Genomic DNA, 54,757 nt, shown 5'->3' with positions numbered 1-54,757 from the left:
GGTCGCGGGCGCCTACCAGGCGACTCAGTCCTTCGGCGACATCGCCATGCTGCTGACCCTCGGCGTCGTCGGCTGGCTGATGAAGCAGGCCGACTGGCCGCGCGCCCCGGTCCTCGTCGGCTTCGTGCTGGCCAAGCCGATGGAGCAGTATTTCTGGCTCACCGTGCAGATCCACGGCTGGGCCTGGCTGCTGCGCCCGGGCGTCCTCGTCATCGCCGCCTTGATCGTCGTGCCGCTTCTGCTGCGCCTCGCCGGGCTCCTGCGCGCACGCCGCGCCCGCGCTGCGGCGGCGGCGACGGACGGACCGGCGCTCGCGCCGCGCAAGCGGGAGCGGCGCGTCGACACGCGCATCGGCCTCGCCTTCGCGTGGCTGGTGCTTCTCGTCTTCGGCTACGCGGCCTACGAGACCCTCGGCTTCGCGCCCGATTCGCGCCTCCTGCCGACTCTCGCCATCGTCCCCGGCCTCGCGCTCGCGGCCTGGATCGTCGTGCGCGACACCCGCCACGCCCTCGACGAGGGCGTCGTGCGCGATCCCTCCGCGATCGCCGAGATCCCGTTCCTCGCCACGCTGCTCGCCTACGGGCTCGGGGTCTGGCTCGTGGGCTTCGACATCGCGACGGTGGTGCTGCTCACCTGGATCCTGCTCGGCTGCGCGCGCATGCGCCTCGCCACGGGCCTCGCCTACGCGGCCCTCATCCTCGCGGGCATCCACGGCATGTTCGCGCTGATGCGCGTGAGCGCGCCGGCAGGCCTTCTCGACTTCGCCATCCTGTCCTGATCCGCGAACAGGGAGCCCGTCATGACCCTCGCGCCCGATCCCGACATCCTGCCCCCGAGCGTCGACCCGGCGACGAAGAAGATCGCGGTGCGCTCCGTGCGCGCGCGCAATCGCGGCGGCACGCGCACGGAGGTCCGCGTGCGCCAGTTCGACAGCGTCTTCACCGACGAGCCCGACACGCTCGGCGGCACCAACACCGCGCCGAGCCCGCTCGAGACGGTTCTCGTGGCGTTGGTCGGCTGCGACGGCGTGATCATCAACGGCTGCGCCAAGGCGATGGGCTTCTCCTATGCCGGCGTCGACTTCTCCTGCTCGGCCGAGATCGACGTGCGCGGCCCCAAGGGCGTCGCCGGAGTGCGGCCCTATTACGAGACCCTGTCGCTGGAGATCGTGCTCTACACCGACGAGCCCGAGGCGCGGGTCCGCCAGCTGCAGAAGAACGTCGAGTTCCGCTGCCCGGTGATGAACCTCATCCGCGCCGCCGACGTGCGGATGCGGGTCGACTGGCGGGTCGAGCCCGCCGCCGCCTTCGAGGATTGATGCCGTGCGCGTCCTGATGCATCGCGCGCGCGGCGCGCCGCGCCTCGGCTTCCTCGCCGACCCCGAGACGATCGTCGACGCCGCCGACGCCTGCGCGGCCCTCGGGCGCGGCGCCGATCGGCCGCTCGTCGCCGACGCGATCGCCCTCGCCGCCGCGGGCGACGCCGGCCTCGCGCTCGCGCGGGAGCTCGTCGCGTCCGCGCCCGCCGAGACGCGTCTGCCGCTCGCGGGAACGCCGCTCTGCGCGCCGATGCGCCCCTCGACCATCCTGTGCACCGGCTCGAACTACCGCGAGCACAACGCCGAGAAAGCCAACACGCCGCTGAGCGCCAAGGAGCCCGAATTCTTCGTCAAGACGGCGGACTGCGTGATCGGGCCGGAGGAGGCCATCGTCCAAGATCCGCGCCTGACGACGAAGCTCGATTGCGAGACGGAGCTCGCGATCGTGATCGGCAGGCCCGGGCGCCACATCCCGGTCGCGGCGGCGCTCGACCACGTCTTCGGCTACACGATCGTCAACGACGTCACCGCGCGGGACCGGCAGGTGCGCACGTCTCCGGAGGGCGTGACCTGGTACGAGCTCGGCCGCGGCAAGGCCTTCGACACGAGCGCGCCGCTCGGGCCCTGGATCGTCACGCGCGACGAGATCCCGGATCCGCAGGCGCTCGCCCTGCGCACGCGCATCAACGGCGAGCCGCGCCAGGCGGGCTCGACCGCCTCGATGATCTGGAGCTGCGCCGAGCTGATCCACTTCTTCTCGACCAGCTTCACCCTGAGGCCCGGGATGGTGATCATCACCGGCACGCCGGCGGGGACGGCGTGGTCGGCCGATCCGGAGCTGGGCGGGCGCTGGCGGCCCGTCCCGGGCTGCGTGAAGCCGACGCGCTACTGCCTGCCGGGGGACGTCGTCGAAAGCGAGATCGAGGGGATCGGCACCCTGCGCAACCCCGTCGTCGCGGGTGCGGGATGACGTCGGCCGCGCCTGCGCCGTGGCGGCCCGGGCGTCTCACGGACGAACCGGGAAGCGCTTCGTGAGCGGCAGGACGACGATGCAGGTCAGGCCGTCGGGCCGCAGATCGTAGGTCGTCTCGGCGCCGAGCTGGAAGGGAATGGCGCGCTCGATCAGCTCCCGCCCGTAGCCGCCGTCGAGGGACGCCGCCGGCGCATGGGCGGGCTGCTCTCCCCAGGTCTCCCGCCACTCGACCCGCAGGCGAGGCTCGGTCACGGGGCCGACGACCTCCCAGGCGATGACGAGACATCCCTGCGGTCGGCCGAGCGCGCCGTGCTTCATCGCGTTGGTGAGGAGTTCGTGCAGGGCGAGCGCCAGCGTCTGGACGGATGCAGACCGCAGGCGAATGCCCTCGATGCCGCTCAGCACGATCCGCCCCTCGTCGCGATCGGGCATGATGCCGTGGCCGCGCAGCTCGGCCTGGAGCAGCTCGTCGAACGCGACCCGGTCCCCCTCCTTCAGGGTCGAAAGGAGCCCGTTGGCGCGCGATAGCGCGTCGAGCCGGGCCGCGAACTGCTCCGCGAACTCGTCGAGAGAGGCGCTGGCGCGCTGGGTGCGCCGGGCGATCGCGCGAATGACGCCGATGATGTTGCGGGTCCGGTGCTGGAGCTCGGACACGAGGACGTCCATCCGGTCCGCCGTCTGCCTTTCTTCGGTCACGTCCCGGGTGATGCCGCCCAGCCGACGCATCCGGCCGTCGGCGTCGATCAGCCTGAACCCGGTCGTCCGCAGCCATCGGATCTGCCCGTCCGAGGGACGCCGGATGCGGTACTCGTACACGCCCTCCCCGTCGCGCAACCCGCGGATCGCCTGCAGCGTGCGCTCCCGGTCGTCGGGCACGATCACGTCGAGAAGCGTCGACACGCTTCGCGACGCCACGGCGCCGCCGCGCTCCATGCCGTAGATCGTGTCGAAGGCGCTGCTGAGATACTCCCATTCGAGGGTCTCGGCGTCACGCACCCAGAGCGCGTCGGACGACGCTTCGGCGAATTCCCGGAACCGCGCCTCGCTCTCCCGGAGCGCTTCCTCGGCCCGCTTTCGGTCCGTGACGTCGAAGACGACGCCGATCACCCGCTCCACGTGGCCGCTCGCATCGAGCTGCGCTTCGCCGCGCTCCTCGAGCCAGACGAGACGGCCGTCGTCCGGCCGACGGAAGCGGAATTCCGAGGTGTAGCTGCCGCCCTCGGACGCGACCCGACGCACCTTGCCGACATGCGCCTCCCGGTCCTCCGGCACCAGCAGGGCGAAGCCGTCCTGCGCACCGGCCAGGGTCCGCAACCCGAAGAGCGCCGCGAAGCCGTCGCTGGTCGCGATGCGATCGTCGCGCGGGAGCCACTCCCAGGTCACCATCCCGATCGTGCTCATCGCGAGACGCATTCGCTCCTCGCTCTCGCGCAAGGCCGCTTCCGCGGCCGCGCGGGCGCGCTCCTCCCGGATCCGCGCGGTCACCTCGGCGGCGGTGTTGAAGACCCCGCCGACCCCGCCGCCCTCGTCCGGGATCGGGTCGAACCGAAAGCTGAACCAGGCGTTCTCGATCCGCCCGGAGCGGTCGATCGGGAGCAGCCAGCTGTCGACCCGAGATGCCTCGCCCCCCGCCCGAACGCCGTCGAGCAGCGGACCGATCTCGTTCCAGATTTCCGGGAAGACCTCGCGCGCCGGTCGCCCCAGCGCCGCCGGGTGCTTGTCGCCGATCAGCTCTCGCCAGAGGTCGTTGTAGACGAGGACGTGATCCGCACCCCAGTAGACGGCGATCGGCGCGCCGGCGCCCAGAATGATGCCGACAGCGGTCACCAGTGATCTCGGCCAGTCTTCCAAAGGGCCAAGCTTCGTCGTGCTCCAGTCGAAGGACCGGATCAGGGCTGCCGTTTCCCCACCGCCCTTGGGGAAAGCAGTTGATTTCATGTCCACCGACATCGATCGACTCCCGACGTGGTCTTCACCGTAATGGACACGTCGGGACGCGACAATCGCCGCATGACGGCGAGCGGCGCTCCGCCGAGCGGCCGGGAGCTGCCCCGAGCCGCGCGCCGGTCGCCTCATCCGGCGTCCCGCCTGCGGGTGGAGGGTCCGGTGCGCAGGTCCCGCCGCCCCGAGACGCCGAACGCCTTGAGCAACGCCGCCACGTGCTTCTTGACGGCTCCGACCGAGATGGACAGAGCCGCTGCGATCTCCTCGTTCGTGCGGCTCTCCCGGACGAGGGCGAGGACCTGCGCCTGCCTGGCGGTGAGCCCCGTGAGGTCGGTCGCGGGGTCGGCGTCGGCCTCCCCTGCATCGGCGGCGTCGAGAAGCCCGGCTCGCGTGGGCGCCAGAGCCGATACGGACGTCTCCAGCGTCGGGCGGTCCTCCGGCGCGCCGGTCGTCCCGCCCGCGACCAGCGGCGAGAGGTCCACGTGCGCGATCAGGGCCCCCCGCGCGCCGTCCGCCCGGGGAACGCCGACGAGGTTGAACCACCGCCGCCCCTGCGGCGTGTCGCAGGCATAGAGCCACGTGAGGATGACGCTGCGGCCACGCAGCAACGCGTTCAGGTCCATCGAGAGCCGGTGCGCCTCCCCCAGGCAGCTGCGACACAGCGCGAGGTAGTTCGTGCCGATGCAGGCGTCCGGAGACGTGAGCCCGTTCTCGACGCCGAAGCGCCGCCAGGCGTCGTTCACGGCCACGATCACGCCGTCGCCGTCGAGGAGCGCCGCCTGCGCGCTCAGCGCCTCGGGAATCTCGCCGCCTTCCATCGTCGTCTCCGCGCCGCAGCCTGCGGACCGCGGCCTATAGCTTTCCCGCCGGGCCGAGGCAATTTCCGCGTCGTCGACGGCACGGGTGACCGGTTCGGCTACTTTTGTTTACTAAACGTAAACCCGAGGCCGCCGAAAGTTCCCGCGATCTCGGGACTCGACGCGAGGCGCGCAGACGTGAAGACGGACGCCGCCGGGTTCCGCACGGACCAGCCGACGGAGCGACGAGCGAGACCATGGACCTCGAGACGCACGATCGCCTGCCGTCCGACACCGATCGGGCGCTCGCGAGACTGGACGATTGTCGCCGGAAAGCTCTGGGGCTCGCCCTGAGGGCGTCGACGGGGGCGCTCGAGCGGAGCGACGGGACGAACGCGGTCGAGAGCTTGCGCGCCCTCACGGACGAGACCAACGCGGCGTTCGCCTCCCTGGCCGAGTCGCTTCGCCGGCTCGACGAGCAGGCCGCATCGCTGCGCGCTGTCGAGATGCGCGCTCTGAGGCTGTCGCAGGCCGGGAACACGCGGATCCGCTGGGGCGACGCGTCCACGGAGAGCCGGGACCCGATCCGGGACCGGGGTGCACGGTGACGAAGGGGCTGTCGAGCACCGGCTCCCGGCAGGCGCCCGACGAGCGGATGCGCGCGGGGCTCGCCGCGATCGGGCTCGCCGTCGCGGCGCTGGAGAGCGCGATCGGCCTGCTCCCGTCCGGGCGCGAGCGCGAGACCGCCGAGATGTGCCGGGACGTCCTTCTCGGGCTCGATCCGCCCCGCGCGGGCCGGCCCCGCCGGCCGTCCTGAACCACCTCGGGGCCGCCCCCTGGGGGGTGGGGACCGCGGCCCGATTGCCCCGAGACGTCCACGGTGCGCACGCGCGATCCGCCGCACGGTCAGCGCGCCGAGAAAAGCCCCGGCGCGAAGCCGGGGCTTTCCGCTGGGGAGCCGCGGGTCATTGCGGCTCGATCAGCATCTCGGCCGGCGCCGCGGTCGCGTCGTCGTCGGCCAGGAGCCGGCGACGCTCCTGCACGCCGATCGCCGTTCTCGGCACGGCCGGAGCCATGTCGGTCACGGGCGGCGGCACGGCGCCGGTGGCCTCCACCTCGACGGGCCCGGTGGCCTGACGCTCGATCAGGAAGCCGGCCGGGGCGGCCGTGTCGTCGTCCGAGGTCGTCAGCCGCCGCCGCTCCTGCACGCCGATCGCCGTCCCGGGCACGGCCGGGGCCGCATCCACGATCGGATCGAGGCCGGCGCACTCGACGCGCGGATCCAGGCAGTCGATCACCTGCCGCTGACGCTCGACGAGCAAGCCGGCGGGCGCCGCCGTGTCGTCGTCCGAGGTGACGAGCCGTCGCCGCTCCTGGACGCCGATGGCGGTCTGGGGCACGGCCGGAGCCTTGTCGACGACGGGAGGCGGCGCCGCCTGCTGCGCGCTCGCCGGGGTCGCGACGAGCAAAGCCGCCGCACTCATCATGAGAATGCGATTCATGAGCTTGCTCCTTCTCTCTCGTTTACGCCACGGATACTCGCGACGCCTATGAGTTCAAAGACGAGCGCCCGCCCGTGTTCCGTCGCGCGTGGTTTTTTCAGCCCGCCGTCCGTTCCGGCTGACAGAGTCGACCCTGCGCGTCCAAGCCACTGATTTCGAGGGTCTTTCTGGACGACACCGAGCGCGGATCAGCGGCGCGCCGGAGGCCCCGGGCTCATCGGCTCGCGGTAGCGTGAATACTCGTGATCGCGAACAGACGCTGTCGTGGCGTCGAGGGGGCGCCTCGACGCCATGGCATGGTCCGTGCCGAGGCGCTGCGGTGCGGGTCGCGAACGGGCGCGGTCGTGTCGGATTCACGCGTCTGTCGCGGGTGCCGAGCCGGCATTGTCACGGTCGGTCGAGCGTGGTCCGCGCGTCTCGATGCCGACGAGCCCGACGCAGCACCGGTGGCCATGCGCTTCTCCGCCTTCAGCCTCGCCCGCAACGCTCTGAGGAGCCTCGACACCTGGACGCCGCATTGGCGCGACGCGGCGCCGAAGCCGGCCTACGACGTGGTCGTCGTCGGCGGCGGCGGGCACGGGCTCGCCACGGCCTACTACCTCGCCCGGGAGTTCGGGGTGGCGAACGTCGCCGTGCTCGAGAAGGGCTGGATCGGCGGCGGCAACGTCGGCCGCAACACGACGATCGTGCGGTCCAACTACATGCTGCCGGGGAACGTCCCGTTCTACGAGCTCTCGATGAAGCTGTGGGAGCGGCTGGAGCAGGACATCAACTACAACGCCATGGTCAGCCAGCGCGGCGTCCTGAACCTCTACCATTCCGATGCGCAGCGCGACGCCTACGCCCGGCGTGGCAACGCCATGCGTCTGCACGGCGTCGACGCCGAGCTCCTCGACCGCGAGGGCGTACGCCGGCTGGCGCCTTTCCTCGACTTCGACAACGCGCGCTTTCCCGTCCAGGGCGGGCTGTTGCAGCGCCGCGGCGGCACCGTCCGGCACGATGCCGTCGCCTGGGGATACGCCCGCGCCGCCGACGCGCGCGGCGTCGACATCGTCCAGAATTGCGAGGTCACGGGCTTCCTGCGCGAGGGCGACGCCGTCGTCGGCGTGGAGACCACGCGCGGACCGATCCGCGCCGGCAAGGTGGGGCTCGCCGCCGCGGGCCATTCCTCGCGCGTCGCGGCGCTCGCCGGCCTGCGCCTGCCGATCGAGAGCCACGTGCTGCAGGCCTTCGTCAGCGAGGGGCTCAAGCCCCTGATCGACGGCGTCGTCACCTTCGGCGCCGGGCACTTCTACGTCAGCCAGTCCGACAAGGGCGGGCTCGTCTTCGGCGGCGACATCGACGGGTACAATTCCTACGCCCAGCGCGGCAACCTGCCCGTGATCGAGGACGTGATGGAATGCGGCATGGCGCTGTGGCCCGGGCTCGGCCGGCTGCGGCTGCTGCGCCATTGGGGCGGCGTCATGGACATGTCGATGGACGGCTCGCCGATCATCGACGCGACCCCGCTCGAGGGTCTCTACCTCAATGCCGGCTGGTGCTACGGCGGGTTCAAGGCGACGCCGGCCTCCGGGCTGTGCTTCGCCCACCTGATCGCGCGCGACGCGCCGCACCCCGCCGCCGCCGCCTACCGGCTGGATCGCTTCGCCTCGGGGCGGGTGATCGACGAGAAGGGCCAGGGCGCCCAGCCGAACCTCCACTGAGAGCGAGAGCCATGCGCATCCCCTGCCCCCATTGCGGCGCGCGCGACGTCCAGGAATTCTCCTATCTCGGCGACGCGTCCGCGGCCCGGCCCGCCGCGGACGCGTCCCTCGACGCCGTCGCCGAGGCGGTCTATCTGCGCGACAATCCCGCCGGGCCGCATCGGGAGCTCTGGTATCACGCGAGCGGCTGCCGGGCCTGGCTCGTCGTGACCCGCGACACCGCCTGCCACGCCATCCACGCCGTCGAGACCGCCCGTGCAGCGGCGGCCGCGCGCGACCTCACGGCGGGGGCGGTGCGATGAACGCCCTCTCCGGATCCTTCGTCGCCGAGCCCGTCGGCCAGTCGCGCCGTCTGCCCGCCGGCGGGCTCGTCGACCGCACCGCGCCGATCGCCTTCGCCTTCGACGGGCGGACCTATCGCGGCTTTTCCGGCGACACGCTCGCCTCCGCGCTGATCGCGAGCGGGGTCGACCTCGTCGGGCGCTCCTTCAAGTACCACCGCCCGCGTGGAATCCTCACCGCCGGGCCGGAAGAGCCGAACGCGCTGGTCGAGCTGCGCGCGGGCGCCCGCCGGGAGCCCAACACCCGCGCGACCGTCGTCGAGCTGTTCGACGGCCTGTCGGCCGCGAGCCAGAACCGCTGGCCGAGCCTGCGCTTCGACCTGATGGCGGCGAACGGGCTGCTCTCGCCCGTCCTCGGCGCGGGCTTCTACTACAAGACCTTCATGTGGCCCGCCGCCTTCTGGGAGAAGGTCTACGAGCCCCTCATCCGCCGCGCCGCGGGCCTCGGGCGCGCGGCCGATGCGCCGGACCCGGACCATTACGAGAAGGCGATCGCCTTCTGCGACGTGCTGGTGATCGGCTCGGGGCCCGCGGGGCTCGCCGCCGCGCTCGCCGCCGGTCGCGCCGGCGCGCGGGTGATCCTGGCGGAGGAGGATTTCCGCTTCGGCGGTCGGCTGCTCGCCGAGCGCCGCGAGATCGCCGGGCGTCCGGCCACGGACTGGGCGGCGGACGCGCTCGCCGAACTCGCGAGCCTGCCCGAGGTGCGGCTGATGCCGCGCACGACGATCTTCGGCGCCTACGACCACGGCGTCTACGGCGCTGTCGAGCGCGTCGCGGACCACCTGCCCGTGCCCCCGCCGCACACGCCGCGCCTGCGCGCCTGGCGCATCGTGGCGAAGCGCGCGGTTTTGGCGGCCGGGGCCGTCGAGAGGCCGATCGTGTTTCCCGGCAACGATCGCCCGGGCGTCATGCTCGCCTCGGCGGCGCGGACCTATCTCAACCGCTTCGCCGTCGCGCCGCACGCGCGCCCGGTCCTGTTCACCACGAGCGACGACGGCTGGCGGAGCGCGGCGGATCTCGTCGCGGCCGGCGGTTCCCTCGCGGCCATCGTCGACGCGCGCGTGGAGATCGACCCCGCCCTCGTCGCCCGGGCGAAGGCGTGGGCGGCGGAGCTCGTCCTCGGCGGGCGCGTCGTCGCGACCCACGGCCGGCCTCGCGTCCGCGCGATCGACATTCTCGACGGCTCCGGCCGCAGCCGGCGCGTCGCCTGCGACGGCGTTCTCGTCGCGAACGGCTGGAACCCGATGCTGGCGCTCACCTGCCATCAGGGTGCGCGGCCGGTCTTCGACGAGCGGATCGCGGCCTTCGTACCGGGCGCGCCGCCGCCGGGCATGGCGGTCGCCGGCGCCGCCGCGGGGCGGCTCACCCTCGCCGAGGCTCTCGCCGACGGCGCGCGCCTCGGCGCCGAGGCCGCGATCGAGACGGGCTTTTCGGCGCGCGCGCCCGAGCTCCCCTCCTGCGATCCGGAGCAGGAGGCCCATACGCCGCTCTGGCGCGTTTCCGCGAAAGGCCGCTCAAAGGGGAAGGCCTTCGTGGACCTGCAGAACGACGTCACCGCCGACGACGTCGCCCTCGCCCACGCCGAGGGCTTCCGCGCGGTGGAGCATCTCAAGCGCTACACCACGCTCGGCATGGCGACGGACCAGGGCAAGACGGCCAACGTGCCGGGCCTCGCCATCATGGCCGAGCTGACGGGGCGGTCGATCCCGCAGACCGGCACGACGATGTTCCGCCCGCCGGTGACGCCGGTCGCGATCGGCGCGCTCGCGGGTCATCACCGCGGCCGGGACTTCCGCCCCACGCGGCTGACGCCCTCCCACGCCTGGGCGGCCGAGCAGGGGGCGGTCTTCGTCGAGAGCGGGCCGTGGCTGCGGGCGCAGTACTTCCCCCGCGCCGGCGAGCGCGACTGGCTCGAGACCGTCTGCCGCGAGGTGCGCACCGCCCGCGAGGCGGTGGGCGTCTGCGATGTCTCCACCCTCGGCAAGATCGACATCCAGGGCGCCGACGCCGCCGCCTTCCTCGACCGGGTGTACGCCAACACCTTCTCCACGCTTGCCGTCGGCAAGGCGCGCTACGGGCTGATGCTGCGCGAGGACGGCTTCGTCATGGACGACGGCACGACGGCGCGGCTGTCGGATACGCATTACGTCATGACGACGACGACGGCGAACGCGGCCAAGGTGATGGCGCATCTCGAGCTGTGCGCGCAGTGGCACTGGCCCGGGCTCGACGTGCGTCTCGCTTCCGTCACCGAGGCCTGGGCCCAGTTCTCCGTCGCGGGCCCACGCTCGCGCGACACGCTGCGCGGCGTGGTCGATCCCGGCCACGACCTCTCCGACGAGGCGCTGCCCTACATGGGCGCGCGGGCGGTGAGCGTCGGCGGCGGCATCCCGGCGCGGATCTTCCGCCTGTCCTTCTCCGGCGAGCGCGCCTACGAGATCGCGGTCCCCGCCCAGTACGGCGACGCGGCGATCCGCGCCATCGCGGCGGCCGGGGCGCCCTACGGCATCGCGCCCTACGGCACCGAGGCGCTCGGCGTGATGCGCATCGAGAAGGGCCACGCCGCGGGGCCGGAGCTCGACGGCCGCACGACGGCCCACGATCTCGGCCTCGGGCGGATGGTGTCGAAGAAGAAGGATTTCGTCGGCCGCGCTCTCGCCGCCCGTCCGGCCCTCACCGATCCGGGCCGGGCGTCTCTCGTCGGCCTCGTCCCGGTCGAGGCGGGCGCACGGCTGCGGGCGGGCGCGCATATCGTGCCCGAGGGCGTCGTCGCTGGCGCGGACACCGATCAGGGCTGGGTGACCTCCGTCGCCTTCTCGCCGACGCTGGGGCATTGGATCGGCCTCGCCATGGTCGAGAACGGCCCCGCCCGCCACGGCGAGATCGTCCGCGCCGTCGATCCCGTCCGCGACGGCGACACGCCGGTGCGGCTCACCGATCCCGTCTTCGTCGACAAGGAAGGCGTGCGTCTCCATGCCTGAGAACCTCTCCCCCGCCGTCGCTCCGTCCTGGACGCCGACGCATCCCCTCGCGGACCTCGCCGCGAAGAGCGATCCGATCGGCTCCGGCGCGCCCGGCGTCGTGCTCACGCCCCTCGCACCGGGCCGGATGACGCTCCTCGTCGCGCGCGCCGACGCGCAGGTGGCGGCCGCGGCGAGCCTCGCCGCGTCGCTCGGCCTCGCGCCGCCGGAGCCCGGCGAGGTCTCCCGGGACGCGGATCGGCGTCTGGTCTGGACCGGGCCGGGGCAATGGCTCCTCGTCGCCGAGAGCGCGGCGCCGCTTGCGCCGCTCGACGAGGCGCTCGTCTCCGTGAGCGACCAGACCGGGGCGCGCGTCCTCGTGCGCGTCTCGGGCCCGCGCGCCGCGGACGCGCTCGCCAAGGGGCTTCTCGTCGACCTGCATCCGCGCGCCTTCGGGCCGGCAGCCGCCGCGACGACGACGATGGCGCATCTCGGCGTGCTCGTCTGGCGCGAGGCGGACGGGTTCGTCCTCGCGGGGGGGCGCTCCACCGCCGCCGACCTGTGGCGCTTCCTGGTCGCCTCGGCCGCGGGGCTCGGCCTCGCGGTCGAGCGCGGTTGAGCGCGACGCCTCAGAAGGACAGGCGCAGATTGCTCGTCGCCCGCGCCGAGCAGGCGAGCACGTAGCCCTGGGCCTCCTCGCGGGGGCTCAGTCCCCCCTGGTGGCGCATCGCGACCGTGCCCTCCTCGAGGCGCACCCGGCAGGTGCCGCACAGGCCCTGGCCGCAGCCGCAGGGGATGACCACGCCCTGGCGGGCCGCCGCCTGCATCAGGGTCTCGCCCGGCCCGGCCGAGAAGACCTTCGCCCCGAGCCCGACGGAGAAGGCCGGACCCGCGTCTTCGCCGACGACGGAGGCCGCGTCGCCGGCGGGCTCCGGCGCCGGCGCGAAGCGCTCCACGTGCAGCCGGGCCGGATCGCCGCCCTCGGCGGCGTGGATCACGCGCAGCGCCTGCATGAAGCCCTCCGGCCCGCAGACGAAGACGTCCCGGCGGGCGAGATCGGGCGCCAGCACCGACATCAGCCGCCGCGAGATCCGGCCGGTGAAGCCGAACCAGCCGGGGCTCGGGCGGGTCACCACGACGCGGGCGTCGAGGCGCGGCATGGCCGCCTGCAGGCGCGCGATCTCGGCGGCGAACAGCACGTTGTCCGGCGTGCGCGCGACGTGGATCCAGATCGCGTCGGTCTCCGGCGCGTCCTCGGCGAGCGCGCGCAGCATGGCGAGCATCGGCGTCGCGCCCGATCCGGCGGAGACGAAGGCGACCCCACGCACGGCGCCCTCGCGCCGCGCGAGCGTGAAGCTCCCGTGCGGGCCGCGCGCCTCGAGCGCCAGCCCGGGCGCGGCGTTCGCATGGAGCCATCGCGTCGCGCGCCCATGCGGCTGCGCCTTCGCGGTGATCTCGATGCGGTCGCGGGTCCGCGACGCGCCGGAAATCGTGAAGGTGCGGTGGAGCACCTCGCCGTCCACCGGCACCGCCAGGGTGACGGCCTGACCCGGCGCATGCGCGAGAGCGCTCCCGTCCGCGGCGGCGAAAACGAACGTGAGGACGTCCGCCGTCTCCCGCCGCGTCTCCACGCAGACGAGAGAGAGCGCGCGCGGCTCGGCCCCGGCGAGATCGGGGGCCTCTTCGAGGACGTCGGGGGCTGGGGCGATTCCGGCGGCCATGGGTTCACTCGGCCGCTTCGAGGCGCGACGCGGGGGCGCCGAACCGGTCCGCGAGCCGGCCCGCGTACCAGTCCGCGAAATTGGCCAGCATGAACTCCGAGGGCGCGTAGGGTCCGGGCTCGTAGGCGCGCGAGAGGATGCCGCGATGGTTGTTCTCGGCGAGCACGCGATCCTGGTCGTTCGTCGCCGTCCAGACCGCCGTCAGGCGCTCCAGGTCGTAGTCGACGCCCTCGACCGCGTCCTCGTGCACGAGCCAGGTGGTGCGCACCTCCGTCCGATCGGCGGAGAGCGGCGTCACCCGGAAATGCAGGATGTGGTCGGCGAGGAAATGGTGCCAGGCGTTGGGCGCGCGGAACATCCGCACCGAGCCGAGATCCGGATCGGTGAAGTCGCCGAGCAGCTTGCGGCAGGCCGGCCCGCCGTCGAGCGTGAAGGACACGCCGCCCTCGTTGAACGGCAGGCGGATGCAGCGGAACTCGACGCCGCCGTCCGCCGGCGCATGCGGCAGGCCGAGCGCGTCCCAGCGCGCGCGGGCGCCGCTCATCAGCCGGTCGAACTGCGCCGTCGCGCGCGGATCGTCGGGGAGCGCGAACTCGACGAGGGTGACGAGGAGCTCGGGATGATTCGCCGCGCAATGGTAGCACTCGCGATTGTTCTCGATGACGAGCTTCCAGTTCGCCTCCTCGACGATGATGGAGACGTGCGCGACCTTGGTCCGGTCCGGCCGATGCGGGGCGATGTAGGGCTCCACCGCCGCGCGGAAGCGCTCGATCGAGGGCGGCTCCTCGGCGACGCAGACGTAGACGAGGCCGGCGATCACGGTGCAGTGCGCGGGCTTGAGCCCGTAGCCCGACGGATCGAAGTCGGTGGGCATCTGCCGGGCGTCGAGAAGGCGGCCGTCGAGCTCGTAGACCCACTGGTGATAGGGGCACACCAGCCGGTTGGCGTGGCCCTTCTCGCCGAGGCAGAGGCGCGAGCCGCGATGGCGGCAGGTATTGTGGAAGGCCCGCACCGCGCCGTCGCGGTCGCGCAGCACGACGACCGAGGCGCCGGCGATGCGCAGCGTCAGCCAGTCGCCGGGCTCGGCGATCTCGCAGGCATTGCACGCGAACAGCCATTCGGCGGCGAACACCGCCTCCTCGTCGACGCGAAACAGCGCCTCGTCGACGTAGAAATCGCGCGGCAGGCTGAAACCGGGGCGCCTCTCGGCGACGAGCGCGCGCACGCGGTCCTGGAGTGATGCGTCGATCATGCGGGGGCGTATCCGGGGAGGGCTTCGAGCGGTCCTCATGATGCGTCGCCCGCGGCCGCGGCGCGCGCGCGATTGCGACGGGGCCGCGCGCGTTTTGCGACACGCGCGGCGCGGACCCGGAAGCCGGACCCGGGATCGCGGCCGGCGTCGCATTCGCGACCGGGCGCGTCGCAATCCGCACCCAGCGCGGCGGCGGGCTGCGGCAGGCTTCGCGGCATCGACCTTCCGGCCGCCGCGCCGGCATCATCGGAGCGCACGATGTCCCTTCCCGCCAAGGCCCGCTACGTCGTCATCGGCGCGGGCATCCACGGCCTGTCCACCGCCTACCACCTCGCCCTGCAGCTGAAGGCCCGCGGCCGCGGCGCGGAGGCGGACATCGTCGTGCTCGACAAGGACGGCGTCGCCGCCGGCGCCTCCGGCATCGCCTGCGGCGTCGTGCGCAACAACTACTTCCAGCCCGCCATGCGCGAGCTGATGGCGCATTCGGTCGAGTGCTGGGAGCGCGACGCCGAGACCTACCATTACCATTCCGTCGGCTACATGCAGATCAGCCCCGAATCCATGCGCGAGGGCGTGACGACGATCTACGAGCAGCAGCGGGCGATCGGCTACGACAGCGTCTTCGTCGAGGGCGCCGCCGACAGCGCGCGCTACATGACCGGCCTCTTCGACGATTGGCAGGCGCGGGGCATCACCTCGGTGCTGCACGAGAAGCGCGGCGGCTACGCCAACAACGTCGCCTCGATGCGCGGCCTCGCCATGAAGGCGCGCGACGAGGGCGTGCGCATCATCGAGGGCGTGCGGGTCACGGGCTTCTCCTTCGACAGCGGATCGCAGGCGATCGCGGCGGTGGAGACCGACCGCGGGACCATCGCCTGCGACTACGTGGTCGTCGGCGTCGGGCCGTGGGTCCGGGATCTCTGGTCGATGCTGGAGCTGCCGGAGACCGTCGACATCCGCGGCCGCGACGGGGCGCTGCATCGCGACATCCCGATGTGGCGCTTCTGGCAGCTGGAGGAAGGCGTGCTCAAGGTGCCGCCGGACTTCCTGAAGACGAACGACGGCGCCATGCCGCCGGTGCTCCACGTCGACACCGACGAGCCGCTCTACTCGGTCACCACGGGCAAGCTGATCACCGAGGAGATGTGGGGCATCTACTACAAGCCCGATTTCGCCTTCAACGGCGTGCAGGGCGGCGCCATGCCCTACAAGGTCGACAAGCCGGTCGGCGAGGTCGCCCTCGATCCCTACGGCCCGAGCTCGACCGAGTTCGTCGCCTCCGACGCCTTCCGGGACATGTGGACCTCGGCCCTGGCCTTCTGCCACAAGCGCTTCGAGGACAAGGCGGCGCTCTATCACGACGAGAACTCGGGCGGGCTCGGCTGCTTCACGCCGGATTCCTTCCCGATCTTTGACGTGTTTCGCGAGAACTGCTACGTCATCGCGGATTCGAACCACGGCTACAAGATGATCGGGGTGGGCGAGCTGGTCGCCGGGGAGGTTCTGGGCGGCGAGAGCGCGCTCCTCGCGCCGTTCCGCCATGCGCGCTACGCGCGCGGCGAGCTCCACCCCGTCTCGAAGAGCCCGTTCCCGTGGAGCTGAGCGTCGCGAGGGAGACGTCGGTTGGATCGCGGCGCTGACATCGTCGAGCAGACGATCGTGTTCCTCCTGGTGCCGGGGCTGTCGATGATGAGCCTCGCATCGGCCGTCGAGCCGCTGCGGGCGCTCAACCGGCTCGTCGGCGCGGACGCCTACCGCTGGCGCCTGGCATCGCTCGACGGCGCGCCGGTGGCGGCCTCGAACGGCATCCCGCTCCCGGCGGAGCCGCTCGAGTCCGCGCTGGACGAGGCGAGCGCGCTCTTCGTCTGCGGGGGGCTGCGCATCCAGCTCCCGGACGAGCGCGCCTACCTCGCCGCGCTGCGCAAGGCGGCGCGCCGGCCCATCGCGATCGGATCGCTGTCGACGGGCGCGTATCTCCTCGCCCGCGCGGGGCTCCTCGACGGCTACCGCTGTACCATCCACTGGGAGAACCGCCCCGCCTTCCGCGAGGAGTTTCCCGATCTCGCCTGCTCGGCCGCCGTGTTCGAGATCGACCGCGAGCGGCTGACCTGCTCGGGCGGAACGGCCGCGATGGACATGATGCTGCAGCTGATCGCCGATCGCTTCGGCGCGGATCACGCCCGCTTCGTCGCCAACCAGTTCCACCACGACCGCATCCGCGCCTCCGCCGACGAGCAGCGGGGCGGCGCGCAGGAGGCGCTCGCGCTGCTGCCGCCGAAGCTGCGCCAGGCGATCGCGCTGATGCAGCGGCAGATCGAGGCGCCGGTGCCGCTCCCCGCCATCGCCAAGCGCGTGGGCCTGAGCCCGCGCCAGCTGGAGCGCCTGTTCCTGCGCAATTGCGGCATGACCCCGCTGCGCTACTACATGCAGCTGCGCATCGAGCGGGCGCGCGAGCTGCTGCTCTATTCCGACCGGCCGGTCATCGAGGTCGCGATCGCGGCGGGCTTCACCTCCACCTCCCACTTCGCCAGCTGGTACAAGCGCCTGTGCGGCATGCGCCCCTCGGATGCACGCAAGGCTCCGTCCCGCGCGCGGGCGAGCCGTCCGGAGCGTCAGATCAGCGACGCGTCGGAATTCGATCCGACGACGTCGTAATCGCGACGAGCGCCGCGCCACGTTCTCCGGAATATGCGTCATCGCGACGCCGCCTCGAGCGTCCTTCCCGAGGGGTTCCGGGCATGGAGACGCTGCTCTTCATCAACGACAACTGGGCCCTGATCGGCCGGCTGACGCTGGAGCACGTCTCCATGGTCGCCGTCGCGGTGGGGATCGCGATCCTCACCGGCGTGCCGCTCGGCGTCGCGATCACCCAGTCCAAGGCCGCCGCCGACGCGGTTCTCTACGTCGCGGCCATCGTGATGACGATCCCGTCCATCGCGCTGTTCGGGCTCCTGATCCCGATCCTCTCCAAGATCGGCCACGGCATCGGCTACGTCCCGGCCGTGATCGCGCTCGTGCTCTATTCGCAGCTGCCGATCATCCGCAACACCTACACCGCGATCATGAACGTCGACCCCGCCCTGCGCGAGGCCGCGCGCGGCATGGGCATGACGGGGCTCGAGCGGCTCGCGCGGGTGGAGCTGCCCATCGCGGTGCCGGTGATCTTCTCGGGCGTGCGCAACGCCGTGGTGCTCACGATCGCGATCGGGGCCATCGCCACCTACATCGGCGCGGGCGGGCTCGGCACCTTCATCTCGCGCGGCATCTCCCAGACCGACGTGCGCCAGCTCCTCACCGGCGCGATCGCCGTGAGCGTGCTCGCCATCCTCGCCGACCAGGCCCTGCTCGCCCTGCAGCGCGCCCTGACCTCCCCCGGCCTTCGCAGCTGAGCCCCGCCATGATCCGCCTCGACCGCGTCACCAAGATGTTCGGCTCCGTCAAGGCGGTCGACGCCGTGGACATGGAGGTCCCCGAAGGCGCCGTGTGCGTCCTGCTCGGGCCCTCCGGCTGCGGCAAGACCACCACGATGAAGATGATCAACCGGTTGATCCCGCCCACCTCCGGGTCGATCCGCATCGGCGGGCGGGACACGGCCGAGATCGACGAGGTCAAGCTGCGCCGCTCGATCGGCTACGTCATCCAGCAGATCGGCCTGTTCCCGAACAAGACCGTCGAGGACAACATCTGCGTCGTGCCGGACCTGCTGAGCTGGGACCGAACGTCCTCGCGCCGGCGGGCGGCGGAGCTGCTCGAGATGGTCAATCTCGATCCGGCCGTCTACCTCAAGCGCTATCCCAAGGAACTCTCCGGCGGACAGCAGCAGCGCGTCGGCGTGGTGCGCGCCCTCGCCGCCGATCCGCCGGTGCTCCTGATGGACGAGCCCTTCGGCGCCATCGACCCGATCAACCGCGAGGTGATCCAGGACGAGTTCATGAAGCTGCAGGCGCAGCTGAAGAAGACCGTCGTGTTCGTCAGCCACGACATCGACGAGGCGGTGAAGATGGGCACCCACGTCGCCATCTTCCGCGACGGGCGCCTGATCCAGTACGACGCGCCCGACACGATCCTGGCGCACCCGATCGATTCCTTCGTCGCCGATTTCGTCGGCGCCGACCGCACGCTCAAGCGGCTGCGCCTGATCCGGGTCGAGGACGCGGTGGCGCGCGACGGGCCCGTCGTGCGCGGCGAGGACACGTTGGAGACCGCCCGCGCGCTGATGGCCGAGCACGGCCACGTCAGCATCGTCATGGTCGGCCCGCGCGGGCGCGCCCGCGGCATGGTCCGGCGCGAGGCCTGCGACCGCAAGGGGCTCGTCTCCGAGCACCACGAGAAGCTCCCCGCCACCGTGAGGCTCGGCGACGACCTGCGCACCGCCGTCTCGCTGATGTTCACGCACGACGTCACCTGGCTCGCCGTCGTCGACGACGACGGCTTCTACAAGGGCACCGTCACCCAGCGAGGCATCACCCATCTCCTCGGCGCGACCTACAGGAACGCCTGAGCCATGGCCCCCGCGCTCGCCTCCTCCCTGCGGCTCGCCCTGGTGATCGGCGCCTTCGCAGCCGGCGCGCTCGCCTGGGCGAGCGGGCTCCTGCCCGGGATCCTGCGCTGGCAGGAGGACATCGTCTATCTCGCCGGCCAGCACCTCCAGCTGATGGCGATCTCCGGTGCGCTCGCGATCCTCGTCGGCGTGCCGATCGGCGTCCTGCTCACCCGCGAGCGCTTCCGCGGCGCCGCCGACGCGATCACGCAGGTGGTCTCGCTCGGCACCACGATCCCGACTCTGGCGCTGCTCGCGCTCGCCATGACGGTCGTGGGCATCGGCGCGCCGGCGGCGATCGTGGGACTGTTCGTGCTCACGCTGCTTCCCGTCGTGCTCAATACGATGGCGGGCCTGCGCATGGTTCCGCCGCACCTGGTCGAGGCCGCCCGCGGCATGGGCATGACGCCGTGGCGCACCCTCGTCGCGGTGGAATTGCCCAACGCGCTCTTCGTGATCTTCGCCGGCATCCGCACGGCGCTCACCATCAACGTCGGCACGGTGCCGCTCGCCTTCCTCGTCGGGGGCGGCGGCCTGGGGGAGCTGATCTTCACGGGCATCGACCTGATGGACCCGTCGATGCTCCTCGCCGGCGCGATACCGACGGCGCTGCTCGCCGTCTGCGTGGATCTCGCGGTGGGCCAGGCTCAGCTCTGGCTCGTCCCGCGGGGCGTGAATCCGCTGCGCTAGACGTTATGACCGTGGTGCGAGGGGCGGCCCGCCCTTAGCCTTTGCGAGCTTGAGCTTAACGGGGGTTGCTCGGGATCGCCGAGCCGAGCCCCAAGCAAAGGAGGGCGGACCATGGGAGAGGATAGCACCGTCTTCGTCGGTGTCGACGTCGCGAAGGAGAAGCACGCGGTCGCCGTGGCCGAAGGCGGCCGGACCGGCGAGGTGCGCTACCTCGGCGAGATCGAGGCGACGCCGGCGGCGGTCGAGCGCCTGGTGCGCAAGCTTGAGAAGAAATACGGGCGCCTGCACGTCTGCTACGAGGCCGGCCCGACCGGCTACGGGCTGCACCGGCAGATCACCGCGATGGGGCACGTCTGCGAGGTCGTGGCGCCCTCGCTGATCCCCAAGCGTCCCGGCGAGCGGGTGAAGACGAACCGGCGCGATGCGGTCACCTTGGCGCGTCTGCTGCGCGCCGGCGAGTTGACGGGCATCTGGGTGCCCGACGACGTGCACGAGGCGATGCGCGATCTGGTCCGCGCCCGCGAAGCGGCGAGCGAGGACCTGCGCAAGAAGCGCCAGCAGCTGCAATCCTTCCTGCTGCGCCACGGCCGGATCTTCACGGGCCGGAAGCGCTGGAGCGCCGCCCACAGGCGCTGGCTCGCCGCCCAGAAGTTCGAGCATTCCGCCCAGCAGATCGTCTTCCAGGATCACGTCGACGCCGAGCGCGATGCCGGTGAGCGGCTCGAGCGCTTCGATGCCCATATCGAGGAGCTGGTGCCGTCCTGGTCGATGGCGCCGCTGGTCGCCGCCTACCAGGCGATGCGCGGCGTCTCGCTCCTCGTCGCCGCCACCTTCGCCGTCGAGGTCGGGGACGTGCGCCGCTTCGACGACCCGCGCCAGCTCATGGCCTTCCTCGGGCTGGTGCCCTCCGAGCGCTCGACGGGCGAGAGCGTGAAGCGCGGCGCGCTCACGCTCGCCGGCAATCGTCGGGCCAGGCGTGTCCTGGTCGAGGGCGCCTGGAGCTATCGCCACCCGGCGCGCGTCACCGAGACGATCCGAAGGCGTCTGGAGAACCTGCCCAAGGCCGTGCGCGACATCGCCTGGAAGGCGCAGGTCCGCCTGAGCAAGCGCTACCGCCGGATGACGACGGGCGGCAAGAAGGCGCCCGTCGTGACCGCGGCGATCGCCCGCGAGATGGCCGCCTTCCTCTGGGCGATCGGCCGCGAGGTCGAGCCGCGCCAGGCCGCGTGACGGAGGTCGACGATGATGATGACACCGCTCGCTCGGCCGACGACATCGATGTCTCGAGCCCCACCGAGATCGTGACCGCTGACGACAATCGCGGCAGCGAGGCGACGGGACGGCTACGGTGGGGAACTCCCGTATGCTCTATGTGGCCGAGCACCAGCTCGACGCCCGACGCTAGACAGGGATGGCCCGAGACGGATTACGGAAGTGCGGTAACCAACCCGCGGATAAGAGCTTGATCGACCGTCGTCTTCAGGACCGTCCCGTCACCTCGCTGCCGACTGGCAATCTCACCCTGCGCAAAGGCGCGGGCCCGAGCCGCTCGACTACCACCCTTGACCACGGTCATAAGAGAGCATCGTCCCACCGGTCGGTGGACGCGACGATGCTCAGCGAGCGGGCGATGGCGCCCGAACGGCGCCGTTTCGAGAATCGAGGGGAACGACAATGCGGATCAAGGGTCTGTTCAGGATCGCGGCGCTCGCGACCGGCCTGGTGGCCGGCGCGGGCGCGGCCTCGGCGGCGGAGATCGTCGTCGGCGGCAAGAACTTCACCGAGCAGCAGCTGATGGCGGAGATGACGAGCCGCCTGCTCGCCGAGAACGGCTTTTCCGTCGACAAGCGCGCCGGCCTCGGCACCGCGCCGCTGCGCCAGGCCCAGGAGGCCGGCCAGATCGACGTCTACTGGGAGTACACCGGGACCTCGCTCATCACCTTCAACAAGGTCGAGGAGCGCATGGACGCCGCGCAGACCTACGAGACCGTCAAGCGGCTCGACGCGGAGAAGGGCCTCGTCTGGCTCGATCCGTCGGCCGCCAACAACACCTACGCCTTCGCCATGCGCCGCGCCGACGCCGAGGAGAAGGGCATCGCCGCCATCTCCGATCTCGCCGGCAAGGTCAATGCGGGCGAGGACGTCAGCTTCGCCTCGAACGCCGAGTTCTACGCGCGCGCCGACGGGCTCGGCCCGCTGGAGGAGACCTACGGCTTCTCCTTCGGTCGCGCCAACATCGTGCGCATGGATACGGGCCTCGTCTATCAGGCGCTGCGCGACGAGCAGGTCGACGTCGGGCTCGTCTTCGCCACCGACGGGCGCATCCCGGCCTTCGACTTCGTCGTGCTCGCCGACGATCTCGGCTACTTCCCGGCCTACGCCCTGACGCCCGTCGTGCGCGCCGAGACGCTCGAGGCCAACCCGTCGCTGGCCGATCTCCTCAACGCGCTCTCGGCCGAGCTCGACGACGCCACGATGGCCCGCCTCAACGCCGCGGTCGACGTGGACAAGCGCTCGGTCGAGGACGTAGCGGCCTCGTTCTTGCAAGAGGAGGGCTTGATCTGACCGCGGACGCGGTTCGATCGAAGATCGGCCTTACGGGCGGCGCGTGGTGCGCCGCCCCTTTCGAAAGCTTCGCCCATGCGCGCGCTTCGTCTCGCCGCCGCCCAGTTCGAGGCCCGTGCCGGGGACGTTCCCGGTAACCTCGCGGCCCATCTCGCCTGGATCGAGGACGCGCGGCGCGAGAGCGTCGATCTCCTCCTGTTTCCGGAGCTGTCGCTCACCGACTACCAGCTCTCCTTCGACGTGCTCGCGCTGGCGCTGTCGGCGGACGCGCCGGAGCTCCAGGAGCTCGCCGCCGCGGCCGGCGACATGCACGTCTCCGTCGGCTTCGTCGAGGAGAGCCACGGCGGCGTCTTCTACGCCTCCCAGGCGCTTCTGCACGGCGGCCGGGTGCTCTGCGTCCACCGCAAGACCTCGCTCGCCAATTACGGCCGGCTCGCGGACGCGAAGCATTTCGGCCGCGGCGGGGGCTCGCGCTGCGTCGATCTCGGCGGGCCCTGGCGCCTCGCCACCATGATCTGCGCCGATACCTGGAACCCGGCGCTGCCCTGGCTCGCCGCGCTCGAGGGCGCGACGGTCTTCGCCGTTCCGGTCGCCTCGGCGACGGACGCGGTGGGCGACGATTTCGCCAACGACATCGGCTGGGACGTCAACCTGCGCCATTGCGCGCTCACCTACGGCCTGCCGGTGGTGATGGCGAACCATTGCGGCGCACGCGAGGGGGTGCGCTTCTGGGGGGGCTCCTGCATTCTCGACGCGCGCGGCAGGATCCTGGCGAAGGCGGGCGCCGAGCCGCAGCTCGTCGTCGCCGACGTCTCCTACGCCGACGTGCGCCGCGCCCGCGCGCTGCTGCCGACGGTGCGCGACGCGGACCTGCGTCTGGTCGAACGCCGCATCCGGCGACTTCTCGAGCGCGACGAGGCCTGACGGCCCTCTCGCGATCTCCCAGGAAGCCTGTCGCGACCGGGTCGGCCGGTCCGCGCGTCTCGAACCGGGCACGTTCCTGTTCTACGAGACCGGGATGACGCGCCCGCTCCGGGTGAACCGATCGCCGCGCCGCACCGGAAAGCGTTCTCGGTGCGCCAGGACGAGCGCGTCGCCTGCCGGGAGCCGTTCGCCGGCGGGAGGAACAACGCCGCCCGATCGAGGAGGAGGACACCCCGGTGAAGATCAAGTTCTACGCCCATGCGAGCTTCCGCCTGGAGGGCGACGGCCTGTCGGTGGTGACCGACCCCTACACGCCCGGCCCGGGCAAGTCGGGCTTCGATCCGATCGAGGAGCCGGCGGACATCGTGATCATGAGCTCGGCCACCGACGCCTTCCACTCCGACCCGAGCCACGTCGGCGGCGACCCCGTCGTGGTCGACGCGCTGGCGCTGCCGCCGGAGGGCGCGACGGTGTCGGGGCTGACGATCCGCTCGTATCCGGCGATGGAGAGCATGACCTTCGACTACGGGCGCGACCCGGACGCGAACGCGCTCTACCACTTCACCCTGGGCGGCGTCCGCGTGCTGCACATGGGCGACATCGGCAATCCCATGGAGCCGGCGCATCTCGAGGCGCTGGCCGGGCGGGTCGACCTGCTCCTCGCGCTGACCGGCGCGCACGCGACGATCGCGCTCGACGATCTCGACGCCGCCATCGCGGCGATCCGGCCACGGGCGATCATCCCGATGCACTATCACAGCCCGCGCGGCGTGCTCCCGATAGAGCCGGTGGACACCTTCCTCGCGCGGCGACCGCCGGAGACGATCACCCGCATCGGCGGTCCGGAGATGGAGCTCACGCCGCAGACGCTGCCGGAGGGCGCGCCGCACGTCTACGTGCTCGAGCAATCGCGCTGAGGGGTCCGGGCGGCGGTGCGGGCGTTCCGCTCCACCGCCCCCGGGCGCCGGGCCGCGCTCCCGTCAGCCGCTCCCCGCGCCGGCGGTCGCTCGCGCAGGCGGGCCGCCTCGCGCCAGGACGGCGACCGCGATCCAGAAGGCGAGGCGGAGGATCAGCGCGGCGAGGGTGCGCGTCTCCCATGGCTCCCCGGCGGCGACGTGCCAGAGAAAGTAGGCGGTCAGGACGGCGAGCGCGCCGGCGAGGAGACCGGCGAGCGCCCTGCCCCAGGGTCTCGCGAGAAAGACGCCGATCCCGGCGAGCACGTAGACGAAGCCGGAGAGGAAGTTGAACCACAGCACCGCGGGGACGATGGCGCCCGCGGCGCTGCGGGTCTCCTCGGGACCGAACAGCACCGCGCCGCCGGAGAACAGCGTCGTCAGGCCGAAGACGACGGCGACGCCGCCGAGAATCCGGTTCCGGGTCATGGTCTTTCCTTCGTCTCGACGCGCGCGGCGCCGAAATCGCCGAGGATCGCGTAGAAGGCGGGGAGCACGAGCAGGATCAGGACGGTCGAGGCGAGGAGGCCGAAGACCACCGAGATCACCAGCGGCTTGAGCGTCTGGGCCTGGGTGCTGGTCTCGAGCAGGAGCGGCGCCAATCCCATGATCGTGGTCGACACGGACACGAAGATCGGCCGAAAGCGCGCCCGCGCGGCCGCCCCCGCCGCTTCGGCCATCGACAGGCCGTCGGCGACACGCTCGCGGGTCACGTGCACGAGCAGGATCGCGTTGTTGACGACGATCCCGGCGAGGGACGCGGTGCCGACGAGCGAGGGCATGGAGATGTCGAAGCCCGTCAGGACGTGGCCCCAGATCGCGCCGATGAAGGCGAGCGGGATCGCCGCCATCACGATCAACGGCTCCAGATAGCTGCGGAAGCCGTAGGACAGCACCACGAAGATCCCGACGAGCCCGATCAGGAACCCGCGCAGGATGGAGGCGACGGTCTCCGCCGAGTTCGCGCTCTGGCCCCCGACCGCGAAGCGCACCCCCGGCGTCTCCCGCACGAGCTCCGGCAGGAACTCTTCCGTCAGCGCTCGCACGATCGCGTCCGCATTGCCGCGGCGGACGTCGACGTCGGCCTGCACGGTGATCGTGCGCACGCCGTCGACATGCGTCACGGCCGACCATCCCCGCGCCTCCTCGATCCGCGCCACCGTCGAGAGCGGCACGCTCGCGCCGTCCGGCAGGGCCACGGTGAAATCCTCGAGATCCGCGCGCGCGTCACGATCCCGCCCCGCCTGCACGATCTCGATCTCGTGCGCGACGTCGCCCTCGCGCACCGTCGCGACGGTGGTTCCGAGAAAGGCGGCGCGCAGCTGCCCCGCGACGTCCGACGCGGTGAGCCCGAGCGCCTCCGCGCCGGGCGCGAGGGTCAGCCGCAATTCGGGCCTGCCGGGGCGCAGGTCGACCGAGGCGTTGCGCACCCCGCGATAGCGCACGAGCTCGGCGAGCGTCGCCCGGGCCGCGCCGTGCAGCACGTCGAGATCCGGGCCCGACAGGCGCAGCTCCACGGCGACGCCCTGCGGGCCGATGCCCGGCTCCGCCAGGACGAGAGAGCTCACGCCCGGAACCGGGCCGATCGCCGTGCGCCAGCGCGCGATCAGCTCGTCGAGGGCGATGGTGCGCGTCTCGGCGCTCAGGAGATCGGCGGAGACGGTGGCCACGTGCGCGCCGCTCTCCCCGGCCGCCGGGTTGTAGTTGAAGCGGGTGATGGTTCGCACGACGAGCGGCCGCTCACCGGGCTGCGCGGGCGTCAGCGCGCGATCGACCTCGGCGAGCGCCGCGACGACGTCGTCGGCGACCTCCCGGGTGCGGGCGAGCGGCGTGCCCTGCGGCATCAGGATGCGGGCCTCGAGCACGTCGCCGTCGACGTCCGGCATCGCCTCGCGCTTCACCACGCCGCCCGCGACGGCGCCGGCGGTCCCGATGACGGCCGCGATCGCGAGGCCGGCGACAAGATAGCGCCGGGCGATGGCGAGGTCGGCCATCCGGCCGACGCCCCGCTCGCGGATCGTCTCGAAGGCCGCCTCGAAGCGCCGCCGCGCCGCGGACGTCCTCTGCTCGCCGCCCTTCAGCGCATGGAGGAGGTGATGCGGCAGGATGTAGAAGGCCTCGACGAGGCTCGCCGCGAGAGCGGCGACGAGGACGGCGGGCAGGACCTCGAGCACCGCGCCGAGCTCGCCGGCGAGGAACGCGAGCGGGGCGAACACGGCGACGGTCGTCAGAAACGAGGACGCGACGCCGGGCGCGACCGCGCGCACGCCCTCGACGACGGCGTCGAGCGTCACGCCGTCACGGGCGACGGAGACGGCCACGGAATCCGAGATCACGATCGAATCGTCCATCACGATCCCGATCGCCATCAGAAGCGCGACGAGCGTCATCATGTTCAGCGACAGCCCGAGCAGCGCCATGGCGACGAAGGCCCCGAGCATCGCGACGGGAAGCCCCATCGCGGCCCAGAGCGCGTAGCGCGGCCGGAAGAAGGCGCTCATCACGACGAGGACGAGCACGAGGCCGATCGCGCCGTTCTCGACCAGCATGGCGAGCCGATCGCGCACGATGCTGGTCGTGTCCTGCACCACCTCGAGCCCGAGCGCGTCGGGACGCGCCGCGTCCTCCGCCGCGACGAGAGCCGTCAGGCTCTCGAGGGCGCGCAGCGCGTCCGCCTCGAGCGGCTTGTGCACGGCGAGCAGGACCGCGCGCTGCCCATTCACGAAAGCCTGCTCCTCCGCGGGCGCGTAGTCTTCGGTGATCGTGGCGATCTCGCCGAGCGTCAGCACGCCGCCGCCGGGCGGGCTGAGGACGGGGATGCGGCCGAGGGCGCGCGCGCTGCGCCGTTCCTCGGTGAAGCGCAGGCGTACGTCCGCGGCCGGCGTCTCGAGCGTGCCCGCCGGCAGGTCGACGTTCTGCGCCGCGATCGTCGCGGCGAGACCCGCCGCCGTCAGGCCGTGCTGCGCGAGCACGGCCCGCGGAACCTCCACCCGGAGCTGGCGCGTGCCGATCCCGCTCACGTCCACGCGCGCCACCTCCGGCAGGGCCGCGATCCGGTCGCGCAGGTCGAGGGCGACGCGGTCGAGATCCCGCGCCGGCAGGTCGCCCCGGATCGCCACGGAGGCGACGGGATCGGTGCGGTGCAGCTCGCGCACCTCCGGCGCCTCGGCGCGCTCCGGGAGGTCGTCGATCGCCGCGACCTCGGTGCGCAGGTCGCCGAGGAACCGCAGGGCGTCCCCGCCGGCGCGCATCGTCGCCACGGCGCGCGCCCGGTTGTCCTGGGCGACGCAGGTCATCTCCTCCAGGCCTTCCAGGCTCTGCAGCGCGTTCCAGAGCGGCCGGCAGACCGCGTCCTCGACATCCCCCGCCGCCGCGCCGCGGTAGACGACGACGACCTCCGCCTCGACCGGACGGAAATCGGGAAAGGTCTCCCGCTTCAGCCCGGGCGCGGCGAAGATCCCGGCCGCGACGAAGAGGACGAGCAGCAGGTTCGCGGCGGTCGGATGAGCGGCGAACCAGCGGATCACGGCGCATCCTCCGCGGCCGCCAGCGGCGTGCCCGGGATCGCGGGCGCGAGGTCGTCGAGGACGACGACCTCTCCCTCGCGAAGGCCGTCGGTCAGCACCGCGCGTCCGTCCTGGCGGAAGGCGACCGCGACCTTCCGGACCACGAGGCGCCCGTCGTCGTCGCGGACGTAGACCGTGTCGCCGCGATGGACCGCCTCCTCCGGCACCACGACCTGCGGCGGGAACGGCCGCCCGGTCAGCGTCGCCTCGACGTACATGTTCGGGACGAGGGGAAGCCGCACGGGCGGCGCGGCGCCGGCATAGGGATCGTCGACGCTCACCACGACCTGGACGGACCGCGCGCGCGGGTCGAGCGCGCCCTCGACCCGGGTGACGCGCCCCTGCCAGACCTGGCTCGGGTCGGCGACGAGACGCAGCTCGGCCTCGATGTGCTCGGCCGGCCCGTGCCGGAGCGCGCCCAGCGGGTCGAGCGCGTCCTCGCCGATCGAGCCGAGCAGGCGCACGAAGGCGTCGAGCGGCACCTTCGCCACGACTTCCGCCTGCGCCACCCCGTCGCCGGTGGCGAGCCGCTGGCCGACGTTCACGAACTGGAAGCGCTCGATCTCGACCGTCCGGACTCGGATATCCATCGGGGCGGCGATCTCGGTATGCGCGAGGTCCCGGCGCGCACGGGCGAGCGCCGCCTCGACCCGCTCGGCCTGCGCGGCGAGGCGATCGCGCCGCGAGGGCAGGAGAGCGAGCGCATTGCGCAGCTCGGCGACCGTGCGGCGGATCTGGAGCGTCGCGCGCTCCTGCTCGTCGAGGCGCGCCTGCGGCAGGGTTCCCCGCTCGACCAGCTGCCGGACCCGCCCGAGATCCTCTTCCGCCAGCGCGAGCCGCTCCTCCTCGAGCGCGAGGATGCGGCGCGTATTCTCCTCCTCGGCGTCGAGCTGCGCCGCCTCGGCCGAGAGGGCGGAGAGGTCGGCCTCGGCCTGGGCGATAGCGAGGCGGTAGTCGGACGGGTCGATCTCGAGAACCGTCGTACCCTCGGCGATCATGCGGCCGGGCTCGAGATCGGGGTGGCGGAAGACGACCTCGCCGCTCACCTCGGCCACCGCGGTCCAGGTCTCGCTCGCGCGCGCGTCGCCCCAGCCGCGCGCCACGGGGCGGACCGCCTCCCTTTCGGCGACGGCGGTGCGCACCGGCACGGCGACGGCGGCGGCGTCCTCGCGCTCGGGACCGGGAGCGCGCGAGACGAGCACGACCGCCACGCCGGCGGCGACCAGAATCGGCGCGAGGAAATGGGCGAGGCCGAGCCGTTTCATCGGGCGTCTCCCCCGTCGGCGTTCATCAGCGCGAGCTGGCGGCGCGCGAGGCGCGAGCCCTCGGCGGCGAGGTCGAAGCCTCGCGCGCTGACCGACCAGCGCACGACCAGTCCCTGGACGAGCGCGATGGTGAGGAAGGCGACGTCCTGCGGATCGACGTCCGCGCGCAGGGCGCCCTCGGCGCGCGCCTTCTCCGCCAGCTCCGCGATCGTGCGGTGGAACCGGTCGAGAAGGCCGTGGAAGATCGTGCGCAGCCCCTCGTTACGGACGTGCAGCTCCCGGGAGAACAGGATCGCCGGGATCGCCGGCGTGCCCTGAACGAGCCGCAGCTGAGCCTCGATCAGTGCTTGAATCTCGTCGAGCGGCGTCGCCGCGCCGTCGCGCGCGGCCTGCCAGCGCGCCTCCATCATCGCCCCGATGCGCTGCGCCACCGCCTCCCAGAGGTCCTGCTTCCTCGGAAAATGGCGGAAGATCCCGGGCTGCGTCAGCCCCACGGCGTCGGCGACGGCTTCGGTCGAGAGCCGTTCCGGCCCGACGGCGTCGGCGAGGTCCAGCGCCGCGTCGACGATCTCGGTCTTGCGGACGTCCGCTGGCTTACGGGAGCGCATCTCGATACCCTTGTTAGTGAGCACTCACTCACTTAACCGCTCGTGCGCCGATGTCAACGCGGCGCCGGCGGAGGCGGCTCTGTGCGACGCCGGCTCGGCGCCGCCCATCATGAGCCGATCGGCCGATCTCGCCTCCTAAGGGCGACTACCGAATTGCGAACGGGCGCTTCTCGCCGAAAATAGGCATCGAACATACCTCTTTTTCAACGGCGCCATCGGCGCAGGCGGGAGGCCGACATGGCCAAGAGACTGATCGAAGCCGTTTTCCTCGGGCCCGGCGATGCGGTCTGCAACGCGGCGGGCGTCGGCGAGGAGAACAATCGCGACCTCCTCCGGATGCTGGTGAACGCGCTGGTATGGACCGCGGTCGGAACGGTCGCCGTCGTGCTCCTCGTCTGATCCGGCGCCGCCCCCGTCGAGGGCGCACCCGGACCTTCCGGAGCCGACGATGCCGACCATCCTCCTCCTCCGCGCGCTCGGAACCGCGGCGCTCGCCCTCGCGGCGATCGGCGTCGCGCTGCCGCTGGTCCCGACGACGCCGTTCGTGATCCTCGCGACCTGGAGCTTCGCGCGCTCGAGCCCCGCCCTGGCGGAGCGCCTGCGCGCCGACCCGCGCTTCGGCCCCGCCCTGCGCGCCTGGCAGGACGAGCGCGCGATTTCCGCGCAGGCCGAGCGCACCGCGTTCCTCGCGCTCGCCCTCTCCTACGCCGTCGCGGTCGCGACGACGCGGGACTGGAGGATCGCCGCGGGTCTCGCCGCGCTCTTCGTCCTCGTGGGCGCCTTCGTCGCGACCCGCCCGCGCCCCGCGCGAGACGTCGCGAGTGGGAGCGCGCGCGCCGTGCGAGATCCCCGGCGCTCAGAACCGAAACCCGGCCTGCAGGGGCAGCCACGTCGCGATCGGCGGGAATGCGAGGATCGCGAGCATGCCGATCAGCATCAGCGCGACGAACGGCAAGCTGCCGCGGATGACCTCCGAGAGCCGCGCGTTGGTGATCCCCTTGATCACGAACAGGTTCATGCCGACGGGCGGCGTGATCATCGCGAGCTCGAGATTGATCATCAACAGGACGCCGTACCAGATCGGGTCGACGTCCAGCGCCAGCATCGACGGCAGGAGGATGGGCGTCGTGATCAGGATGATCGCGATGCTCTCTAGAAACATCCCCATCACGAAGACGATCGCCATGACGAGAAGCATGAACCCGAGCTGACCGAGCTCCATCGCCACGATCCACTCCGAGACCTGGCTCGGCAGCCGGATGATGTTGATCGCGTGGCCGAACACGGCCGCCCCGGCGATGATCGCCAGGACCATGGTGGAGGTGTGCATCGTCTCCCAGGCGCACTGCCGGAGCTTCTCGAGCCCCAGTCCGCGATAGATCACCAGCGCGACGAAGAGGGCGTAGAGGGAGCCGACGGCGGCGGCCTCGGCGGCGGTGAAGATGCCGGCATAGATGCCGCCCATGACGACCGGCGGCATCGCGACGGCCCAGAACGCCTGCCGCAGCGCGCGGGTCACCTTCCACCAGCCCGGGAAGGGCGGGCTCTCGGCCACGGCGCCGCGACGCGCCTGCACCATGCAGTAGAGCGCAAAGACCACGGCGAGGAGGATGCCGGGGACGATGCCGGCCAGGAACAGCGCGCCGATCGAGGCGTCGGCCACGACGGCGTAGAGGATCATCGGCCCCGACGGGGGGATCAGGATCCCGAGCGTGCCGCCTGCCGCCACGACGCCGAGCGCGTTGCGTTCGGGATAGCCGAACTTCTTCATCTGCGGGATGGCGGTCGACCCGATCGAGAGCGCCGTCGCCACCGACGAGCCCGAGATCGCGGCGAAGATCGTGCAGGAGAGAACGGTGGCCACGCCGAGACCGCCCTTCACGTGACCGATCACCGTGTTGGCGAGCTCGAAGAGATCGTCGACGACCCCGGCGCGGATCATCACCTGCGCCATGAAGACGAAGAGCGGAATCGTCATCAGGATCGGCTTGTTGAGGTGCCAGAACACCGTATCGGCGATGCTCTCCACGCTGCCTTCGAACACGAAGAGAACGACGCTGCCCGCGAGCATCAGCGCCGCGAAGATGGGCATGCCCGAAAGAAGCAGCAGAAGCAGCCCGACCAGGAGCAGAAACGGGATCATCTCGGCGCCCCGCGACATGCGCGCCGAATGTTGATCAGGGCCGCGAGCGCGAGGAACGCCGCGCCGGCGATCATCGGCGCCTGAACGATCCAGATCTCGACCTGCAGGTAGCCGGACGAGTAGCTGCCGAAGGCGCGGTTGAACGCGACGGTATGCCAGGCCGACCAGCCCAGCAGGCAGGCCACGACGAACACGGCGGCGTTCGCGTAGACGCCGAGCCTGCGCGCGATGCGCGGTGACGCGCTCGCGGTCAGAAGATCGATGCCGATATGGCCGTCCCGGAGCAGGGTGGCGCCGATCCCGAACATCACCATCGCGACGATGAGATAGCCGTTGAGCTCGTCGGCCCAGTTGACCGGCCGCCCGAGCAGATAGCGCCACGCGACGGCGTAGAGGATGACGCCCAGCGCCACGAGAACGATGCCGCAGCTCACGGCGGCGGCCGCGAGGATCAGCCAGGAAAGCGGCCCGTGCGCCGCCCGGCGGGGAGAGGAGGTCGGCGCGACCTCCTCGCGGTTCCGGATCTCGGTCACCGATCCCGCCCCTTACATCTGGTCGAGGAGTTCCAGAAGCCGCCGCGTGTCCTCGCCGGCCTCCTTCTCGAACGCCGCGTCGAAGGCCGGGCGCATCACGGCTTCGAGCGCCGCGTTCTCCTCGGGCGTCGCGACGTGCAGCGCCACGCCCTCGGCGCGGAGCAGATCGGGAGCCTCCGCGACCGCCTGCTCGGCGGCGTCCACGGCCCAGAGCGCGGCCTCGAGGCCGGCCTCGTCGAGCGCCGCCTTGGCGCCGTCCGACAGCCCGTCGTAGAATGCGGGGTTCACGTAGCCGTGGAAGTAGACCGAAATGACCGGGGACTGGGTCATGTGATCCTGCACCTCGTAGTACTTCCGCGCGTAGGCGGCGGCGACGTCGGTGATCGCGGCGTCGATCACGCCGGTCGCCAATGCCTGATAGACCTCCGACCCCGGCATCGCCGAGGTGGCGGCTCCCATGGCGGTGAGGGCCGCGTCGAAGGTCGGGGTGAGGCCGCGGATCTTGACCCCCTCGAAATCCTCCGGCGCGACGAGATGCGCGCCGTTCGAGGTGAACACCGACTGGTTCGTCTGGAAGAGCCAGGCCACGTTCCGCAGCCCCTTCTCGAGAAGCTTCTCCTCCAGGAAGGCGGCGGCTGCGGAGCTCGGCCATTCCCGCCACATGTCGAGATCCTGGAACGCGAACGGCGCGAGCGTGACGTTCATGATCGGCAGCGTCCGGCCCCATTGGAAGTTCACGGAGAACGCGCACTCGATCGTGCCGCGAGCGACCGCGGTGATGTTCTCCTGGGGCGCGACGAGGCTGTTCGCGCCGAAGACCTGCACGTCGATCTCGCCGTTGCTCAGCGTCTCGACCTCCTCCGCCCAGCGGTCGATGACGCCGGACACCGCGTGCTGCGGCGGCAGCTGATGGCTGCAGCGCATCGTTTCCTGCGCCGTGGCGGCGCCGGTGGTCAAGACGAGGAGCGATACGGTCAGGACGGGCTTGAGCATGGGTTTCCTCCCTCAGATTTTATGATTCGTCAGGCCGACGCAGCCCGCCACCGGAAGAGCGGCGGCGGCCCCGCGCGGGCCAGCGTTCCGTGGAGCGGCTCCCCCGACATCTCGTGCTCGAGAATGCCGCGGATGCCGATCAGCGCCTCGAGGTCGATCCCCGTCGGGCTCCCGGAGGTCTCGAACAGGTAGACGAGGTCTTCGAGGACGACGTTGCCCGACGCGCCCGGCGCGAACGGGCAGCCGCCCAGGCCGCCGAGCGAGGCGTCGAAGATCCGCGCGCCCGCGTCGAGGGCGGCGGCGGCGTTGGCGACGCCCATCCCGCGGGTGTCGTGCAGGTGGACGACATAGGGCCGATCGCCCATGAGCGCGGTCATGCGCCGGCAGAGCGCCGCGATCTGCTTCGGCCCGCCGAACCCGACCGTATCGGCGACGCCGATCATGTCTGCGCCGGCTTCGAGGCAGCGCTCCGCCAGCCGGACGACCTCGTCCGGCTCGACGTCGCCGGACAGCGAGCAGCCGAACGCCATCGCGATCCCGACGCCGACGATGGCCGTGCTCCCGGCGTCGTCACGCAGGCGCACCGTCGTGGCGATCTCGGCGAGGCTCTGTTCCCGAGAGCGGTGCGCATTCGCCAGGTTGTGCGCCTCGCTGGCCGAGAGCACGACCGTGATCTCGTCGACCGCGGCCTGCAGCGCGTCGCGCGCCCCGCGTTCGTTCAGGACGAGGCCGACGGAATGCGCGCCCTCCAGCGTCGAGACGAGGTCGACGATCTCGCGGACGTCCGCGAACTGAGGGAAGCGCGAGGCTGGCAGGAAGGAGCCGACTTCGAAGTGCCTGACGCCGGCCGCGTGTTCGCGCCGGATCCACTCGGCCTTCGCCGTCGTCGCGGGAAAGCTCCGCGTCAGCTGCAGCCCGTCGCGGAGGCCCACCTCGCGGAGAACGGGGCGCCCCGCCGGGTACGGGGACATGGCGCGCATCTCAGGCCCCCTCGCGCAGCCGGGAGAGAACGTCCTCGGTGTGCTGCCCGATCGAGGGCAGATCGAGCGAGACGGGGCACGGCGTCACGCCGTCGACCGTGTACGGCAGCCCGGGCGCGCGGAAGTCCTTCTTGTCCGGGTAGTGCGACGTCATCAGGCCGCCCGGCCTGTTGACGTGGGGATCGTCGTACATTTCCGCCGGACGCGCGATCGGCGAGAACGGTATCCCCGTCTCCTCGAAGGCAGCCACGAGATCGTCGAAGGCCCGCATGCGGATCGCATCGGCGACGACCGGAAGCGTCCTGTCGCGCGCCGCGATCTGCTGGGGGCGCGTCTGCAGGGTCGGGTCGTCGAGCAGCCCGCGGAGCTCGAGCAGCCGGCAGAGCTGGCCCCACTGACCCTCGGTCACCGCGCCGACGAAGATCTGGCGACCCTCCCGCGTCTCGAAAATATCGTATACCGGCCACGAGAAGACGCGCTCGGGCATCGGCGGGCTTTCCACGCCCTCGATCTCGTACTGCACCATGTGCTGGGCGACGAGCAGGAGGCAGTTCTCGAACAGGCCGGTGCGGACGTTCGCGCCTTCGCCGGTCTTCTCGCGGTGGAGGAGCTCGCCCAGCACGCCGAAGGCGCAGAACAGGCCGCCCATGATGTCGTTCGCCGACGATCCGATCCGCAGAGGCCTGCCGGTCGGGCCGGTCATGTAGGCCATGCCGGTCATCATCTGCACGACCTCGTCCATGGCCGTGCGGTTCTCGTAGGGCCCGTGCAGGAAACCCTTGCAGGACGCCACGACGAGCCCCGGGAACCTGGCTCTGAGCTGGTCGGGCGAAAATCCCATCCGCGCGAGCGAGGCGTCGCGGAAGTTCTCGACGAAGACGTCGGCCGTGCGAAGCAGCCGCTCGAGATCGGCGCGGCCTCCCTCGGTCCCGAGGTCGAGGACGACCGACTTCTTGCCGCGATTGAAGGTCGGGAAGAAGCCCGACCCCATGCCGGTCAGGTTGCGCGTCTTGTCTCCCTCGGGCGGCTCGACCTTGATCACCTCCGCGCCGAGAAAGCCGAGGAACATCCCACAGGAGGGCCCCATGATCATGTGGCTCATCTCGACGACGCGCATGCCGTCCAGAGGCGAATTCTTGCGCATGGGCCCTCCCCTCAGCTTCCAGGGACGGTATCGATTGAGCTCGTCGCGGAAAAACAGTTAAATCAGATCGTCGCGATCTGAAAACCAGAACGCCAGCGAGAGAACGTCGATGGATGCTCGACAGCTGCGCTACTTTCAGGCGGTATGCGAGCACAGGAACGTGTCTCACGCCGCGAACCACTGCAACGTCGCGCAATCGGCGATCTCGGCCCACATCGTCGCGCTGGAGGAGGAGCTCGGCACTGCGCTCTTCGTGCGGAAGCCGCGCGGGATGGAGCCCACCGCCGCCGGCCTGCGGCTCTACGAGCACGCCCGCTTCATCCTTCGCTCGATCGAGCAGGCGCGCAACGACCTGCGCTCGGCCAGCGTCGATCTCGTCGGCGAGATCGCGATCGGCATGCCGTTCTCGGTCATCAAGGTGATCGGCACCGAGCTCCTGGGCGCAGTGATGCGGGACCATCCGCAGGTGCGGCTCATCCTCATCGAGGCCCTGTCCGGCATCGCCTACGCCAACCTCGTGGCCGGGGAGACCGACATGGCGCTGGTCTACAATCCGCCGCCCGACGAGATCACGAACCGCAGGCCGCTGCTTCAGGAGGAGCTGTTCTGCATCGGCAAGCCGGCCCTGATCGGCGAGGGGACGCTGCCGATCGCGCTCGACGAGATCGCGCGGTTCCCCTTGGCGCTGCTGCGGTCGAACACCCTGTCTCGCGCCTTGAGCGATCGATCGGGAACCTTCTCGCGGCTGGAGCGCAAGGCCAGCCTGCAGCTCGCCTCCATCGCCGCGACGCTCGGCGCTCTGGAGACGGGTCTCGCCTGCACGATCGCGCCCAAGGTGCTCGTGCGCGAGCAGCTGAAGGCGGGCGTGCTCACGGCTCGGCCGATCGTCGAGCCGACGCCGGTCCGCACGCTGATGATGCTGTCGCGGATCGCCGACCAGCCGACCCATCTGCGCGAGACCATGAGGGAGCTGATCGAGCGCATGGCGCGAGGCGCGGTCGATCGCGGTGACTGGATCGCCGCCAGCCGTCCCCGAGACTAGGCACGGTCCGGCCGGAGCGGGCGCGAGCGCGCGCGTCTCGCGGGCGGACGGTGGAGGATCGCGTTCGGCTCCCGGCTCGCATCCGTGCGAGCCTTCCCATGCGAGAAGGGCGGGCTCGGCGACTGAGGTCGCTCGTGCGACGCGGCCCTCGCCGAGGGCCTCCCGCTGCTCAGCCCCTACGAGCGGCTCGTCCGCGAGCCCCGCGCCCTGATCTCGGTGGCGGCGCGCTCCTACGACGTCGATCGGCTCGCCGGCGCACAGGCGGAGCGCATCCTCCTCCACGGCACGGCGCCCGGCGACCTCCCCGTCGCGCGGATGCGCGACGTCGCCGTCGTGATCGACCTCGCCGTCGCCCGGGAGCTGCGCCTCTGTGAAAGCCGGCTCGCAGAGCCGGGGCGATGTTCGTCCCTCGTGATGGCGACGACGCGTGGCGGCCCGGGCTCGCCGCGAGCCTGCTCGTCCCACTTCGACGCGAACCGATGGTTTCAGGCGCCGTCGAGGTCCGAGCCCTCCCGGGCGCCACGCGTCGAGATCGGCGCCCCGGCACGGAGCCGACGGCCCGGCCGGTGCGGCAGGCCGAAAGGCTCGGTGCTGGAGGAAAGCTCGCTGCCGTGGCGCTCCCTAGGGGACTCGAACCCCTGTTTTCGCCGTGAGAGGGCGACGTCCTAGACCGCTAGACGAAGGGAGCTGGCCGGCGCGAGGCCGTTCGTATATCCAGACGCCGCGGGCGGCACAAGCCCCCCGGCGCAGAAAAACGAAAAAACTTCGGGCCGGCGGCCCGGGAGCGAGGATTTTTGGGACAGGACAAGGGTTTGCGAGATATCGCCGAGATCGGGCCCGACGACGAGGACGTGCTCGGTCCGGACGAGGCGGCGCAGGAATCGGCCGGCGAGGAGGTGCGCGCGCATGTCCATGCCGGCCCGCCGGACCGCCTCGACCGGGTGCTGGCACAGGCCTTTCCCGATCTCTCGCGGGCGCGGGTGCAGGACCTGATCAAGACCGGCCGGGCGACGCTCGACGGGCGCCCCGCCGGCAACGCATCCGCCAAGGTGCCCGACGGCGCCCGGCTCGCGCTGACCATCCCCCCTCCCCTGCCGGCCACGCCGCGGGGCGAGGACATCCCGCTCGACATCGTCTTCGAGGACGCGGACCTCGTCGTGATCGACAAGCCGCCGGGCCTCGTGGTCCACCCGGCCGCCGGGCACGAGACCGGCACGCTCGTCAACGCCCTCATCGCCCATTGCGGGGAGAGCCTGTCGGGCATCGGCGGGGTGCGCCGGCCGGGGATCGTCCATCGGCTCGACAAGGACACGTCGGGCCTCCTCGTCGTCGCCAAGACGGACGCGGCCCACAAGGCGCTGGCCGCGCAATTCGCCGACCACGGCCGTACGGGCCCGCTCGAGCGGGAATACGTCGCGCTCGTCTGGGGCGTGCCGTCGCGGCCGCACGGGACGGTGGAGGCGCCGATCGGGCGCAGCCCCGCCAATCGCGAGAAGATGGCCGTCGTGCCGCTCGCCAAGGGCCGCGAGGCGATCACCCACTGGCAGGTGGAGGAGACCTACGACGGGCCGGACGGCGCGCCGGCGGCGAGCCGCGTGCGCTGCGCGCTCGAGACCGGGCGCACGCACCAGATCCGCGTGCACATGGCGCATATCGGCCATCCGCTTCTCGGCGACGCGCTCTACGGGGCGGGGTTCAAGACCAAGGCGACGCGGCTGTCGCAGGAGGCCCGCGAGGCGCTCGCGGCGCTCGGGCGCCAGGCGCTGCACGCCGAGGTGCTGGGCTTCGCCCATCCGCGCACGGGCGAGGAGATTCGCTTCGAGCGCCCCCCGCCCGCGGACATGGCGCGGCTCGTCGCGGCGCTCGAGGGCGCCTGACGGGCGCCGCGACCGCCCGTCGCCGGTAAATTCGGCGTGTGTCGGCGAACCTTTTTTCACACATGCGTTACCCTCGGACGCGTTCGGGTCCGCCCGATCTTCAAATCCAGCGAGCCGCGTCCTATATCGAGGGATGGCGCGGCTGTCCGGAGGAGGCCGCGTAGGGCCCGCCCTTCGCGGGGGCCGAAGGAGGAGAACACATGGCTGGCGCGCTGCCCGTACTCGCCAACGAAGGCGGTCTCTCCCGCTATCTGGACGAGATCCGCAAGTTTCCGATGCTCGATCCGGCCGAGGAATTCATGCTCGCCAAGCGCTGGCGGGAACATGGGGATTCCGACGCCGCGCACAAGCTCGTCACCTCGCATCTGCGTCTCGTGGCGAAGATCGCCATGGGCTATCGCGGCTACGGCCTGCCGATCTCGGAAGTCGTCTCGGAGGGCAATGTCGGCCTGATGCAGGCCATCAAGCGCTTCGAGCCCGACAAGGGGTTCCGGCTGGCCACCTACGCGATGTGGTGGATCAAGGCGGCGATCCAGGAATACATCCTGCGCTCGTGGTCGCTCGTGAAGATGGGCACGACCGCGAACCAGAAGAAGCTGTTCTTCAACCTGCGCAAGGCCAAGAGCCGAATCTCCGCGCTGGAGGAGGGCGACCTGCGCCCCGACCAGGTGAAGGAGATCGCGACTCGTCTCGGCGTGACCGAGCAGGACGTCATCGACATGAATCGCCGGCTGGGCGGCGACGCCTCGCTCAACGCGCCCCTGCGCGAGGAGGGCGAGGGCGAGTGGCAGGACTGGCTCGTCGACGATTCGGCCTCGCAGGAGACGCTCCTCGCCGCGCAGGAGGAGGGCCAGAACCGGCTCGCCGCCCTGCGGGAGGCGCTCGGCGTGCTCAACGAGCGCGAGCGCCGCATCTTCGAGGCGCGCCGCCTGTCGGACGATCCGATCACGCTGGAGGACCTCTCCACCGAGTTCGGCGTCTCGCGCGAGCGCGTGCGCCAGATCGAGGTGCGCGCCTTCGAGAAGGTGCAGGAGGCCGTCAAGAAGAACGTCGCCGCCCTCGAGACCGCCCCGGGCCGGCCCCGAGAGCTGACCGACGCGCGGGCGCCGTGAGCGACGAGCCCGCGTCGACCAGCGCCGAATCCCGCCGCGCTCATTGGGAGCGCGTCTATTCCGAGAAGGGCGAGGACGCGCTCAGCTGGTTCGAGCCGCGGGCGGAGACCTCGCTCGCGCTGATCGACGCCGCCGGGCTCGCGCCGGAGACCGTCATCGACATCGGCGCGGGCACCTCGCGCTTCGTCGATGCGCTGCTCGAGCGCGGCGTCCCCGAGATCACGCTCCTCGACCTCTCCGAGACGGCGCTCGCCCGCACCCGGGCGCGGCTCGGGCCGGACGGGGCGCGGGTGCGCTTCGTCGCCGCGGACGTCACCACGTGGACGCCGGAGGGGTCCTACGATCTCTGGCACGACCGCGCCGCGTTTCATTTCCTCGTCGACCCGGAGGCGCGCGACGCCTATCTGGCGCGGCTCGCCTCCGCCCTGCGCCCCGGCGGCCACGCCCTGATCGCGACCTTCGCCGCCGACGGTCCCGAGCGCTGCAGCGGGCTGCCCGTGCAGCGCACGGATCCCGACGACCTCGCCGCGACGCTGGGGGCGGGCTTCGCGCTGAGGGACGCGCGGCGGATCGTGCACCGCACCCCGTGGGGCAGCGAGCAGCGGTTCCAGGCGAGCCTGTTGCAGAGGGTGTGAGCCGGGACGCTCACCCCCGTCCCGCTCCGCATCGAGGTTCGCCCGCAGCCGCGCGAGGAGCGGCAGGGCCGCCTCGATCGGCGCAGCATCGCCGAGCTCGCCTGGGCGATGGCGCTCGAGCCGCGCCTCACGCTCGCACCGACGCCGCAGGAGGCCGACGGGCGCACTCCGGCCGCGGTTGGGGCGCCCCCCCCCCCCCCCGCTGAGCGCCCCGAACCCGTTTGCCGCCGGCTCGTTGCGGTGCTAGAGCCACGCCCATGACGCAGACGAGATCACCCCGCGGCGGTCCCCGCCAGACATCGCGCAAGCTCGCGCGCGCCCCGGGCGCGGGCGGCGGCGCCGCGCGGCCGCGGAAGCCTGCGGCGGCGAAGGCCGGCAAGCCCGCGGCGGCGAAAGCCGGCAAGCCTGGCGCGGCGAAGCCTGCCCAGCGCGAGACGGCGGCGCCGAAGGGGCCCGGCAAGGCCGCCCTCCCCTCCCCCAAGCTTCCCCCGAAGCGCGTCCAGAAGGACGCCGCGACGGCGACCCTCGCCACCGGCATCCAGACGCTCGTTGTCGAGCCGGACGAGGGAGAGATGCGGCTCGACCGTTTCCTGTCGGCGCGGTTCCCCCAGCTCGCCTTCACCCATATCCAGCGCATCATCCGCACCGGCCAGCTGCGCGTCGACGGCAAGCGCATGAAGCCGAACGAGCGCCTCGCCGCGGGCCAGAGCGTGCGCGTGCCGCCGCTGAAGCTCGAGGAGCAGCGCCCGCGCTCGACGGCGCGCGACGAGGGCGACGCCGAGTTCCTGCGCTCGATCACGCTCTACGAGGACAAGGACGTCCTCGTCCTGAACAAGCCCGCCGGCCTCGCCTCCCAGGGCGGGTCCGGCACGACGCGCCACGTCGACGGGCTGCTCGAGGCGATGCGCGACCTCAAGGGCGAGAAGCCCCGCCTCGTCCACCGGCTGGACAAGGAGACGGCGGGCTGCCTCGTCGTGGCGAAGTCGCGCTTTTCGGCGAGCGTGCTCTCCAAGAGCTTCCGCTCGCGGGCGACGCGCAAGGTCTACTGGGCGATCGTCGCGGGCGTGCCGAAGACGCGCCAGGGCCGGATCTCGACCTACATCGCCAAGGAGATGCTGCCCGATGGCGACAGCCGCATGCGCGTCGCCAAGCACGGCGACGAGGGGGCGGAGCACGCGCTGACCTACTACGCCGTGATCGAGCAGTCGGCGCAGAAGCTCGCCTGGCTGTCGCTGAAGCCGGTGACGGGCCGCACCCACCAGCTGCGCGTCCACGCGGCCTCGGTGGGGCATCCGATCATCGGCGACCCGAAATACTTCAACGTCGAGAACTGGGAGCTGCCCGGCGGCATCCAGAACCGGCTGCATCTCCTGGCGCGGCGGATCGTCATCCCGCATCCGCGCACGGGCAGGCCCATCGACGTCACGGCGCCGTTGCCGCCGCACATGCAGCAGACCTTCAACCTCCTGGGCCTCGACACGGACGCCTACGATCCGATCGTCGAAGCCCCGGAGGAGTGAGAGACCCACCCCTTCCCCCAGACCGGTCGAGAAAGGCCGAAAGGACGCAATCGCCATGTTCACGCTCGAGATCGACGGCCGCGCCATCGCCGTCACCGACGCCACCCCCGAGGCGGAAGCCCGCGAGCTGCTCGAGAGCCTCGCCGACGAGATGATCGAGCTCGAGAGCGAGGGCCGCCAGATCTGGAACGGCGAGAGCCCGCTCAAGGTGCGCGCCTCCACCGAGGAGGAGATCGAGGCCTTCGAGGAGGCCGAGATGGACGAGGACGCCGAGGAGGACGACGAGCCCGTCGTCATGTTCCTCGTGCCGATCGACGGCCTCGAGGAGGACGACGAGGACGAGGACTGAGATGTCCCGCCTGCGCCTCGTCATCCTCGACGTCGACGGCACGCTCGTCGACAGCCAGGCCATCATCGTCGAGGCGCAGGTGCGGACCTTCCGCGCGCACGGGCTGCCCCCGCCGACGCGGGAGCGCTCGCTCTCCATCGTCGGCCTGTCGCTGCCGGAGGCTTTCCGGGTGCTCCTCGACGAGGAGGAGGGACCCGGGGCGGAGCTCGCGGACGCGATGGCGCAGACCTATCGCCAGGTGTTCGCCCGCTTGCGGGCGGACGCCACCTACGAGGAGCCGCTCTATCCCGGCGTGAAGGAGACGCTCGCCGCGCTCTCCCGCCGCGAGGACGTGCTTCTCGGCGTCGCCACCGGAAAGAGCCGGCGGGGCGTCGACCACCTCGTCGCCCGCGAGGGCTGGGAGGGGCTGTTCGCCACGGTACAGACGGCGGACGACGCGCCGTCCAAGCCCCATCCCGGCATGATCCGGCAGGCGCTCGCCGAGACCGGCGTCGAGCCGCGGGACGCGGCGATGGTGGGCGATTCCACCTTCGACATGGAGATGGCCCGCGCGGCGGGAATCGCCGCGATCGGCGTCTCCTACGGCTTCCACGGCGTCGGCGCCCTGCGCGATCGCGGGGCGCAGGCGATCGTCGACCGGTTCTCCGAGATCGTGCCGCTGCTCGACGCCCTCTGGCGGCCGTGATCGCGCTTGCGCCGCGAGCGCGGCGGCCTATGTGAGACGCTGGAAGGACGACCATGCCCGACGATTTCTGGCGCGATCTCGCCCCCGAGCCCGGGGAGCCCAAGCGCGACCCGCGGACGGCGGCGCGCGAGGCGCTGACGCCCGAGCTGCCGAAGCGTTTCTACGAGCGCGCCAGCGCCGAGCCGCACGAGCGGGGCTTCGCGCTGCATCTCGACGGACGCCCCGCGCGCACGCCCGGCAAGCGCCCCCTCGTCGCGCCCTCCCGCGGCGCGGGCGAGGCGCTCGCGGCGGAATGGGAGGCGCAGGGCGAGCGCATCGACCCGAAGACCATGCCCCTCACCCGGCTCCTCAACGTCGCCATCGACGCGGTGGGCGCGGCCATGGAGCCGGTGGCCGAGGAGGTGGTGAAATATTCCGGCTCCGACCTCGTCTGCTACCGCGCGGGCGAGCCGGACAAGCTCGTCGCGGCGCAGGCCGAGGCCTGGGATCCGGTCCTCGCCTTCGCCCGCGAGCGCTACGCCGCACGCTTCCTCCTGGCCGAGGGCGTGATGTTCGTCGAGCAGCCGCGCGAGGCGCTGGAGGCGGTCGCGGCGCGCGTCTCCCGCGAGACCTCCCCCTTCGCGCTCGCCGCGCTCAACGTGATGACGACGCTCACCGGCTCCGCGCTGATCGCGCTCGCGGTCGCGGACGCGGCGCTATCCGCGGAGGACGCGTGGGAGGCCGCCCATGTCGACGAGCTCCACCAGGAGCGCGTCTGGGGCGCCGACGCGATCGCCACGGAGCGCCGGGAGGCGCGGCGGCGGGAGTTCGAGGCGGCGGCGTTGCTGTATCGCGAGGCGGGGTGAGCGGGGAGATCCGTTCAGGAGATCGGGCGGAGCGGATTGACGACGTCCAGCTCCGGAAAGTCCTTGGCGTTGTCTGTGACCACGATGCAGCCGTTCGCCAGCGCGACGGCGGCGATGATCGTATCGAGGCCGCTCCGGGGCCGCCCCCGCGCCGTACCCTCCGCCATCAGCCGCGCCCAGACGAGCGCAGCGGCCTCGTCGAACGCGAGGATTCGGCCAGCGAACAGCGCCCGCGGCCCCTTCGGGCCCGCGAACCAGGCCTCGAGCGCGCTCCGCTTCTTGCCGGGCGGCATCTGCAGAATGCCGCGCTGGATCTCGGCGACCGTCAGGGAGGACACGAACAGCTCGCTGTCGCGGCGCTCGGAAAACCATGTCTCCAGCGATGGCGGCGGCTGCGGCCTTATGGCGGCGCTGACGATGTTGGTGTCGATGAGGAAGCGCATCAGCCGAGATCGACGTCGCGGCCGGGCTCGAAGGGGCGCGAGAGATCCAGATCGGCGCCCACCAGGGGCGACTCCCGCAGCGCTCTGTAGATGCCGCCTGGCTCGCCCCCCTCGGGCTCGAGCGCGCGCCCGAGCACGCTGCGGAGCTCCTCGCTCTCCGGCGTGCTCTCGGCAAGCCGGCGGGCGAGGCTGCGGATCAGCTCGCGATCGGACTTGCGCCCGAGCACCTCGAACCGGGCGACGCCACGTTCCTCGAGGCGGGCCCGGTAGCGCGCAACGGCGCGATCGCGGGAATCCGTCACGTCTCTCTCCTGGACATATGTCCGGGTATAAGTGCGAAAGCCGCGGCGCGCAAGCCGCGCAGGAGAGGCGAGCCCGTCCCCCTCCCCCTTTCTTCCCATTCCCCCTGTCCCCCCGCGCATGCTAAGCCGCCTCGACACGGCATCGGTTGAGAACGAGGCGTCGATGAAGGACATCCTGGAGAGGCTCGAGGACGCCCGCGCGCAGGCGCGGCTCGGCGGAGGTGAACGACGCATCCGTGCTCAGCACGAGCGCGGCAAGCTCACCGCGCGCGAGCGCATCGCGCTCCTCCTGGACGAGGGCTCCTTCGAGGAGCTCGACATGTACGTCCAGCACCGCTGCGCCGATTTCGGCATGCAGGACAACAAGATCCCCGGCGACGGCGTGATCACCGGCTACGGCACCATCAACGGCCGGCCGGTCTTCGTCTTCTCCAAGGACTTCACCGTCTTCGGCGGCTCCCTCTCCGAGGCGCACGCCCAGAAGATGATCAAGATCCAGGACATGGCGCTGAAGATGCGCGCCCCGGTCATCGGCCTGTTCGACGCCGGCGGCGCGCGCATCCAGGAGGGCGTCGCCGCGCTCGCGGGCTATGGCGAGGTGTTCGCGCGCAACGTCAAGGCGTCGGGCGTCATCCCGCAGATCTCCGTCATCATGGGCCCCTGCGCCGGCGGCGACGTCTACTCGCCGGCCATGACGGACTTCATCTTCATGGTGCGGGACACGAGCTACATGTTCGTCACCGGCCCGGAGGTGGTGCGCACCGTCACCAACGAGAGCGTCACCTCCGAGGAGCTCGGCGGCGCCAAGGTGCACACGACGAAGTCCTCCGTCGCCGACGGCGCCTTCGACAACGACGTCGAGGCGCTCCTCCAGATCCGCCGGCTGATCGATTTCCTGCCCGCGAACAACGTCGACGGCCCGCCCGAATGGGAGAGCTTCGACGACGCCGAGCGCCTCGAGCACTCCCTCGACACGCTGGTGCCGGACAATCCGAACAAGCCCTACGACATGAAGGAGCTGATCCTGAAGGTGCTCGACGAGGGCGACTTCTTCGAGATCCAGGAAGGCTACGCGAAGAACATCATCACCGGCTTCGGCCGCGTCGAGGGCCGCACGGTGGGCGTCATCGCCAACCAGCCGATGGTGCTCGCCGGCGTGCTCGATTCGGACGCCTCCCGCAAGGCGGCGCGCTTCGTGCGCTTCTGCGACGCTTTCTCGATCCCCATCGTCACCTTCGTCGACGTGCCGGGCTTCCTGCCGGGCACGGCGCAGGAATACGGCGGGCTGATCAAGCACGGCGCGAAGCTGCTCTTCGCCTTCACCCAGGCCACCGTGCCGATGGTCACCGTCATCACCCGCAAGGCCTATGGCGGCGCCTACGTGGTGATGGCCTCCAAGCACATCGGCGGCGACGTGAACTACGCCTGGCCCTCCGCCCAGATCGCGGTGATGGGCGCCAAGGGCGCGGTGGAGATCATCTTCCGCCAGGACGCGGACGATCCCGAGAAGCTCGCCGCGCGCACCAAGGAATACGAGGACCGCTTCATGAGCCCCTTCGCGGCGGCCGAGCGCGGCTATGTCGACGAGGTGATCATGCCCCACTCGACCCGCCGGCGCATCGCCAAGGCGCTGGCGCTCCTGCGCGCCAAGAAGCTCGACGAGCCCTGGCGGAAGCACGACAACCTGCCGCTCTGACGAGCGGCGGAGACGACCGGACCCGGCGCGCGGCTTTTCGGCTCGACCTCGCCGCGCCGCGCGCTATGATCCGCGCCGCGGAACGGAGGGCGGCATGGACGGGACGGTGCTGATCACGGGTGTCGGACGGGGCATCGGGCGCGGGCTGGCGGAGGCCTACCTGCGCGAGGGCTGGCGCGTCTACGGCACCATGCGCGACGCGACCCGCGCGCCGGCGACCTTCGCCGACGCGCTGGGCTCCGGACGCCTCGTCCTGTTCGAGGCGGACGTCCGCGACGCGGACGCCCTCGCCGCAGCGGCGGCCGCGCTGGGCGACACGCCGCTCGACGTGCTGATCTCATGCGCGGGCATCATCGGCGAGCGCACGCCGGACACGATCGGCTCCGACCCCGGCCTCTACTGGGAGGTGTTCGACGTCAACGTTCTGGGCACGCTCCGCACGGTCCAGGCCTTCCGCCCGGCGCTCGCCCGCGCCGTCGCCGCAACGGGCCGGGCCCGCGCGCTGCTCTTCTCGAGCCGCATGGGCTCGCACGAGGCGGCGAAGTCGAGCACCATGCCCTACCGCGTCTCCCGCGCCGCCACCAACAAGCTGATGCAGGGGCTGGCCACGGACCTCGCCCCCGAGCGCATCCACGTCGCGAGCTGCCATCCCGGCTGGGTCAGGACCGACATGGGCGGCCCCGGCGCGGACATCGACGTGGAGGAGAGCGTCGCGGGGCTGATGCGGCTGGTGGAGCGGCTCGACGGAGAGACGGCCGGGGGGTTCTGGAACTACGACGGGGAGCGGCTGGAGATGTGAGGGGGCGGGTCAGCGTCGGCCCAGGCCGAAAGCAGGCTCCAGATCCGGCTCGACCGTCCGGGCTCGGCCGTGCTCGAAGAGAACGGCACTGACATCCGTGGGCTTGACGACGAAGTCGACGCCCGACACAGCCGACATGTGCAAGCAGCTATTGTGGGCCGAGCCGACATTGACGGCTTCGAAGACGTCTGCAGGCGGCGGAAAGAGGCGGAAGGACCACCCCAGTATCGCATACCGCGCACCCGACTCGCGGACGACGATGACGGCGCCATCGTGTATGGCCGGATTCTCTTCGATCGCACGCGCGAAATGGTCGCCGAAGTCGGGGCCGAACGCATAACCCGCCCGCGGGAGCGGATCTCGCGCCATCTGCGTCGCGTAGCGCAGCGCCGAACGTCCCGCCAGGAAGCAGACGATCGGCGCGCCGGCTCCGACGAGGCTCTTCGCGATCCGATCTTTCGTGTCCGCGTCCATGCTCTTGCTCAGCCGCTTCGCTTTAGGTCATGAACCGTAGACGCAGCCGCGTCGATAATCTCGAAGAAGGCATCGGTTCGGCGGTAATTCAGACCTCCGATAATATCTCCGACACGCGCTGGACCAGAACGCACGGACAACAACCCTCTTGAGAGCAAATCAGCAAGAAAGCTGTTAACTCTCTGCTCTGGCGGCGTATATTCCCTCCCTTCGAATCGAACCACATCGTGGTCTTCAATCACACAATATACGTCGTGATCAATCTCTTTTTCTTTTTCAGCGAAAACGCAATTTAAAAGCACCAAAAACTCAAGCTGCTCGAATGTCATGGCTTCTATTCGCCGCGCGGCCTGACGTATCGAATTGCCTCCAAAATCAGCAGGCGACATACACGCAAGAAGCATTCCTAATGTTCTTAGATTGTGATGGTATTCACCTCGTTCGGCGGCTTCGAAATAGACCATCGCTCGGGGGATGAGGTGCTCGATGCTCGGCTCGTCCCTGAGATCCAACCGACCGCTCTCTATCAATTTCACGAGTGTCTCGAATGCGTCATCCAACCGTTTCTTTTTTGCCCGCGCCAAGAACGCTCCAATGGTCGAGGAAACCGGAATCGGCATCAGCGCCTGCACGAGATCCGCGAGCGCGGCGAGTGCAATGTCAGCCGCCTTATCCGCCCGAGACGATGGCAGCGATAGGAAATCCTCATCCTCTTCCATCCCCTCTAAACCTCCATCACCCCCGCCACATGCCGCGGCCACCGCCCCCTCCCCAAAAACACCGCGTCCACCCGGAACGACCAGCCCTCCCCCGCCCATCCGTTGCGCGCCTTCCAGGCCCGGATCGCGCGGGCCAGACGCCGGCGCTTCTCCCATCCAACGGCGGTCGCGGCGGCGTCGAGGTCGGGGCGGGCCTTGACCTCGACGAAGATCACGAGCCGGCCCCGCGCCATGACGAGGTCGATCTCGCCGCCGGGGGCGCGCCAGTTGCGGGCGAGGGGGCGGAAGCCGCGCAGCATCAGGAACAGCATGGCGAGGGTCTCGGCGCGGGCGCCGCGCACGAGGCGGCGGCGGCGCACGGCGCGGGTCGGCGCGGTCATCGCCCCTTGTCCTTGGCGAGCGCCAGCGCCCGCGCGTAGACCTCGCGTTTCGGCAGCCCGGTCTCGGCCGCGACCAGGGCGGCGGCGTCCTTGATCGAGTGGCTCGCGAGCGCGCGGGCGAGCGCCTCGTCGAGCCCGGTCTCGGCCTCCTCGCGGCGGGTCTCGTCCGAAGCCTCGCCGATCAGGACGACGATCTCGCCCTTCGGGGGCCCTTCCGCGGCGAACGCGCCGGCGAGCGAGCCCAGCGTGCCGCGCCGCACGGTCTCGAACATCTTGGTGAGCTCGCGCGCGACGACGGCCGGGCGCTCGCCCAGGACGTCCGCGGCGTCGGCGAGCATCTCCGGCAGGCGGTGGGGCGATTCGAACAGGAGCAGCGTGCCGGGGATGCCGGCGAGCGCCTCCAGCCGGGCGCGCCGCGCGCCGGACTTCGCCGGCAGGAAGCCCTCGAAGAAGAAGCGGTCCGAGGGCAGGCCCGAGACGACGAGGGCGGAGAGGATCGCGGACGGCCCCGGGATCGGCGTCACCGGCAGCCCCTCCGCGATCGCCGCCTGGACGAGCTTGTAGCCGGGGTCGGAGACGAGCGGCGTGCCGGCGTCGGAGACGAGCGCCAGCGCCTGGCCCTCGCGCACGCGCTCGAGCATGCGCTCGCGCACGACGTCGCCGGAATGCTCGTGGTAGGAGACGAGCGGGGTCGTGATGCCGTAATGGGCGAGGAGATGCTTCGTCACCCGCGTGTCCTCGGCGAGCACGGCGTCGGCGGCCGCGAGGGTGGCGAGCGCGCGGAAGCTGATGTCGCGCAGGTTGCCGATCGGGGTCGCGACGACGTAGAGCCCCGGCGTCAGCGGCTCGGCCTCCGCGGCCATGCCGAAAGCGGTGAAGACGCCGCCCTCCCCGCGCCCCGGCTTCGGCGCGCGACGGGTGCGGTTGTCGATCGGACGCGGCATGAGACGTGAATCCCGGCTGGAAAAACGCCCGGGCGGCTGGCGACGCGCCCGGTGGTTAAGTTAAAATTGCGTTGCCGCCGCTCCCGTGTCACGGAATGCGGCGAAAGTCACGCGATGCGCGCGTCCGCCAGCATGGCCCCGCGCGCGAATCGAGGAAAGGGGTTGCGTAATGAACGCGAACGGGGAGATGGCGTCCGGCCGCGGGGCGGGCGCGACGGGATCGGGTCCGTTCCGGGCGGCGCGCGCGGCGCTCGCCGGGCTCGCCACGCTGGCGCTCGCGGCCTGCGTCACGCCCTTCGGCGACGGCGGCGGGCCCTTCGCCACCCAGCCTGCGAGCGTCGCCGGCGAGCCGCTGAGCGAGGGCTCCGTGCCCGTGGCGCTGCTTCTTCCGCTGGGCGGCCAGGGCCAGGGCCGGCAGGCGGCCGAGGACATGCGCAACGCCGCTCGCCTCGCGCTGAGCGAATTCCGCGACCCCGACCTCGCCGTCACCGTCTACGACACGCGCGGAACGCCCGAGGGCGCTCGCGCGGCGGCGAGCGCGGCATCGGCCGCCGGCGCCGAGCTGATCGTCGGCCCCCTCTTCGCCGGCTCGGTCCAGGCCGCGGGCGAGGTGGCGCGACCGGCGAACGTGCCCGTGCTCGCCTTCTCGACGGACGCCACCGTAGCGAGCCGCGGCGTCTACCTGATGGGATTCCTGCCGCAGCCCGAGGTCGAGCGCGTGGTCGACTACGCCGCGCAGAACGGCCGCCGGGCGGTGGCCGCCCTCATCCCGCAGACGACCTACGGGAACGTCGTCGAGGCGCAGTTCCGCGAGACGGCGGCGCGTCGGGGCGTGCGCGTCGTCCAGGTCGAGCGCTACGCCCCGGGCCAGGCGCAGGCGGCGGTGGCCCGCCTCTCCGGCGTCGCGACCGGCGCGTCCCCGCAGGTCGACGCGCTCTTCGTCCCCGACGATCCCGCCGGCCTCGCCGCGGTGAACGCGGCGCTCCAGGCCGCGGGCTTCGATCCCACGCGGGTGAAGCCGCTCGGCACCGCCCTGTGGAACGACCCGAGCGCGCTCGGCCTGCCCATGCTCCAGGGCGGCTGGTTCGCGGCGCCCGAGCAGACCGGCTTCCAGAACTTCGCCGCCCGCTATCAGGCGGCCTTCAACGAGGCGCCCGTGCGCATCGCCTCGCTCGCCTACGATGCGGTCTCGCTCGCGGCGGCGCTCAACCGCACGCAGGGCACGCAGCGCTTCTCGGAGGCGGTGCTGACGAATCGCGCCGGCTTCAACGGGGTCGACGGCGTCTTCCGCTTCCGCGCGGACGGGCTGAACGACCGAGCGCTCGCGGTCTACGAGGCGCGCAGCGGCGCGGCCGTCGTGGTGAGCCCGGCCCCGCGCGCGCTGCCGGACGTCTGACGGTGGGCGCCGACGCGGGGCTCGCTTTCGCCGCCGCCGGGCCCTAGTTCACGCGCTTGCGCAACGTCGGGCGCGGCGGAACAGCGCCGCGCCGCTTTCAGGATCGTTCCATGGGTTTCGACGACGTCATCGTCGGGGTCGCCATCGGCCTCGTTCTCATCGTCCTGGTGATGGGGCTCGCCAACATGCTGCGCGGCGGCAGCGCCAATCGCTCGCAGCATCTGATGCGCCTGCGCGTGCTGCTCCAATTCGTGGCCATCGTGGTGATCATGGGCGTCATCTGGTGGCGGGCGGCCTGAGGTCGCCCCGATCCGGGCGCGACTTCGCCCCGTTCTCGCCATAATTGGCCGAGAATGGGGGGAATGTCGCGGTCGTCCCCGTTCGGGCCGCAAATCGCCTTCCCTTCGCCCCGGTTCGGCGCTAGACCGGGCGCACGAGGAGTCCCGTCACATGCGCGTCCCCACGGTCATTGCAACGGCCTTCGCCTGCTGCCTCGGCGCGGGCGGCGCGTCGGCTGCGGATGTCGGGACCACGGAGACGCCGATGCCCACCCCGGTCGGCATGCGGGGCGGTTTCTTGTCCGAGGCGCGCTTCGGCGTCTTCTCCGTCGATCCGTTCAGCGAGGACGGCGCCCAGGCGGCGGCCGTGCACGGCGAGCTCCTGTTCCAGAGGCCCTTCACGCCGGCGGACCTGTTCGCGAGCTATTTCGTGCCGCGCCCGCACATCGGCGGCAGCCTCGATCTCGACGGCGGCGTGAGCTTCGCGTTCGCGGGGCTGACCTGGAGCGTCGATCTCGGCCCGCGTGTGTTCGTCGAGGCGTCGCTGGGCGGCGCGCTGCAGGAGACGCGCGCCTCAGCCTTCACCGATGCGGGGCTCGAGGACGGGGTCGCCGCCGGCTGCGGGCCGAGCCTGCGCGAGAGCGCCTCCGTCGGCTACCGCATCAGCGACGCGTGGAGCTTCGTCGCCTCGGTCGAGCACCTGTCGAACAACGGGCTGTGCGACACGCCGACCAGCATGACCAATTTCGGCGCGCGCCTCGGCTATTCCTTCTGAGCGCGGCGGGGGCTTTCTCCCCGGCGCTTCCTTCCCGGCGCGGGCCGCCCTATCTGGGGCGGACAGTCACCCGAGCATGGAGGCGGACGTGGTCGTCCTCAACCGTATCTACACCCGTACCGGAGACCAGGGCACGACGGCGCTCGCGAGCGGCGAACGCCGCCCGAAGAACGATCTGCGCATCGAGAGCTACGGGACGGTGGACGAGACCAACGCCTGCATCGGCATGGCTCGCCTGCACACGGCGAGCGCCGCGCCGGAGGTCGACGCCATGCTCGCGCGCATCCAGAACGACCTGTTCGATCTCGGCGCCGATCTCGCCACCCCGGACACGGGCGAGCCCCTGCCCTACGAGCCGCTGCGGATCGTCGCGTCCCAGGTCGAGCGCCTCGAGCGCGAGATCGACCAGCTCAACGCCGACCTCCAGCCGCTGCGCTCCTTCGTCCTCCCGGGCGGGTCGCCGGCCGCCGCCGCGCTGCATCTCGCCCGCACCGTCTGCCGGCGCGCGGAGCGTCTCGTCGTCGCGCTCGCGGCGAAGTCCGACGAGCCCGTCTCGGACGCGGCGGTGCGATATCTCAACCGGCTCTCCGACTTCCTCTTCGTCGCCAGCCGGCACGTGAACGAGAAGGGTCAGGCCGACGTGCTCTGGGTGCCGGGCAAGAACCGGTGACGACGACTCCGCGCGCTCCGCGGCGCGGGGCGAAGCGGGACCGATTGGCCTTTTTCGCGCGTTGACAACGAAGAAGCGCGCTCTGTACGGTCCGCTCGCTTTCGGTTCAACGCCAGACGAGGCCGCATCGGCGGCCGGTGCGGGCGCGACCCAGCGCCTTGCGACGAGGACGTCAACCCATGAAGATCCTGGTGCCTGTCAAGCGGGTGGTCGACTACAACGTGAAGATCCGGGTGAAGCCCGACGGGTCCGGCGTCGACCTCGCCAACGTGAAGATGTCGATGAACCCCTTCGACGAGATCGCCGTCGAGGAGGCGATCCGGCTCAAGGAGAAGGGCGTCGCGACGGAAGTCGTGGCGGTGTCGATCGGGCCGCAGCAATCGGCCGAGACGATCCGCACGGCGCTCGCCATGGGCGCGGACCGAGGCATCCTGGTCAAGACCGACGGCGTGGTCGAGCCGCTCGCGGTGGCGAAGCTGCTGAAGGCGATCGTCGGCAACGAGAGCCCGGACCTGGTGATCATGGGCAAGCAGGCGATCGACGACGATTGCAACCAGACCGGCCAGATGCTGGCCGCGCTGCTGGGCTGGGCCCAGGGCACCTTCGCCTCGAAGGTCGAGCCCGCCGAGGGCACGATCGACGTCACGCGCGAGGTCGACGGCGGCCTCCAGACGGTCTCGCTGAAGCTCCCCGCCATCGTCACGACGGACCTGCGCCTCAACGAGCCGCGCTACGCGTCGCTGCCCAACATCATGAAGGCCAAGAAGAAGCCGCTCGAGGAGACGACGCCCGACGCGCTCGGCGTCGACGTCGCCCCGCGGCTCACCGTGGTGAAGACGACGGAGCCGCCCAAGCGCGAGGCCGGCGTCAAGGTCGGCTCGGTCGCCGAGCTCGTCGGCAAGCTCAAGAACGAAGCGGGAGTGCTCTGACCATGGCGATCCTCGTCCTCGCCGAACACGACAACGCGACCCTCAAGGACGCGACCCACAAGACGCTCGCCGCCGCCCGCGAGATCGGCTCGCCCGTGCACGTGCTGGTCGCGGGCTCCGGCGCCGGCGCCGTCGCCGAGGCGGCGGCGACGCTGGAGGGCGTCGAGACCGTGCTCCACGCCGATGCGCCCGCCTACGAGCGGTTTCTCGCCGAGCCGCTCGCCGCGCTGATCGTCGCGCTGGCCGAGCGCTACGACGCGCTGGTCGCGCCGGCCTCGACCACGGGCAAGAACGTCATGCCCCGCGTCGCGGCGCTCATCGACGTGATGCAGGTCTCCGACATCGTGAAGGTGGTCGCCCCCGACACGTTCGAGCGGCCGATCTACGCCGGCAACGCGCTCCAGACCGTCACCTGCACCGAGCCGAAGAAGGTGATCACGGTGCGCACCGCCTCCTTCCAGGCGGTGGGGACCGGGGGCTCCGCGAAGGTCGAGCAGGTCCCGGCCGCCGAGGATCCGGGTCTGTCGAGCTTCAAGGGCGAGGAGATCGCCCATTCCGACCGGCCCGAGCTGACGTCGGCCAAGATCATCATCTCCGGCGGCCGCTCGCTCGGCTCGACGGAGAATTTCAAGACCTATATCGAGCCCATCGCCGACACGCTCGGCGCGGCCATGGGCGCCTCGCGCGCCGCGGTCGACGCGGGCTACGCGCCCAACGACTGGCAGGTCGGCCAGACCGGCAAGGTCGTCGCGCCCGACCTCTACATCGCGGTGGGCATCTCCGGCGCCATCCAGCACCTCGCCGGCATGAAGGATTCGCGCGTCATCGTCGCCATCAACAAGGACGAGGAAGCCCCGATCTTCCAGGTGGCCGATTACGGCCTCGTGGGGGATCTGTTCCAGATCCTGCCGGATCTGAAGGACGAGCTCTCCAAGTGAGGCTCACGCGGCGCGCGCCCTCCGGCGCGCGCCTCTGCTTTTGAACCGTTTTTTCGGGCGCGGGGCATGGGCAAGCGCGCCCGCTCGTGCGAAGGTCGCCGCGGCCCGAGGCGATCGGGCGCGTGTGTCGGATGCGGCCGGAACGGCCGCGCGGAACGGATGGTGAGGACGATCTCATGGAGATCAAGACGGTCGGCGTCATCGGCGCGGGACAGATGGGCAACGGCATCGCCCATGTCTGCGCGCTCGCGGGTCTCGATGTTCTCCTGAACGACGTCAGCGAGGACCGGGTCACCACCGGGCTCGCCACGATCAACGGCAACATGGCCCGCCAGGTCGCCAAGGAGATGATCTCGGACGCAGAGCGCAAGTCCGCGCTCGACCGGATCCGCCCGGCGGTGGGCCTCGAGGCGCTCTCGCCGGCGGACATCGTCATCGAGGCGGCCACCGAGAACGAGCAGGTCAAGCGCTCGATCTTCACGGCGCTCTGCCCGGTTCTGCGTCCCGAGACGATCATCGCGTCCAACACGTCCT

General features: G+C 71.4%; 56 protein-coding genes, 1 tRNA gene and 1 pseudogene (2 of these 58 cut by a window edge). 37 read left to right on the top strand and 21 right to left on the bottom strand.

All coding sequences use genetic code 11. The features are described 5' to 3' along the window. The 3 genes in view from ABL310_RS08560 to ABL310_RS08550 are tightly spaced (at most 21 nt apart) and all read left to right on the top strand, a layout consistent with a single transcriptional unit that may run on beyond the window. On the top strand, nt 1-778 hold the 3' end of the coding sequence (locus ABL310_RS08560) for a tripartite tricarboxylate transporter permease (protein ID WP_349371254.1). The gene continues 1,190 nt to the left of window position 1, outside the view; only the last 778 of its 1,968 coding nucleotides appear in the window; its start codon lies off the left edge, out of view; the stop codon is at nt 776-778. A 21-nt stretch (nt 779-799) separates the two neighbouring features. Beyond that, complete coding sequence (locus tag ABL310_RS08555; protein WP_349371253.1) at nt 800-1,318, top strand: OsmC family protein; 519 nt, start codon at nt 800-802, stop codon at nt 1,316-1,318. Between the two features lie 4 nt (nt 1,319-1,322). Then, nucleotides 1,323-2,288, top strand: a complete 966-nt coding sequence (locus ABL310_RS08550; protein ID WP_349371252.1) for a fumarylacetoacetate hydrolase family protein — start codon at nt 1,323-1,325, stop codon at nt 2,286-2,288. Between the two features lie 36 nt (nt 2,289-2,324). On the opposite strand, the gene ABL310_RS08545 is transcribed toward ABL310_RS08550, so the two are convergent. Continuing rightward, nucleotides 2,325-4,241, bottom strand: coding sequence for a PAS domain S-box protein (locus ABL310_RS08545; RefSeq protein ID WP_349371251.1), 1,917 nt, complete (start codon nt 4,239-4,241; stop codon nt 2,325-2,327). 122 nt (nt 4,242-4,363) lie between these two features. Beyond that, nucleotides 4,364-5,053, bottom strand: coding sequence for a helix-turn-helix transcriptional regulator (locus ABL310_RS08540; protein WP_349371250.1), 690 nt, complete (start codon nt 5,051-5,053; stop codon nt 4,364-4,366). Between the two features lie 236 nt (nt 5,054-5,289). On the opposite strand from ABL310_RS08540, the gene ABL310_RS08535 reads away from it, so the two are divergent. Together ABL310_RS08535 and ABL310_RS08530 are read left to right on the top strand one after the other, a co-directional pair. Beyond that, nucleotides 5,290-5,640 carry a hypothetical protein gene (locus ABL310_RS08535; RefSeq protein ID WP_349371249.1) on the top strand — a complete coding sequence of 117 codons (351 nt, stop codon included), beginning with the start codon at nt 5,290-5,292 and terminating at the stop codon, nt 5,638-5,640. Beyond that, nucleotides 5,637-5,849: a hypothetical protein gene (locus ABL310_RS08530; RefSeq protein WP_349371248.1), complete on the top strand. Its 213-nt coding sequence runs from the start codon at nt 5,637-5,639 to the stop codon at nt 5,847-5,849. The genes ABL310_RS08535 and ABL310_RS08530 overlap by 4 nt, the downstream gene beginning before the upstream one ends. 148 nt (nt 5,850-5,997) lie before the next feature. Here the strand turns inward: ABL310_RS08530 and ABL310_RS08525 are convergent, their stop codons facing one another. After that, on the bottom strand, nt 5,998-6,534 hold the full coding sequence (locus tag ABL310_RS08525) for a hypothetical protein (protein ID WP_349371247.1): 537 nt from the start codon (nt 6,532-6,534) through the stop codon (nt 5,998-6,000). Nucleotides 6,535-6,986: 452 nt separating this feature from the next. On the opposite strand from ABL310_RS08525, the gene ABL310_RS08520 reads away from it, so the two are divergent. From ABL310_RS08520 to ABL310_RS08505, 4 genes are read left to right on the top strand one after another with little or no spacing between them, the layout of a single operon-like run. Next, complete coding sequence (locus ABL310_RS08520) at nt 6,987-8,237, top strand: sarcosine oxidase subunit beta family protein (protein ID WP_349372024.1); 1,251 nt, start codon at nt 6,987-6,989, stop codon at nt 8,235-8,237. A gap of 11 nt (nt 8,238-8,248) precedes the next feature. After that, a complete protein-coding gene (locus ABL310_RS08515; RefSeq protein WP_349371246.1) occupies nt 8,249-8,539 on the top strand; it encodes a sarcosine oxidase subunit delta in 291 nt (96 codons plus the stop codon). Then, nucleotides 8,536-11,559 carry a sarcosine oxidase subunit alpha family protein gene (locus tag ABL310_RS08510; RefSeq protein ID WP_349371245.1) on the top strand — a complete coding sequence of 1,008 codons (3,024 nt, stop codon included), beginning with the start codon at nt 8,536-8,538 and terminating at the stop codon, nt 11,557-11,559. The genes ABL310_RS08515 and ABL310_RS08510 overlap by 4 nt, the downstream gene beginning before the upstream one ends. Further along, nucleotides 11,552-12,157 carry a sarcosine oxidase subunit gamma gene (locus ABL310_RS08505; RefSeq protein WP_349371244.1) on the top strand — a complete coding sequence of 202 codons (606 nt, stop codon included), beginning with the start codon at nt 11,552-11,554 and terminating at the stop codon, nt 12,155-12,157. The genes ABL310_RS08510 and ABL310_RS08505 overlap by 8 nt, the downstream gene beginning before the upstream one ends. Nucleotides 12,158-12,167: 10 nt before the next feature. Here ABL310_RS08505 and ABL310_RS08500 read toward each other — a convergent pair whose 3' ends face one another. After that, the gene (locus ABL310_RS08500; protein WP_349371243.1) at nt 12,168-13,259 is read right to left on the bottom strand and encodes an iron-sulfur cluster-binding domain-containing protein; all 1,092 of its coding nucleotides are present in this window, start codon (nt 13,257-13,259) and stop codon (nt 12,168-12,170) included. A gap of 4 nt (nt 13,260-13,263) precedes the next feature. Next, entirely contained in the window at nt 13,264-14,511 is a 1,248-nt protein-coding gene (locus ABL310_RS08495) for an aromatic ring-hydroxylating dioxygenase subunit alpha (protein WP_349371242.1), read from the bottom strand. 258 nt (nt 14,512-14,769) lie between these two features. On the opposite strand from ABL310_RS08495, the gene ABL310_RS08490 reads away from it, so the two are divergent. The 9 genes from ABL310_RS08490 to ABL310_RS08450 all read left to right on the top strand — a co-directional run bounded on the left by ABL310_RS08490 (nt 14,770) and on the right by ABL310_RS08450 (nt 24,147). Next, nucleotides 14,770-16,113 carry an FAD-binding oxidoreductase gene (locus tag ABL310_RS08490; protein WP_349371241.1) on the top strand — a complete coding sequence of 448 codons (1,344 nt, stop codon included), beginning with the start codon at nt 14,770-14,772 and terminating at the stop codon, nt 16,111-16,113. 21 nt (nt 16,114-16,134) lie between these two features. Then, nucleotides 16,135-17,166, top strand: coding sequence for a GlxA family transcriptional regulator (locus ABL310_RS08485; RefSeq protein ID WP_349371240.1), 1,032 nt, complete (start codon nt 16,135-16,137; stop codon nt 17,164-17,166). 83 nt (nt 17,167-17,249) lie between these two features. Continuing rightward, nucleotides 17,250-17,900, top strand: a complete 651-nt coding sequence (locus ABL310_RS08480) for an ABC transporter permease (RefSeq protein WP_349371239.1) — start codon at nt 17,250-17,252, stop codon at nt 17,898-17,900. 8 nt (nt 17,901-17,908) lie between these two features. Continuing rightward, nucleotides 17,909-19,012, top strand: a complete 1,104-nt coding sequence (locus ABL310_RS08475; RefSeq protein ID WP_349371238.1) for an ABC transporter ATP-binding protein — start codon at nt 17,909-17,911, stop codon at nt 19,010-19,012. A 3-nt stretch (nt 19,013-19,015) separates the two neighbouring features. Beyond that, nucleotides 19,016-19,741 carry an ABC transporter permease gene (locus ABL310_RS08470; RefSeq protein WP_349371237.1) on the top strand — a complete coding sequence of 242 codons (726 nt, stop codon included), beginning with the start codon at nt 19,016-19,018 and terminating at the stop codon, nt 19,739-19,741. A 111-nt stretch (nt 19,742-19,852) separates the two neighbouring features. After that, entirely contained in the window at nt 19,853-20,971 is a 1,119-nt protein-coding gene (locus ABL310_RS08465; RefSeq protein WP_349368220.1) for an IS110 family transposase, read from the top strand. A gap of 444 nt (nt 20,972-21,415) precedes the next feature. Continuing rightward, the gene (locus ABL310_RS08460; RefSeq protein WP_349371236.1) at nt 21,416-22,306 is read left to right on the top strand and encodes a glycine betaine ABC transporter substrate-binding protein; all 891 of its coding nucleotides are present in this window, start codon (nt 21,416-21,418) and stop codon (nt 22,304-22,306) included. A 75-nt stretch (nt 22,307-22,381) separates the two neighbouring features. Next, nucleotides 22,382-23,230 carry a nitrilase-related carbon-nitrogen hydrolase gene (locus tag ABL310_RS08455; protein ID WP_349371235.1) on the top strand — a complete coding sequence of 283 codons (849 nt, stop codon included), beginning with the start codon at nt 22,382-22,384 and terminating at the stop codon, nt 23,228-23,230. A 236-nt stretch (nt 23,231-23,466) separates the two neighbouring features. Beyond that, on the top strand, nt 23,467-24,147 hold the full coding sequence (locus ABL310_RS08450) for an MBL fold metallo-hydrolase (RefSeq protein WP_349371234.1): 681 nt from the start codon (nt 23,467-23,469) through the stop codon (nt 24,145-24,147). A 63-nt stretch (nt 24,148-24,210) separates the two neighbouring features. Here ABL310_RS08450 and ABL310_RS08445 read toward each other — a convergent pair whose 3' ends face one another. The 4 genes from ABL310_RS08445 to ABL310_RS08430 are packed head-to-tail and all read right to left on the bottom strand — an operon-like array spanning nt 24,211 to nt 29,622. Continuing rightward, nucleotides 24,211-24,612, bottom strand: coding sequence for a hypothetical protein (locus ABL310_RS08445; RefSeq protein ID WP_349371233.1), 402 nt, complete (start codon nt 24,610-24,612; stop codon nt 24,211-24,213). Continuing rightward, the gene (locus tag ABL310_RS08440; RefSeq protein ID WP_349371232.1) at nt 24,609-27,710 is read right to left on the bottom strand and encodes an efflux RND transporter permease subunit; all 3,102 of its coding nucleotides are present in this window, start codon (nt 27,708-27,710) and stop codon (nt 24,609-24,611) included. The genes ABL310_RS08445 and ABL310_RS08440 overlap by 4 nt, the downstream gene beginning before the upstream one ends. After that, the gene (locus ABL310_RS08435; protein ID WP_349371231.1) at nt 27,707-29,014 is read right to left on the bottom strand and encodes a hypothetical protein; all 1,308 of its coding nucleotides are present in this window, start codon (nt 29,012-29,014) and stop codon (nt 27,707-27,709) included. The genes ABL310_RS08440 and ABL310_RS08435 overlap by 4 nt, the downstream gene beginning before the upstream one ends. After that, entirely contained in the window at nt 29,011-29,622 is a 612-nt protein-coding gene (locus tag ABL310_RS08430; RefSeq protein WP_349371230.1) for a TetR/AcrR family transcriptional regulator, read from the bottom strand. The genes ABL310_RS08435 and ABL310_RS08430 overlap by 4 nt, the downstream gene beginning before the upstream one ends. A gap of 237 nt (nt 29,623-29,859) precedes the next feature. On the opposite strand from ABL310_RS08430, the gene ABL310_RS08425 reads away from it, so the two are divergent. Further along, nucleotides 29,860-30,021 (top strand): hypothetical protein, encoded by a 162-nt coding sequence (locus ABL310_RS08425; RefSeq protein WP_349371229.1) that lies wholly within the window; start codon nt 29,860-29,862, stop codon nt 30,019-30,021. A 49-nt stretch (nt 30,022-30,070) separates the two neighbouring features. Continuing rightward, nucleotides 30,071-30,409 (top strand): annotated as a pseudogene (locus tag ABL310_RS08420) (YbaN family protein); the annotation flags it as partial. Between the two features lie 69 nt (nt 30,410-30,478). Here ABL310_RS08420 and ABL310_RS08415 read toward each other — a convergent pair. Genes ABL310_RS08415 through ABL310_RS08395 form a run of 5 tightly spaced genes read right to left on the bottom strand, consistent with a single transcriptional unit; the run spans nt 30,479 to nt 35,415 of the window. Beyond that, nucleotides 30,479-31,765, bottom strand: a complete 1,287-nt coding sequence (locus ABL310_RS08415) for a TRAP transporter large permease subunit (RefSeq protein WP_349371228.1) — start codon at nt 31,763-31,765, stop codon at nt 30,479-30,481. Next, a complete protein-coding gene (locus ABL310_RS08410; RefSeq protein WP_349371227.1) occupies nt 31,762-32,298 on the bottom strand; it encodes a TRAP transporter small permease subunit in 537 nt (178 codons plus the stop codon). Before ABL310_RS08410 ends, ABL310_RS08415 begins: the two co-directional genes overlap by 4 nt. A gap of 12 nt (nt 32,299-32,310) precedes the next feature. Then, entirely contained in the window at nt 32,311-33,291 is a 981-nt protein-coding gene (gene dctP / locus ABL310_RS08405) for a TRAP transporter substrate-binding protein DctP (protein ID WP_349371226.1), read from the bottom strand. A 29-nt stretch (nt 33,292-33,320) separates the two neighbouring features. Next, nucleotides 33,321-34,271, bottom strand: coding sequence for a hydroxymethylglutaryl-CoA lyase (locus tag ABL310_RS08400; protein WP_349371225.1), 951 nt, complete (start codon nt 34,269-34,271; stop codon nt 33,321-33,323). A 1-nt stretch (nt 34,272) separates the two neighbouring features. Continuing rightward, the gene (locus tag ABL310_RS08395; RefSeq protein WP_349371224.1) at nt 34,273-35,415 is read right to left on the bottom strand and encodes a CoA transferase; all 1,143 of its coding nucleotides are present in this window, start codon (nt 35,413-35,415) and stop codon (nt 34,273-34,275) included. 109 nt (nt 35,416-35,524) lie between these two features. Between ABL310_RS08395 and ABL310_RS08390 the strand changes: the two genes are divergently transcribed. After that, nucleotides 35,525-36,457, top strand: coding sequence for a LysR family transcriptional regulator (locus ABL310_RS08390; RefSeq protein ID WP_349371223.1), 933 nt, complete (start codon nt 35,525-35,527; stop codon nt 36,455-36,457). 612 nt (nt 36,458-37,069) lie between these two features. Here the strand turns inward: ABL310_RS08390 and ABL310_RS08385 are convergent. Continuing rightward, a tRNA-Glu gene (locus tag ABL310_RS08385) sits at nt 37,070-37,145 on the bottom strand. A 208-nt stretch (nt 37,146-37,353) separates the two neighbouring features. Here ABL310_RS08385 and ABL310_RS08380 point away from each other — a divergent pair. The 7 genes from ABL310_RS08380 (at nt 37,354) to ABL310_RS08350 (ending at nt 43,480) form a co-directional block, all read left to right on the top strand. After that, entirely contained in the window at nt 37,354-38,334 is a 981-nt protein-coding gene (locus ABL310_RS08380) for an RluA family pseudouridine synthase (RefSeq protein WP_349372023.1), read from the top strand. A 200-nt stretch (nt 38,335-38,534) separates the two neighbouring features. After that, nucleotides 38,535-39,446 (top strand): RNA polymerase sigma factor RpoH, encoded by a 912-nt coding sequence (gene rpoH / locus ABL310_RS08375; protein WP_349371222.1) that lies wholly within the window; start codon nt 38,535-38,537, stop codon nt 39,444-39,446. Then, nucleotides 39,443-40,081: a class I SAM-dependent methyltransferase gene (locus tag ABL310_RS08370; protein ID WP_349371221.1), complete on the top strand. Its 639-nt coding sequence runs from the start codon at nt 39,443-39,445 to the stop codon at nt 40,079-40,081. The genes rpoH and ABL310_RS08370 overlap by 4 nt, the downstream gene beginning before the upstream one ends. Before the next feature lie 257 nt (nt 40,082-40,338). Continuing rightward, on the top strand, nt 40,339-41,601 hold the full coding sequence (locus tag ABL310_RS08365; RefSeq protein ID WP_349371220.1) for an RluA family pseudouridine synthase: 1,263 nt from the start codon (nt 40,339-40,341) through the stop codon (nt 41,599-41,601). A 55-nt stretch (nt 41,602-41,656) separates the two neighbouring features. Continuing rightward, nucleotides 41,657-41,950: a hypothetical protein gene (locus tag ABL310_RS08360; RefSeq protein ID WP_349371219.1), complete on the top strand. Its 294-nt coding sequence runs from the start codon at nt 41,657-41,659 to the stop codon at nt 41,948-41,950. A gap of 1 nt (nt 41,951) precedes the next feature. Beyond that, complete coding sequence (locus ABL310_RS08355; RefSeq protein ID WP_349371218.1) at nt 41,952-42,635, top strand: HAD-IA family hydrolase; 684 nt, start codon at nt 41,952-41,954, stop codon at nt 42,633-42,635. A gap of 53 nt (nt 42,636-42,688) precedes the next feature. Then, nucleotides 42,689-43,480: an ATP12 family protein gene (locus tag ABL310_RS08350; RefSeq protein WP_349371217.1), complete on the top strand. Its 792-nt coding sequence runs from the start codon at nt 42,689-42,691 to the stop codon at nt 43,478-43,480. 14 nt (nt 43,481-43,494) lie between these two features. Here the strand turns inward: ABL310_RS08350 and ABL310_RS08345 are convergent, their stop codons facing one another. Together ABL310_RS08345 and ABL310_RS08340 are read right to left on the bottom strand one after the other, a co-directional pair. Continuing rightward, nucleotides 43,495-43,926, bottom strand: coding sequence for a type II toxin-antitoxin system VapC family toxin (locus ABL310_RS08345; RefSeq protein WP_349372022.1), 432 nt, complete (start codon nt 43,924-43,926; stop codon nt 43,495-43,497). Further along, on the bottom strand, nt 43,923-44,225 hold the full coding sequence (locus ABL310_RS08340) for a hypothetical protein (protein ID WP_349371216.1): 303 nt from the start codon (nt 44,223-44,225) through the stop codon (nt 43,923-43,925). The genes ABL310_RS08345 and ABL310_RS08340 overlap by 4 nt, the downstream gene beginning before the upstream one ends. Nucleotides 44,226-44,388: 163 nt before the next feature. Here ABL310_RS08340 and ABL310_RS08335 point away from each other — a divergent pair, with 163 nt between their 5' ends. Together ABL310_RS08335 and ABL310_RS08330 are read left to right on the top strand one after the other, a co-directional pair. Then, nucleotides 44,389-45,921 (top strand): acyl-CoA carboxylase subunit beta, encoded by a 1,533-nt coding sequence (locus tag ABL310_RS08335; RefSeq protein WP_349371215.1) that lies wholly within the window; start codon nt 44,389-44,391, stop codon nt 45,919-45,921. A gap of 94 nt (nt 45,922-46,015) precedes the next feature. Next, nucleotides 46,016-46,720: an SDR family NAD(P)-dependent oxidoreductase gene (locus tag ABL310_RS08330; RefSeq protein ID WP_349371214.1), complete on the top strand. Its 705-nt coding sequence runs from the start codon at nt 46,016-46,018 to the stop codon at nt 46,718-46,720. Between the two features lie 9 nt (nt 46,721-46,729). On the opposite strand, the gene ABL310_RS08325 is transcribed toward ABL310_RS08330, so the two are convergent. The 4 genes from ABL310_RS08325 to rsmI are packed head-to-tail and all read right to left on the bottom strand — an operon-like array spanning nt 46,730 to nt 49,237. After that, a complete protein-coding gene (locus ABL310_RS08325) occupies nt 46,730-47,194 on the bottom strand; it encodes a hypothetical protein (protein WP_349371213.1) in 465 nt (154 codons plus the stop codon). Between the two features lie 8 nt (nt 47,195-47,202). After that, complete coding sequence (locus tag ABL310_RS08320; RefSeq protein WP_349371212.1) at nt 47,203-47,913, bottom strand: hypothetical protein; 711 nt, start codon at nt 47,911-47,913, stop codon at nt 47,203-47,205. A gap of 5 nt (nt 47,914-47,918) precedes the next feature. Beyond that, a complete protein-coding gene (locus tag ABL310_RS08315; protein WP_349371211.1) occupies nt 47,919-48,293 on the bottom strand; it encodes a YraN family protein in 375 nt (124 codons plus the stop codon). Next, nucleotides 48,290-49,237, bottom strand: coding sequence for a 16S rRNA (cytidine(1402)-2'-O)-methyltransferase (rsmI, locus tag ABL310_RS08310; protein ID WP_349371210.1), 948 nt, complete (start codon nt 49,235-49,237; stop codon nt 48,290-48,292). Before rsmI ends, ABL310_RS08315 begins: the two co-directional genes overlap by 4 nt. A gap of 187 nt (nt 49,238-49,424) precedes the next feature. Between rsmI and ABL310_RS08305 the strand changes: the two genes are divergently transcribed. From ABL310_RS08305 to ABL310_RS08275, 7 genes are all read left to right on the top strand, one after another. Continuing rightward, entirely contained in the window at nt 49,425-50,633 is a 1,209-nt protein-coding gene (locus tag ABL310_RS08305) for a penicillin-binding protein activator (RefSeq protein ID WP_374730405.1), read from the top strand. A gap of 110 nt (nt 50,634-50,743) precedes the next feature. Further along, nucleotides 50,744-50,932, top strand: coding sequence for a twin transmembrane helix small protein (locus ABL310_RS08300; RefSeq protein WP_349371208.1), 189 nt, complete (start codon nt 50,744-50,746; stop codon nt 50,930-50,932). 151 nt (nt 50,933-51,083) lie between these two features. Continuing rightward, entirely contained in the window at nt 51,084-51,686 is a 603-nt protein-coding gene (locus tag ABL310_RS08295) for an acyloxyacyl hydrolase (RefSeq protein WP_349371207.1), read from the top strand. A gap of 76 nt (nt 51,687-51,762) precedes the next feature. Then, nucleotides 51,763-52,356: a cob(I)yrinic acid a,c-diamide adenosyltransferase gene (locus ABL310_RS08290; protein WP_349371206.1), complete on the top strand. Its 594-nt coding sequence runs from the start codon at nt 51,763-51,765 to the stop codon at nt 52,354-52,356. 179 nt (nt 52,357-52,535) lie between these two features. Next, on the top strand, nt 52,536-53,285 hold the full coding sequence (locus ABL310_RS08285) for an electron transfer flavoprotein subunit beta/FixA family protein (protein ID WP_349370077.1): 750 nt from the start codon (nt 52,536-52,538) through the stop codon (nt 53,283-53,285). Nucleotides 53,286-53,287: 2 nt separating this feature from the next. Further along, nucleotides 53,288-54,223 (top strand): electron transfer flavoprotein subunit alpha/FixB family protein, encoded by a 936-nt coding sequence (locus ABL310_RS08280; RefSeq protein WP_349371205.1) that lies wholly within the window; start codon nt 53,288-53,290, stop codon nt 54,221-54,223. A 176-nt stretch (nt 54,224-54,399) separates the two neighbouring features. After that, nucleotides 54,400-54,757, top strand: the 5' portion of a protein-coding gene (locus ABL310_RS08275) for a 3-hydroxybutyryl-CoA dehydrogenase (RefSeq protein ID WP_349371204.1). The gene runs 518 nt beyond the window's last position; 358 of the gene's 876 nt are visible here — the first part of the coding sequence; it begins with the start codon at nt 54,400-54,402; its stop codon lies off the right edge, out of view.

Source organism: Salinarimonas sp., from assembly GCF_040111675.1.
GTDB lineage: Bacteria > Pseudomonadota > Alphaproteobacteria > Rhizobiales > Beijerinckiaceae > Salinarimonas.
The sequence above is the reverse complement of the archived record's forward strand: the minus strand, read 5'-3'. Positions and strand labels throughout refer to the sequence as shown.

Bases quoted from the DNA above. Each gene is read 5' to 3' on its own strand.
- ABL310_RS08555 (WP_349371253.1), top strand. From the start codon at position 800: ATGACCCTCGCGCCCGATCCCGACATCCTGCCCCCGAGCGTCGACCCG.
- ABL310_RS08545 (WP_349371251.1), bottom strand. From the start codon at position 4,241: ATGTCGGTGGACATGAAATCAACTGCTTTCCCCAAGGGCGGTGGGGAA.
- ABL310_RS08540 (WP_349371250.1), bottom strand. From the start codon at position 5,053: ATGGAAGGCGGCGAGATTCCCGAGGCGCTGAGCGCGCAGGCGGCGCTC.
- ABL310_RS08535 (WP_349371249.1), top strand. From the start codon at position 5,290: ATGGACCTCGAGACGCACGATCGCCTGCCGTCCGACACCGATCGGGCG.
- ABL310_RS08525 (WP_349371247.1), bottom strand. From the start codon at position 6,534: ATGAATCGCATTCTCATGATGAGTGCGGCGGCTTTGCTCGTCGCGACC.
- ABL310_RS08520 (WP_349372024.1), top strand. From the start codon at position 6,987: ATGCGCTTCTCCGCCTTCAGCCTCGCCCGCAACGCTCTGAGGAGCCTC.
- ABL310_RS08515 (WP_349371246.1), top strand. From the start codon at position 8,249: ATGCGCATCCCCTGCCCCCATTGCGGCGCGCGCGACGTCCAGGAATTC.
- ABL310_RS08510 (WP_349371245.1), top strand. From the start codon at position 8,536: ATGAACGCCCTCTCCGGATCCTTCGTCGCCGAGCCCGTCGGCCAGTCG.
- ABL310_RS08505 (WP_349371244.1), top strand. From the start codon at position 11,552: ATGCCTGAGAACCTCTCCCCCGCCGTCGCTCCGTCCTGGACGCCGACG.
- ABL310_RS08500 (WP_349371243.1), bottom strand. From the start codon at position 13,259: ATGGCCGCCGGAATCGCCCCAGCCCCCGACGTCCTCGAAGAGGCCCCC.
- ABL310_RS08495 (WP_349371242.1), bottom strand. From the start codon at position 14,511: ATGATCGACGCATCACTCCAGGACCGCGTGCGCGCGCTCGTCGCCGAG.
- ABL310_RS08490 (WP_349371241.1), top strand. From the start codon at position 14,770: ATGTCCCTTCCCGCCAAGGCCCGCTACGTCGTCATCGGCGCGGGCATC.
- ABL310_RS08480 (WP_349371239.1), top strand. From the start codon at position 17,250: ATGGAGACGCTGCTCTTCATCAACGACAACTGGGCCCTGATCGGCCGG.
- ABL310_RS08475 (WP_349371238.1), top strand. From the start codon at position 17,909: ATGATCCGCCTCGACCGCGTCACCAAGATGTTCGGCTCCGTCAAGGCG.
- ABL310_RS08470 (WP_349371237.1), top strand. From the start codon at position 19,016: ATGGCCCCCGCGCTCGCCTCCTCCCTGCGGCTCGCCCTGGTGATCGGC.
- ABL310_RS08465 (WP_349368220.1), top strand. From the start codon at position 19,853: ATGGGAGAGGATAGCACCGTCTTCGTCGGTGTCGACGTCGCGAAGGAG.
- ABL310_RS08460 (WP_349371236.1), top strand. From the start codon at position 21,416: ATGCGGATCAAGGGTCTGTTCAGGATCGCGGCGCTCGCGACCGGCCTG.
- ABL310_RS08455 (WP_349371235.1), top strand. From the start codon at position 22,382: ATGCGCGCGCTTCGTCTCGCCGCCGCCCAGTTCGAGGCCCGTGCCGGG.
- ABL310_RS08445 (WP_349371233.1), bottom strand. From the start codon at position 24,612: ATGACCCGGAACCGGATTCTCGGCGGCGTCGCCGTCGTCTTCGGCCTG.
- ABL310_RS08435 (WP_349371231.1), bottom strand. From the start codon at position 29,014: ATGAAACGGCTCGGCCTCGCCCATTTCCTCGCGCCGATTCTGGTCGCC.
- ABL310_RS08430 (WP_349371230.1), bottom strand. From the start codon at position 29,622: ATGCGCTCCCGTAAGCCAGCGGACGTCCGCAAGACCGAGATCGTCGAC.
- ABL310_RS08425 (WP_349371229.1), top strand. From the start codon at position 29,860: ATGGCCAAGAGACTGATCGAAGCCGTTTTCCTCGGGCCCGGCGATGCG.
- ABL310_RS08415 (WP_349371228.1), bottom strand. From the start codon at position 31,765: ATGATCCCGTTTCTGCTCCTGGTCGGGCTGCTTCTGCTGCTTCTTTCG.
- dctP (WP_349371226.1), bottom strand. From the start codon at position 33,291: ATGCTCAAGCCCGTCCTGACCGTATCGCTCCTCGTCTTGACCACCGGC.
- ABL310_RS08400 (WP_349371225.1), bottom strand. From the start codon at position 34,271: ATGCGCGCCATGTCCCCGTACCCGGCGGGGCGCCCCGTTCTCCGCGAG.
- ABL310_RS08395 (WP_349371224.1), bottom strand. From the start codon at position 35,415: ATGCGCAAGAATTCGCCTCTGGACGGCATGCGCGTCGTCGAGATGAGC.
- ABL310_RS08390 (WP_349371223.1), top strand. From the start codon at position 35,525: ATGGATGCTCGACAGCTGCGCTACTTTCAGGCGGTATGCGAGCACAGG.
- rpoH (WP_349371222.1), top strand. From the start codon at position 38,535: ATGGCTGGCGCGCTGCCCGTACTCGCCAACGAAGGCGGTCTCTCCCGC.
- ABL310_RS08365 (WP_349371220.1), top strand. From the start codon at position 40,339: ATGACGCAGACGAGATCACCCCGCGGCGGTCCCCGCCAGACATCGCGC.
- ABL310_RS08360 (WP_349371219.1), top strand. From the start codon at position 41,657: ATGTTCACGCTCGAGATCGACGGCCGCGCCATCGCCGTCACCGACGCC.
- ABL310_RS08355 (WP_349371218.1), top strand. From the start codon at position 41,952: ATGTCCCGCCTGCGCCTCGTCATCCTCGACGTCGACGGCACGCTCGTC.
- ABL310_RS08350 (WP_349371217.1), top strand. From the start codon at position 42,689: ATGCCCGACGATTTCTGGCGCGATCTCGCCCCCGAGCCCGGGGAGCCC.
- ABL310_RS08335 (WP_349371215.1), top strand. From the start codon at position 44,389: ATGAAGGACATCCTGGAGAGGCTCGAGGACGCCCGCGCGCAGGCGCGG.
- ABL310_RS08330 (WP_349371214.1), top strand. From the start codon at position 46,016: ATGGACGGGACGGTGCTGATCACGGGTGTCGGACGGGGCATCGGGCGC.
- ABL310_RS08325 (WP_349371213.1), bottom strand. From the start codon at position 47,194: ATGGACGCGGACACGAAAGATCGGATCGCGAAGAGCCTCGTCGGAGCC.
- ABL310_RS08320 (WP_349371212.1), bottom strand. From the start codon at position 47,913: ATGGAAGAGGATGAGGATTTCCTATCGCTGCCATCGTCTCGGGCGGAT.
- ABL310_RS08315 (WP_349371211.1), bottom strand. From the start codon at position 48,293: ATGACCGCGCCGACCCGCGCCGTGCGCCGCCGCCGCCTCGTGCGCGGC.
- rsmI (WP_349371210.1), bottom strand. From the start codon at position 49,237: ATGCCGCGTCCGATCGACAACCGCACCCGTCGCGCGCCGAAGCCGGGG.
- ABL310_RS08305 (WP_374730405.1), top strand. From the start codon at position 49,425: ATGGCGTCCGGCCGCGGGGCGGGCGCGACGGGATCGGGTCCGTTCCGG.
- ABL310_RS08300 (WP_349371208.1), top strand. From the start codon at position 50,744: ATGGGTTTCGACGACGTCATCGTCGGGGTCGCCATCGGCCTCGTTCTC.
- ABL310_RS08295 (WP_349371207.1), top strand. From the start codon at position 51,084: ATGCGCGTCCCCACGGTCATTGCAACGGCCTTCGCCTGCTGCCTCGGC.
- ABL310_RS08290 (WP_349371206.1), top strand. From the start codon at position 51,763: ATGGAGGCGGACGTGGTCGTCCTCAACCGTATCTACACCCGTACCGGA.
- ABL310_RS08285 (WP_349370077.1), top strand. From the start codon at position 52,536: ATGAAGATCCTGGTGCCTGTCAAGCGGGTGGTCGACTACAACGTGAAG.
- ABL310_RS08280 (WP_349371205.1), top strand. From the start codon at position 53,288: ATGGCGATCCTCGTCCTCGCCGAACACGACAACGCGACCCTCAAGGAC.